57 protein-coding genes and 2 tRNA genes (2 of these 59 running past the window's edge) are annotated in these 56,246 nt (G+C 71.3%); 20 read left to right on the top strand and 39 right to left on the bottom strand.

From position 1 onward, the window contains the following. From ACIQH8_RS10830 to ACIQH8_RS10810, 5 genes are all read left to right on the top strand, one after another. Positions 1-1,091, top strand: partial view of a PucR family transcriptional regulator gene (locus tag ACIQH8_RS10830; protein ID WP_400998332.1) — the 3' portion only. The gene continues 124 nt to the left of window position 1, outside the view; 1,091 of the gene's 1,215 nt are visible here — the last part of the coding sequence; its start codon lies off the left edge, out of view; the stop codon is at positions 1,089-1,091. 89 nt (positions 1,092-1,180) lie between these two features. Continuing rightward, a complete protein-coding gene (locus tag ACIQH8_RS10825; RefSeq protein ID WP_400998328.1) occupies positions 1,181-2,104 on the top strand; it encodes an ACP S-malonyltransferase in 924 nt (307 codons plus the stop codon). Between the two features lie 27 nt (positions 2,105-2,131). Then, complete coding sequence (locus tag ACIQH8_RS10820; protein ID WP_400998325.1) at positions 2,132-3,136, top strand: beta-ketoacyl-ACP synthase III; 1,005 nt, start codon at positions 2,132-2,134, stop codon at positions 3,134-3,136. 68 nt (positions 3,137-3,204) lie between these two features. After that, complete coding sequence (locus tag ACIQH8_RS10815) at positions 3,205-3,453, top strand: acyl carrier protein (protein WP_129234072.1); 249 nt, start codon at positions 3,205-3,207, stop codon at positions 3,451-3,453. Positions 3,454-3,538: 85 nt separating this feature from the next. Next, positions 3,539-4,786: a beta-ketoacyl-[acyl-carrier-protein] synthase family protein gene (locus ACIQH8_RS10810; protein ID WP_400998322.1), complete on the top strand. Its 1,248-nt coding sequence runs from the start codon at positions 3,539-3,541 to the stop codon at positions 4,784-4,786. A gap of 154 nt (positions 4,787-4,940) precedes the next feature. Here the strand turns inward: ACIQH8_RS10810 and ACIQH8_RS10805 are convergent, their stop codons facing one another. Then, positions 4,941-5,462, bottom strand: a complete 522-nt coding sequence (locus tag ACIQH8_RS10805) for a DUF3145 domain-containing protein (RefSeq protein WP_400998319.1) — start codon at positions 5,460-5,462, stop codon at positions 4,941-4,943. 222 nt (positions 5,463-5,684) lie between these two features. On the opposite strand from ACIQH8_RS10805, the gene ACIQH8_RS10800 reads away from it, so the two are divergent. After that, positions 5,685-6,272, top strand: coding sequence for a PadR family transcriptional regulator (locus tag ACIQH8_RS10800; RefSeq protein WP_400998317.1), 588 nt, complete (start codon positions 5,685-5,687; stop codon positions 6,270-6,272). On the opposite strand, the gene ACIQH8_RS10795 is transcribed toward ACIQH8_RS10800, so the two are convergent. Further along, on the bottom strand, positions 6,251-7,990 hold the full coding sequence (locus tag ACIQH8_RS10795; RefSeq protein ID WP_400998315.1) for a bifunctional 3'-5' exonuclease/DNA polymerase: 1,740 nt from the start codon (positions 7,988-7,990) through the stop codon (positions 6,251-6,253). The two genes, ACIQH8_RS10800 and ACIQH8_RS10795, sit on opposite strands and share 22 nt — an antisense overlap. A gap of 95 nt (positions 7,991-8,085) precedes the next feature. Between ACIQH8_RS10795 and ACIQH8_RS10790 the strand changes: the two genes are divergently transcribed. The 5 genes from ACIQH8_RS10790 (at position 8,086) to ACIQH8_RS10770 (ending at position 12,778) form a co-directional block, all read left to right on the top strand. Further along, positions 8,086-8,838 (top strand): hypothetical protein, encoded by a 753-nt coding sequence (locus tag ACIQH8_RS10790; RefSeq protein ID WP_400998313.1) that lies wholly within the window; start codon positions 8,086-8,088, stop codon positions 8,836-8,838. 88 nt (positions 8,839-8,926) lie between these two features. Further along, positions 8,927-9,403 (top strand): hypothetical protein, encoded by a 477-nt coding sequence (locus ACIQH8_RS10785; protein ID WP_400998311.1) that lies wholly within the window; start codon positions 8,927-8,929, stop codon positions 9,401-9,403. 88 nt (positions 9,404-9,491) lie between these two features. Next, positions 9,492-10,952 carry a flotillin family protein gene (locus ACIQH8_RS10780; protein ID WP_400998308.1) on the top strand — a complete coding sequence of 487 codons (1,461 nt, stop codon included), beginning with the start codon at positions 9,492-9,494 and terminating at the stop codon, positions 10,950-10,952. A 168-nt stretch (positions 10,953-11,120) separates the two neighbouring features. Next, entirely contained in the window at positions 11,121-12,377 is a 1,257-nt protein-coding gene (locus ACIQH8_RS10775; RefSeq protein ID WP_400998306.1) for a Fic family protein, read from the top strand. A 59-nt stretch (positions 12,378-12,436) separates the two neighbouring features. Next, positions 12,437-12,778, top strand: coding sequence for a hypothetical protein (locus ACIQH8_RS10770; RefSeq protein WP_400998303.1), 342 nt, complete (start codon positions 12,437-12,439; stop codon positions 12,776-12,778). Between the two features lie 69 nt (positions 12,779-12,847). On the opposite strand, the gene ACIQH8_RS10765 is transcribed toward ACIQH8_RS10770, so the two are convergent. Beyond that, positions 12,848-13,297, bottom strand: a complete 450-nt coding sequence (locus tag ACIQH8_RS10765; RefSeq protein ID WP_400998300.1) for a hypothetical protein — start codon at positions 13,295-13,297, stop codon at positions 12,848-12,850. A gap of 208 nt (positions 13,298-13,505) precedes the next feature. Between ACIQH8_RS10765 and dinB the strand changes: the two genes are divergently transcribed. Further along, the gene (gene dinB / locus ACIQH8_RS10760) at positions 13,506-14,702 is read left to right on the top strand and encodes a DNA polymerase IV (RefSeq protein WP_400999792.1); all 1,197 of its coding nucleotides are present in this window, start codon (positions 13,506-13,508) and stop codon (positions 14,700-14,702) included. Between the two features lie 63 nt (positions 14,703-14,765). Here dinB and ACIQH8_RS10755 read toward each other — a convergent pair. The 3 genes from ACIQH8_RS10755 to ACIQH8_RS10745 form a co-directional block, all read right to left on the bottom strand. Continuing rightward, positions 14,766-14,839 (bottom strand) — tRNA-Ile (locus ACIQH8_RS10755). A gap of 10 nt (positions 14,840-14,849) precedes the next feature. Next, complete coding sequence (locus ACIQH8_RS10750; protein ID WP_400998297.1) at positions 14,850-16,091, bottom strand: glycosyltransferase; 1,242 nt, start codon at positions 16,089-16,091, stop codon at positions 14,850-14,852. Between the two features lie 197 nt (positions 16,092-16,288). Next, positions 16,289-17,206, bottom strand: a complete 918-nt coding sequence (locus ACIQH8_RS10745) for a DMT family transporter (RefSeq protein ID WP_400998294.1) — start codon at positions 17,204-17,206, stop codon at positions 16,289-16,291. A 40-nt stretch (positions 17,207-17,246) separates the two neighbouring features. Here ACIQH8_RS10745 and def point away from each other — a divergent pair, with 40 nt between their 5' ends. Beyond that, entirely contained in the window at positions 17,247-17,813 is a 567-nt protein-coding gene (def, locus tag ACIQH8_RS10740; RefSeq protein WP_400998292.1) for a peptide deformylase, read from the top strand. Positions 17,814-17,832: 19 nt separating this feature from the next. Here the strand turns inward: def and ACIQH8_RS10735 are convergent, their stop codons facing one another. From ACIQH8_RS10735 to dusB, 12 genes are all read right to left on the bottom strand, one after another. Next, a complete protein-coding gene (locus ACIQH8_RS10735) occupies positions 17,833-18,138 on the bottom strand; it encodes an AzlD domain-containing protein (protein WP_400998289.1) in 306 nt (101 codons plus the stop codon). Beyond that, positions 18,135-18,842 carry an AzlC family ABC transporter permease gene (locus ACIQH8_RS10730; RefSeq protein WP_400998286.1) on the bottom strand — a complete coding sequence of 236 codons (708 nt, stop codon included), beginning with the start codon at positions 18,840-18,842 and terminating at the stop codon, positions 18,135-18,137. Before ACIQH8_RS10730 ends, ACIQH8_RS10735 begins: the two co-directional genes overlap by 4 nt. 93 nt (positions 18,843-18,935) lie before the next feature. Beyond that, positions 18,936-19,008: transfer RNA gene (locus ACIQH8_RS10725), tRNA-Asn, on the bottom strand. A gap of 71 nt (positions 19,009-19,079) precedes the next feature. After that, a complete protein-coding gene (locus ACIQH8_RS10720; RefSeq protein ID WP_400998283.1) occupies positions 19,080-20,015 on the bottom strand; it encodes a D-isomer specific 2-hydroxyacid dehydrogenase family protein in 936 nt (311 codons plus the stop codon). An 86-nt stretch (positions 20,016-20,101) separates the two neighbouring features. Next, positions 20,102-20,968: an ATP-binding cassette domain-containing protein gene (locus ACIQH8_RS10715; RefSeq protein ID WP_400998281.1), complete on the bottom strand. Its 867-nt coding sequence runs from the start codon at positions 20,966-20,968 to the stop codon at positions 20,102-20,104. Further along, on the bottom strand, positions 20,965-22,659 hold the full coding sequence (locus tag ACIQH8_RS10710; protein ID WP_400998278.1) for an ABC transporter ATP-binding protein: 1,695 nt from the start codon (positions 22,657-22,659) through the stop codon (positions 20,965-20,967). The genes ACIQH8_RS10715 and ACIQH8_RS10710 overlap by 4 nt, the downstream gene beginning before the upstream one ends. Then, entirely contained in the window at positions 22,656-23,726 is a 1,071-nt protein-coding gene (locus ACIQH8_RS10705; RefSeq protein WP_400998275.1) for an ABC transporter permease, read from the bottom strand. The genes ACIQH8_RS10710 and ACIQH8_RS10705 overlap by 4 nt, the downstream gene beginning before the upstream one ends. 1 nt (position 23,727) lies before the next feature. Beyond that, complete coding sequence (locus ACIQH8_RS10700; RefSeq protein WP_400998272.1) at positions 23,728-24,819, bottom strand: ABC transporter permease; 1,092 nt, start codon at positions 24,817-24,819, stop codon at positions 23,728-23,730. Positions 24,820-24,905: 86 nt separating this feature from the next. Beyond that, positions 24,906-26,540 carry an ABC transporter substrate-binding protein gene (locus ACIQH8_RS10695; protein ID WP_400998269.1) on the bottom strand — a complete coding sequence of 545 codons (1,635 nt, stop codon included), beginning with the start codon at positions 26,538-26,540 and terminating at the stop codon, positions 24,906-24,908. Positions 26,541-26,754: 214 nt separating this feature from the next. Then, positions 26,755-28,815 carry a DNA primase gene (gene dnaG / locus ACIQH8_RS10690; protein ID WP_400998267.1) on the bottom strand — a complete coding sequence of 687 codons (2,061 nt, stop codon included), beginning with the start codon at positions 28,813-28,815 and terminating at the stop codon, positions 26,755-26,757. Positions 28,816-28,863: 48 nt separating this feature from the next. Further along, positions 28,864-30,123 (bottom strand): deoxyguanosinetriphosphate triphosphohydrolase, encoded by a 1,260-nt coding sequence (locus ACIQH8_RS10685; protein ID WP_400998265.1) that lies wholly within the window; start codon positions 30,121-30,123, stop codon positions 28,864-28,866. A 4-nt stretch (positions 30,124-30,127) separates the two neighbouring features. Next, positions 30,128-31,282, bottom strand: coding sequence for a tRNA dihydrouridine synthase DusB (gene dusB, locus ACIQH8_RS10680; RefSeq protein WP_400998262.1), 1,155 nt, complete (start codon positions 31,280-31,282; stop codon positions 30,128-30,130). 93 nt (positions 31,283-31,375) lie between these two features. On the opposite strand from dusB, the gene ACIQH8_RS10675 reads away from it, so the two are divergent. Continuing rightward, complete coding sequence (locus ACIQH8_RS10675; RefSeq protein WP_400998259.1) at positions 31,376-31,861, top strand: aminoacyl-tRNA deacylase; 486 nt, start codon at positions 31,376-31,378, stop codon at positions 31,859-31,861. Positions 31,862-31,919: 58 nt separating this feature from the next. Here ACIQH8_RS10675 and ACIQH8_RS10670 read toward each other — a convergent pair whose 3' ends face one another. From ACIQH8_RS10670 to recO, 4 genes are all read right to left on the bottom strand, one after another. After that, a complete protein-coding gene (locus tag ACIQH8_RS10670) occupies positions 31,920-32,042 on the bottom strand; it encodes a hypothetical protein (protein ID WP_400998256.1) in 123 nt (40 codons plus the stop codon). Then, positions 32,039-32,704, bottom strand: a complete 666-nt coding sequence (locus ACIQH8_RS10665) for a DsbA family protein (RefSeq protein ID WP_400998254.1) — start codon at positions 32,702-32,704, stop codon at positions 32,039-32,041. Before ACIQH8_RS10665 ends, ACIQH8_RS10670 begins: the two co-directional genes overlap by 4 nt. Before the next feature lie 160 nt (positions 32,705-32,864). Next, positions 32,865-33,674: an isoprenyl transferase gene (locus tag ACIQH8_RS10660; protein WP_400998252.1), complete on the bottom strand. Its 810-nt coding sequence runs from the start codon at positions 33,672-33,674 to the stop codon at positions 32,865-32,867. Beyond that, entirely contained in the window at positions 33,671-34,408 is a 738-nt protein-coding gene (gene recO / locus ACIQH8_RS10655; RefSeq protein WP_400998250.1) for a DNA repair protein RecO, read from the bottom strand. The genes ACIQH8_RS10660 and recO overlap by 4 nt, the downstream gene beginning before the upstream one ends. Positions 34,409-34,534: 126 nt before the next feature. Between recO and ACIQH8_RS10650 the strand changes: the two genes are divergently transcribed. Next, positions 34,535-35,281 (top strand): SDR family oxidoreductase, encoded by a 747-nt coding sequence (locus tag ACIQH8_RS10650; protein WP_400998247.1) that lies wholly within the window; start codon positions 34,535-34,537, stop codon positions 35,279-35,281. Between the two features lie 36 nt (positions 35,282-35,317). Further along, entirely contained in the window at positions 35,318-35,977 is a 660-nt protein-coding gene (locus ACIQH8_RS10645; RefSeq protein ID WP_400998244.1) for a trimeric intracellular cation channel family protein, read from the top strand. 100 nt (positions 35,978-36,077) lie between these two features. Here ACIQH8_RS10645 and leuA read toward each other — a convergent pair whose 3' ends face one another. From leuA to hrcA, 14 genes are all read right to left on the bottom strand, one after another. Further along, positions 36,078-37,853 (bottom strand): 2-isopropylmalate synthase, encoded by a 1,776-nt coding sequence (gene leuA, locus ACIQH8_RS10640; RefSeq protein ID WP_400998242.1) that lies wholly within the window; start codon positions 37,851-37,853, stop codon positions 36,078-36,080. 249 nt (positions 37,854-38,102) lie between these two features. After that, the gene (locus ACIQH8_RS10635; RefSeq protein WP_400998239.1) at positions 38,103-39,503 is read right to left on the bottom strand and encodes an FtsX-like permease family protein; all 1,401 of its coding nucleotides are present in this window, start codon (positions 39,501-39,503) and stop codon (positions 38,103-38,105) included. Further along, a complete protein-coding gene (locus ACIQH8_RS10630; RefSeq protein ID WP_400998236.1) occupies positions 39,500-40,261 on the bottom strand; it encodes an ABC transporter ATP-binding protein in 762 nt (253 codons plus the stop codon). Before ACIQH8_RS10630 ends, ACIQH8_RS10635 begins: the two co-directional genes overlap by 4 nt. Positions 40,262-40,364: 103 nt before the next feature. Further along, positions 40,365-41,033, bottom strand: coding sequence for a response regulator (locus ACIQH8_RS10625; protein WP_400998234.1), 669 nt, complete (start codon positions 41,031-41,033; stop codon positions 40,365-40,367). Further along, complete coding sequence (locus tag ACIQH8_RS10620) at positions 41,030-42,229, bottom strand: sensor histidine kinase (RefSeq protein ID WP_400998231.1); 1,200 nt, start codon at positions 42,227-42,229, stop codon at positions 41,030-41,032. The genes ACIQH8_RS10625 and ACIQH8_RS10620 overlap by 4 nt, the downstream gene beginning before the upstream one ends. Positions 42,230-42,326: 97 nt before the next feature. Further along, positions 42,327-42,596: a hypothetical protein gene (locus ACIQH8_RS10615; RefSeq protein WP_400998229.1), complete on the bottom strand. Its 270-nt coding sequence runs from the start codon at positions 42,594-42,596 to the stop codon at positions 42,327-42,329. 58 nt (positions 42,597-42,654) lie between these two features. Beyond that, the gene (era, locus tag ACIQH8_RS10610; RefSeq protein ID WP_400998226.1) at positions 42,655-43,548 is read right to left on the bottom strand and encodes a GTPase Era; all 894 of its coding nucleotides are present in this window, start codon (positions 43,546-43,548) and stop codon (positions 42,655-42,657) included. After that, on the bottom strand, positions 43,545-44,864 hold the full coding sequence (locus ACIQH8_RS10605) for a hemolysin family protein (RefSeq protein WP_400998223.1): 1,320 nt from the start codon (positions 44,862-44,864) through the stop codon (positions 43,545-43,547). Before ACIQH8_RS10605 ends, era begins: the two co-directional genes overlap by 4 nt. 2 nt (positions 44,865-44,866) lie before the next feature. Next, the gene (ybeY, locus tag ACIQH8_RS10600) at positions 44,867-45,328 is read right to left on the bottom strand and encodes an rRNA maturation RNase YbeY (RefSeq protein ID WP_400998221.1); all 462 of its coding nucleotides are present in this window, start codon (positions 45,326-45,328) and stop codon (positions 44,867-44,869) included. After that, positions 45,325-46,359, bottom strand: a complete 1,035-nt coding sequence (locus tag ACIQH8_RS10595; RefSeq protein ID WP_400999790.1) for a PhoH family protein — start codon at positions 46,357-46,359, stop codon at positions 45,325-45,327. Before ACIQH8_RS10595 ends, ybeY begins: the two co-directional genes overlap by 4 nt. A 76-nt stretch (positions 46,360-46,435) precedes the next feature. Then, positions 46,436-46,792: a histidine triad nucleotide-binding protein gene (locus ACIQH8_RS10590; RefSeq protein ID WP_400998219.1), complete on the bottom strand. Its 357-nt coding sequence runs from the start codon at positions 46,790-46,792 to the stop codon at positions 46,436-46,438. Between the two features lie 24 nt (positions 46,793-46,816). Then, positions 46,817-47,551, bottom strand: a complete 735-nt coding sequence (locus tag ACIQH8_RS10585) for a 16S rRNA (uracil(1498)-N(3))-methyltransferase (protein ID WP_400998216.1) — start codon at positions 47,549-47,551, stop codon at positions 46,817-46,819. Between the two features lie 19 nt (positions 47,552-47,570). Beyond that, on the bottom strand, positions 47,571-48,674 hold the full coding sequence (dnaJ, locus tag ACIQH8_RS10580) for a molecular chaperone DnaJ (protein ID WP_400998214.1): 1,104 nt from the start codon (positions 48,672-48,674) through the stop codon (positions 47,571-47,573). A gap of 58 nt (positions 48,675-48,732) precedes the next feature. Continuing rightward, positions 48,733-49,752, bottom strand: a complete 1,020-nt coding sequence (gene hrcA / locus ACIQH8_RS10575) for a heat-inducible transcriptional repressor HrcA (RefSeq protein ID WP_400998212.1) — start codon at positions 49,750-49,752, stop codon at positions 48,733-48,735. 204 nt (positions 49,753-49,956) lie between these two features. Here hrcA and ACIQH8_RS10570 point away from each other — a divergent pair, with 204 nt between their 5' ends. After that, positions 49,957-50,370: a DUF4870 domain-containing protein gene (locus ACIQH8_RS10570; RefSeq protein WP_400998209.1), complete on the top strand. Its 414-nt coding sequence runs from the start codon at positions 49,957-49,959 to the stop codon at positions 50,368-50,370. A 114-nt stretch (positions 50,371-50,484) separates the two neighbouring features. Beyond that, positions 50,485-50,946 (top strand): DUF4870 domain-containing protein, encoded by a 462-nt coding sequence (locus ACIQH8_RS10565; protein WP_400998206.1) that lies wholly within the window; start codon positions 50,485-50,487, stop codon positions 50,944-50,946. Positions 50,947-50,965: 19 nt separating this feature from the next. Here ACIQH8_RS10565 and hemW read toward each other — a convergent pair whose 3' ends face one another. From hemW to lepA, 3 genes are read right to left on the bottom strand one after another with little or no spacing between them, the layout of a single operon-like run. Then, on the bottom strand, positions 50,966-52,201 hold the full coding sequence (gene hemW, locus ACIQH8_RS10560; RefSeq protein ID WP_400998203.1) for a radical SAM family heme chaperone HemW: 1,236 nt from the start codon (positions 52,199-52,201) through the stop codon (positions 50,966-50,968). Then, positions 52,201-52,851 carry a DUF1990 family protein gene (locus ACIQH8_RS10555; RefSeq protein ID WP_400998200.1) on the bottom strand — a complete coding sequence of 217 codons (651 nt, stop codon included), beginning with the start codon at positions 52,849-52,851 and terminating at the stop codon, positions 52,201-52,203. Before ACIQH8_RS10555 ends, hemW begins: the two co-directional genes overlap by 1 nt. 8 nt (positions 52,852-52,859) lie before the next feature. Beyond that, positions 52,860-54,716, bottom strand: coding sequence for a translation elongation factor 4 (gene lepA, locus ACIQH8_RS10550; protein WP_400998198.1), 1,857 nt, complete (start codon positions 54,714-54,716; stop codon positions 52,860-52,862). Between the two features lie 79 nt (positions 54,717-54,795). On the opposite strand from lepA, the gene ACIQH8_RS10545 reads away from it, so the two are divergent. Further along, positions 54,796-56,022 (top strand): sensor histidine kinase, encoded by a 1,227-nt coding sequence (locus ACIQH8_RS10545; RefSeq protein ID WP_400998195.1) that lies wholly within the window; start codon positions 54,796-54,798, stop codon positions 56,020-56,022. After that, positions 56,019-56,246: the beginning of a response regulator gene (locus tag ACIQH8_RS10540; RefSeq protein ID WP_400998192.1), read on the top strand. It continues 399 nt past the right edge of the window; 228 of the gene's 627 nt are visible here — the first part of the coding sequence; it begins with the start codon at positions 56,019-56,021; its stop codon lies off the right edge, out of view. The genes ACIQH8_RS10545 and ACIQH8_RS10540 overlap by 4 nt, the downstream gene beginning before the upstream one ends.

The raw sequence follows: 56,246 nt of genomic DNA, 5'->3' as shown, positions 1-56,246 counted from the left end.
CGAGCCGCCGCTCGGCGGTGGGCCTCGTCGCACAGGCGGGCATCTCGTCGTTCATCGCCTGGTTCGACGATCCGCGGTCGACGCCGTGGATCGCGGCCGACGTGTTCGGTGCGGCACCGCGCGAGCTCCTCCGTTCGGTGAGCCTGCAGCAGACCCTCCAGCTCATCCGCGTCACGGTCGAGGTCGTCGAGGAGCGCGTGAAGGACGGCGGCGAGCCCCTGCGGGAGGCGATCCTGCTCTACTCGCGCGAGATCGCGTTCGCCGCCGCCGACGTCTACGCACGCGCCGCCGAGGCGCGCGGCCTCTGGGACGCGCGCCTCGAAGCCCTCGTCGTCGACTCGATCCTCTCGGGCGAGTACGACGACGAGCTGCCGAGTCGGATCGCGGCGCTCGGCTGGCACGGCCACGGCGAGGTCGCGGTGCTCGTCGGCACCGCCCCGAAGCTGTTCGACGTCGACCAGGTGCGGCGGGCTGCGCGGCACATGCACGCCGACGTCCTCATCGGCGTGCAGGGCAACCGACTCGTCGTCGTCATCGGCCGTGCCGAACCGCGGGGCGGCGAGTCCGAGGAGTCGGTGGGCACCGCGCCCGCGCTCTCATTCATGGAGATCGCGACCCAGCTCGAGTCGAACTTCGGCCCCGGTCACCTCGTGCTCGGCCACGAGGTGCCGAACCTCGTCGACGCGTCCAAGAGCGCGAAGGCGGCGTTGGCCGGCTTCGCCGTGGCACGGTCGTGGCGTCACGCTCCGCGGCCGGTGCACGCCGACGACCTGCTGCCCGAGCGCGCGCTCGCGGGCGACCCGCTCGCGCGGGCGACGCTCGTGCACCGCATCTATCGGCCGCTCCAGGCCCACTCGACCGAGCTCCTCACGACGCTCTGGAGCTACCTCGACAACGGCCGGTCGCTCGAGGCGACCGCGCGCGAGCTGTTCGTCCACCCGAACACGGTACGGTACCGCCTGAAGCGCGTCTCCGACGTGATCGGGTGGGATGCCACGGGCGCGCGCGAGGCACTGATCCTCCAGTCGGCGCTCATCATCGGGTCGATGAGCGACCACGAGTCGACGCCGCGCCGCCGCCCCTCGAACTGATCGCGTATGTGCGGGCAGGACAAGGGTCCGACGAATACCTTGTGGCGAGTGCACACCCATCGCCTGCGTGGGATTGGCAGACTGAGACGGTGATCGTCGTCGTCTGCCCTGGTCAGGGCTCCCAGACCCCCGGTTTCCTCGCTCCCTGGCTCGCCGAGCCCGCATTCGCCGAGCGTCTGGCCGGTCTCTCCGAGGCCGCCGGCGTCGACCTCGCGCTGCACGGCACCGAGAGCGACGCCGACACGATCCGCGACACCGCGATCGCCCAGCCGCTCATCGTGGCGGCCGGCATCCTCGCCTTCGACGCGCTCGCGGCCGACGGCCGCCACGCGCGCCTCGGCGGCGTCGCGGGACATTCCGTCGGCGAGATCACCGCGGCCGCCGCCGCCGGCGTGCTCGCCGACGCCGACGCCATGCGATTCGTCGCCGAGCGCGGTCGGGCGATGGCGGATGCCGCGGCGCAGGTCGCGACCGGCATGAGCGCGGTCATCGGCGCCGACGAGGCCGAGCTGCTCGCACGCCTCGACGCACTCGGGCTGGAGCCCGCCAACTACAACGGCGGCGGCCAGATCGTCGTCGCGGGCGCGCTCGATGCGCTCGAGCAGCTGAAGGCCGAGCCGCCCGCCGGCGCCCGCGTCATCCCCCTGCAGGTCGCCGGCGCCTTCCACACCCGCTACATGCAGCCGGCCCGAGACCGCCTCGCCGCCGTCGCCTCAGCGTTCTCGCCCGCCGACCCCGCGCTCACGCTGTGGACGAACCGCGACGGTTCGACCGTGGCATCCGGCGCCGCCTTCGTCGACCTGCTGGTCGGCCAGGTCGCCTCGCCCGTCCGCTGGGACCGCTGCATGGCCTCGTTCGCCGACGCCGGCGTCACGGGGATCGTCGAGCTCGCCCCCGCCGGAGCGCTCGTTGGCCTCGCCAAGCGCGCGCTGAAGGGCGTGCCGACCGTCGCCGTCAAGACCCCCGACGACCTCCCCGCTGCGATCGAGCTCATCGAGCAGCAGGCCGCCTGAACCCCGCACCCACGACACGAGAGAAGCATGACGCACCCCACGCTCAGCCAGTCGACCGGTCCCACCTACACCCGCCTGTACTCGGTGGGCGCCGCGCGCGGTGAGAACGCGGTCCCCAACGACGACCTCGTCGGACCGATCGACTCCTCCGACGAGTGGATCCAGCAGCGCACGGGCATCATCACGCGCGCCCGCGCCGGTGCCGACGTGCTCGCGGTCGACCTGGCGACGGATGCCGCGCGCGAGGCGATCGAGCGCTCGGGCGTCCCCGCGAACGAGATCGACCTCGTCATCGTGGCGACGATCTCGAACGTGCAGCAGACACCGTCGATCGCGGCGGTCGTCGCCGACCGCGTGGGGGCGAACCCGGCTGCCGCGTACGACATGAACGCGGCATGCGCGGGCTACGCGTACGCCGTCGCCCAGGCCGACGCGCTGATCCGCGCGGGCGCCGCCCACCACGCGCTCGTCATCGGCGCGGAGAAGCTCTCCGACGTCGTCGACCCGACCGACCGGACGATCTCCTTCCTCCTCGGCGACGGCGCCGGCGCGGTCGTCGTCGGGCCGAGCGACGAGCCGTCGATCGCGCCCACGGTGTGGGGCTCGGACGGATCGAAGGCCGGCGCCGTCGGCATGAACCACACGCTCGTGGAGTTCCGCGACGGTGCCGCCGAGTGGCCGACGCTCCGCCAGGAGGGCCAGACGGTGTTCCGCTGGGCCGTATGGGACATGGCGAAGGTCGCCAAGCAGGCGCTGGATGCCGCAGGCATCACCGCCGACGACCTCGCCGCGTTCATCCCCCACCAGGCGAACATGCGCATCATCGACGAGTTCGCCAAGCAGCTGAAGCTCCCCGAGTCGGTCGTCATCGGTCGCGACATCGCGACGACCGGCAACACCTCGGCGGCGTCCATCCCGCTCGCGATGCACCGCCTGCTCGAGGAGCACCCCGAGCTCTCGGGGGGCCTCGCCCTCCAGATCGGCTTCGGCGCCGGACTCGTGTTCGGCGCCCAAGTGGTGGTTCTGCCCTGAGCCGCCGACCCCCGTCCATCTAGACTGTGTCTCGGTCATACGAGACACCCCCTGCAAGGAGAAGAACCATGGCATCGACCCGCGAAGAAGTGCTTGCCGGCCTGGCCGAGCTCATCAACGACGAGACCGGCATCGCGACCGACACGGTCGAGGCGGACAAGTCGTTCACCGACGACCTCGACATCGACTCCATCTCGATGATGACGATCGTCGTCAACGCCGAGGAGAAGTTCGACGTCAAGATCCCCGACGAAGAGGTCAAGAACCTCAAGACCGTCGGTGACGCCGTCGACTTCATCGTCAACGCGCAGGCCTAGTGACGTGCGGACGGGCCGGCGTCCGCCGGCCCGTCCGTTCCGTTCCAGCCTGGCGTTCCCATCGCCCCAATCGGAGTGACTTCGTATGACCAAGAAGATCGTGATCACGGGCATCGGTGCGACCACGCCGATCGGCGGCACCGCCCGTGACAGTTGGAAGGCCCTGCTCGCCGGCGAGTCCGGCGCGCGCACCATCGAGCAGGAGTGGGTCGGCAAGTACGACCTGCCCGTGACCTTCGCCGCGTCGGCGAAGGTCGCGCCCGCCGACGTGCTCGAGCGGCACGAGCTCAAGCGGCTCGACCCGTCGAGCCAGTTCGCCCTCATCGCCGGCCGCGAGGCGTGGGCGGATGCCGGTGCGCCCGAGGTCGCTCCCGAACGGCTCGCCATCGACTGGGCGACCGGCATCGGCGGCGTCTGGACCCTGCTCGACGCGTGGGACACGCTGCGCGAGCGCGGCCCGCGCCGCGTGCTGCCGATGACTGTGCCCATGCTCATGCCGAACGGCCCCGGCGCCGCGGTCGGCATGGACCTGCACGCGCGTGCGGGCATCCGCACGGTGGTATCGGCCTGCGCGTCGAGCACCGAGTCCCTCGTCAATGCGTGGGAGCACCTGCAGGACGGCGTCGCCGACGTCGTCATCGCCGGCGGCTCCGAGGCGGCGATCCACCCCGTCACCATCGCGTCGTTCTCGTCGATGCAGGCGCTCTCGCGCCGGAACGACGACCCGGCGATCGCCTCCCGCCCGTACGACGTGGGCCGCGACGGCTTCGTCATGGGCGAGGGCGCGGCCGCGCTCGTGCTCGAGACCGAGGAGCACGCGAAGGCGCGCGGCGCGCGCATCTACGCCGAACTGCTCGGCGGTGCCATCACGAGCGACGCGTACCACATCACGGCGCCCGACCCCGAGGGCTCGGCGGCCGCGCGCGCGATGAAGGCCGCGATCGAAGGTGCGGGGGCGAGCCTCGGCGACGTGCGCCACGTGAACGCGCATGCGACGAGCACGCCCGTCGGCGATGTGGCCGAGTACAACGCGCTCCGCCGCGTGTTCGGCGACGCGCTCGACGGCATCGCCGTGACCGCGACGAAGGCCTCTACCGGGCACCTCCTCGGCGGCGCGGGCGCGATCGAGTCGATCTTCACGGTGCTGGCGCTCCACGAGCGCACAGCTCCCCCGACGATCAACCTCGACGAGCAGGACCCGGAGATCCCGCTCGACGTGGTGACCTCGCCGCGCGACCTCGGCGAGGGCGACCTCATCGCGATCAGCAACTCGTTCGGCTTCGGCGGACACAACGCGGTCGCCGCGTTCCGCGCCGTCAGACGTTCCGGCTGACGACGAGCGGATGCCGCAGCATCCGTCGCATGCATCGGGCCCCGATCGCCTCACGGCGTCGGGGCCCGATGCAGTCCACCGTCTGCGGTTTCGCTCGTACGCCTCCGGGACCTCGGTCGACCGGTCGACGCGTCACGCCACCGCGCGGTGCGCGTCAGCCCACGCGATGCAGCCAGATGACGGGGGCGAAGTCGCTCGCGTGGCGGAACGGCTCGAGCTCGTCGTCCCACGCCTGGCCGAGCGCGAGCCTCAGCTCGCGGTGCAGCTCGCCGGCGTCGAACGCGGCGACCTCCATCGCGTAGCGGATGCGGTCCTCGGGGATCACGACGTTGCCCGCCGTGTCGGTCTGCGCGTAGTAGACACCGAGGTCTGGCGTGTGCATCCACCGGGCGCCGTCGGACTCGGCACCGGGATCCTCGCTCACCTCGAAGCGGAGCTGCTCCCAGCCGCGCAGTGCGGAGGCGATGCGCGCACCCGCTCCGGGCTCACCCGTCCACGCGAATTCGGTCCGGAGCGTTCCAGGGAGCACGGGCTGCTCGGTCCACTCGAAGTTCACCGGAGTGCCGAGCGCGCGACCGACCGCCCACTCGACGTGCGGGCCGACGGCCCGCGGGGACGAGTGCACGAACAGCACGCCTCGCGCGGCGCGCTGGGCCCGCGTGAACTGTTCCGCCATCTCCTGCTCCGTTCCTCGTGAGGTGCGTCTTCCCCTACGACCTCTGGAACGAGCCTGACGGTGCCGGCGTGTTCGGTTGTGACGACCGAGTCGTCAGGTCGAGTATGCCCCGGTTCCCGCGCCCTGACAAGGGAATTCCGCGGCGATCCGCCGCGGACCGGCGGCCTGGGCCGCTAAACTCTCTACTCGGTGAGTGATTCCGCCCGAACCTGAGGAGGCGACGTGGCCGTCCGCGATGCGCTGCTCGTGCTGCTCAAGAACGGCCCCGCGTACGGCTTCCAGTTGCACGGGGACCTCGCGGCGCGGACCGGCGGGCGCCGCGAGGTGAACGTCGGGCAGACGTACTCGACGCTCGAGCGGCTCACCGGCCAGGGTCTCGTCGAGCCCGCGGGCACCACCGACGACGGCCTTCCGCTGCATCGGCTCACGCGTGCCGGGCTCGCCGCCGCAGACGCCTGGCTGGGCGGCGAGGACGGAGCCGGCACCGACGCCTGGCACGAGAGCATCGACCGGGTGCTCATCTCGGTGTCGATGCCCTCGGTCGAGGCCGGCCCGGTGCTCGAGGCCGAGCGGGAACGATGGCGGCAACGGCGGGGCGCGGCGGATACCCGGGCGGACGAGGCGGATGCTCGCGCTCGACTCGCCGGCATCGCCGCCGCGGCTGAGCGCGCCCGCGCGGACGCGATGCTGGCCTGGCTCGAGGAGCTCGCGGCATCCGACCTCGCCGCTGCGGCGTTCGCACCGAGCATCGAGCGCCCGAAGCGCGGCCGACGGCCGTCGAGGTCGGCTCAGGCGCCGGCCGAGGCGTAGCTCTCGGTCACGGCCAGGTCGAGCGGGAACTCGACGGGCGCCTCGCCGAACAGCAGCCTCCCGGCCTCCGCTGCGGCCGCGCGGACGGCCTCGGCGACGGAATCGGCCTGTTCGGCGGGAGCGTGCACGATGAGCTCGTCGTGCAGGAAGTAGACGAGGTGGGGTGCACGCTCGAACACCGGACCGGAGGCCGCCGCCGGCGTCGTCGCCGAGTCCATCTCGGCGAGCCGGGCGCGCACGCCCGCGAGCCAGCAGAGCGCCCATTCGGCCGCGGTGCCCTGCACCACGAAGTTGCGCGTGAAGCGGCCCCAGTCACGCGCGGAGGAGCGCGCCCGGCGCTCCTCGACGGCCGTCGCATCGGGCTGGGATGCCGCCGCCTGCGCCGCATGCCACGTCGGCGGCGGCAGCGGCGACGAACGGCCGAGGAGCGTCGTCACCTGCCGGCCCGCCTCGCCGTCGCGGGCGGCGCGATCGACGAGCGCCATCGCTCGCGGATACGCGCGCGCGAGCTGCGGTACGAGTCGGCCGCTGTCGCCGGTGGTCGCCCCGTACATCGCGCCGAGGAGCGCGACCTTCGCCTCGTCGCGCGTCGCGACCACTCCCGCGTCGACGATCGCGCGGTACATGTCGCGTCCGCGCCCGGCCGCGGCCATCGCGGGGTCGCGCGCGAGCGCCGCGAGGACGCGCGGCTCGAGTTGCGAGGCGTCCGCGACGACCAGGGTCCATCCGGGGTCGGCGATCACCGCGGCCCGGATGCCCTTCGGCAGCTGCAGCGCGCCGCCGCCGGAGGTCGCCCAGCGCCCCGTCGCCGTGCCACCCGCGACGTAGTCGGCACGGAACCGCTCGTCGACCACCCATTCGTCGAGCCATGCCCAGCCGTTCGCCGACAGGAGCCGCGCGAGCCGCTTGTACGCCAGGAGCGGCGGGACGGCGGGATGCGGGTGCTCGCGCAGTTCCCATTTCGCGGTCGAGTCGACGCCGATACCGGCCGCGCGGAGTGCGCGGAGCAGCTCGACCTGCGAGTCGAGGCGCAGCGTCGGCGCCTCCAGCTCGCGGCGGACGGCGACGGCGAGTTCGTCCATCCGCACGGGCTTGACGCCGACCGGGGGACGCGGGCCGAGCGATTCCTCGAGCACTCGCTCGTGCACCGCCCGCCGCCACGGCAGACCCGCGGCGTGGAGCTCGGCGGCGATGAGCGCGCCCGCGGATTCGGCGGCGAGCAGCAGTCGCATCGAGGACGGGCGATCCGATGCCGCGGCGAGGGCGACCTGCCGATCATGCTCCTGCGCGAGTTCGGCCGCGGATGGGGACGCGCGCCGATCGCCGTCGGAGGGCGATTCGAAGTCGAACAGCGCGGGGCCACGGTCGACGGACGGCGCGGTCGCGGCCGCCGGGTCGAGCCCGCCCTCCGCGGGGCCGGCGGGCAGCCACTCCGGCCGCTCGCGCACGATCGAACCGGCCGGGATCACCGCGGTCGACGAGGCGAGGATCGCCCCGCACAGCCGCAGGTCGTGGCACCTGGCCACGCGTACGCCGGCGCCGAGGAGCCCGGGCGCCCACTCGCGCGTGTCGCGCCAGACCCATCGGGGCGCCACCTCGGCCTCGAGCCGGGCGACCTCCGTCGGCGCGTCGGCGGGGTCGCAGTCGAGGTGGAACCCGCCATCGGGGTCGAGCAACTCCACGCGCCCCGCGCTCGTCGTCGCGATCGCGATCCGCACGCCTCGATTCTGCCGCGGACCGCCGACAGCGCGATCCGTGTCGGTGGCATCCGCGACGATGGGCCCATGCGAGGAGCGAGGGTCGAATGGTCGCCGTGAGGTTCGAGTGCGGGCACGGCGCTGACGCCGACGACCCCGGTGCAGTCTCGCTGCGCCGCACGTGCCCCGTCTGCATGCTCGTGCACGAGACGCAGCGGAGCCGGGGTGAGCTGCTCGGTCGCGTGGCGCCCGCCCAGCGTCGGCGGCTCGCCGGCGAGACGCGCATCGGCGCCGAGTACGACTGGAACTGCGTACGCGGCCACGACCGCTATCGCGCGAGCGTGATGGAGGTGTTGACCGGCACCGGCTGCGCGAAGTGCCGCGCGAACGCGTCCTCACCGGGCGCCGCGCGCGAGGCGGGAATGCCGTTCATGAAGCACGGACTCCGGGTCGGCACGTCGATGACCGAGCAGCGGCTCCGCATCCTGCTCGGCGAGCGGATCAGGCTCCACCACCGGGCGAACGCGGTGCGCACTGCGCGCATGTTCCACGGTCGGCAGGAGGTCTGGCCCGACATCCTCGTCGCCGAACTGCGCGTGGCGATCGAGTACGACGACCCCGGTCGCTCGGGTCGCGCGCACCGCGGACTGAAGGAGGGGTCCGACGTCGAGAAGGACGAGGCGCTCCGGGAGGTCGGCTGGGAGGTCATCCGCATCCGCGGCGGCGGGCTTGCGCCGCTCGGCCCGTACAGCATCCCGTGTCGCGGCGTCACCCCTGCGGTCGCCGACGAGGTGGTGCGCCTGCTTCGCGTCATCCGAGGCGACGCCGCAGTCGACGCGCTGCTCGTGCGCTCCGCGACCGCGTCCTGAGTCTGGCGCGTCGCGTCGCCGCGTCGATAGGGTGAGGTCCGTCTCCGTTTGACCCGGGCGGAGACGTCGTCGTGCAGAGAGGCCCCCCGTGCTGCTCCCCTTCCTCATCGTCGGAGGCCTCGGCCTCGCCCTGCTGCTGATCTCGCTCGTCATCGGCGACGTGCTCGACCACTTCGAGATCGGCGACGGCGCGATCTCGGGCACGGCACTCGCCATCGGCATGACCGTGTTCGGCGCCGCAGGCGCGCTGACGGCGAGCAGCGGGCTCGACCTGGTCTGGGCGTACGTCGTCGCCGGGGCGCTCGCGATCGCCGCCTACGTCGTCGCGGTGCTCACCGTACGTTCGCTCGCGCGGAGCTCGGACGGCGTGCCCGCTTCCGCGGTGGGCCTCACGGGCGTCGCCACGGCGTCGATCTCGCCCGCAGGCGGCGAGGTCAGCCTCGACGGCCCCGGCGAGATCGAACGGCGCCTGGCCTACGCCGATGCGCCGATCGATGAGGGCGCGCGGATCCGCGTGATCGCCCACGCCGGCAGCCGCGTCAAGGTCGTGGCCGACCGGTCCTGACCCTCGGCCGTCGCGACGCGACATCCGTCACCCCCTGCACCACCACCCTGCACATCACCCCGCACCATCGACCCGAATCGGAAGAACCATGACCCCTGAGATCATCCAGGTCGGCGCGATCCTCGCCATCGTCGTCGCATTCCTCGGCCTGCTCGGCTTCATCGCCGGGCGCATCCGCCGCGTGCCGCCGAACGAGGCGCTCGTCATCGTCGGACGCGCCGGCGGGCGCGCCTCGGCGGAGTCCGCCGGCCAGCGCGTGGTGATCGGCGGACGCACGTTCGTGTGGCCGATCCTGCAGCAGGGCTTCCCGATCTCGCTCGAGCAGCGGCAGATCGGCATCACGGTCGAGGGCGTCGACCGCAACCGCATCAAGATCGCGATCAAGGCGTCGATCAATTTCAAGGTCAGCGGCACCGAGGAGGGCGTGCGTCGCGCGGCGCAGCGCTTCCTGTCGCAGCAGGACCTGCTGACCGAGATCATCTCGGAGTCGCTCGAGGGCTCGCTCCGGTCGATCGTCGGCGACATGACGATCGAGCAGATCATCTCCGACCGCAAGTCGCTCTCCGACCGCGTCGTCGCCGAGACGAAGGCCGACCTCGCGGAGCAGGGCCTGCAGGTCGACCTGCTGAACATCAGCGACATCTCCACGCCGGGCAGCGACTACCTCGCGAACCTCGGCCGCGCCGAGGCGGCTCGCGCACGCCAGGTCGCCGAGGTCAGCGAGGCGGAGGCCGCGCGTGCGAGCGAGTTCGCGCGCATCGAGGCCGCCGAGCAGATCGCGGAGCGGCAGAAGGCCCTGAGCCTGAAGCAGGCCACGATCAAGGCCGAGACGGACCGCGCGAACGCCGAGGCCGAAGCGGCCGGCCAGCTCGCCAAGGCCGAACAGGACAAGCTCGTGGCCGTCGAGGAGCGCGACGCGCTCTCCGAGCAGGCACTCGTCACGCAGGAGCGGCTCGACATCGAGATCCGCAAGCCCGCGGAGGCCGAGGCGTACGCCGAGGTGCAGCGCGCGACCGCGAAGCGCGATGCCGCGAATGCGAGCACCGAGGCGGAGGCGTTCAAGCGCACGAAGATCGCCGAGGCGAACAAGGTCGCCGCCGTCCAGGACGCCGAGGCGGCCGCCACCGCCGTCCGATTCGCCGGAGAGGCCGAACGCGACCGCCAGGTGGCGCTCGCGGCCGGTATCCGCGCCGAGGGCGAGGCGCGCGCCGACGCCATCCAGGCCGAGGGCGTCGCCGAGGCGGCGGCCACCGATGCCAAGGCCGAGGCGCTGAAGAAGTACGGCGAGGCCGCGCTCGCGCAGGAGATCATCTCCCGCCTGCCCGAGATCGTCCGTGCCGCGGCCGAGCCGATCGCCAACATCGACACGCTCACGGTCGTCTCGACCGACGGTGCGAGCGCGATGACGAAGACCGTGGGGCAGGTGCTCGGCGAGGGCACCGAGGTCGTCAAATCGTTGACGGGTCTCGATGTCGGATCGATCCTCGCCGGCCTCGCAGGCGGATCGATCGTGGCCGGCCAGGACGCAGCCAAGCAGAACGCGAACTGAGCCGGGCCCGGCGCGCGCGGCGCACCGGAGTGGGACGCAGGTCCCACTCCCCCGTCCCGCGCGCCGGCGCCCCGGAGCGACTCGCCACGTTCGATCCGGCTCGAGACGGTGCAGGCGATTCGACCGATTACTTACACATAAGAGGTTATGTGTAGGTAAGCTTCGTTCATGGTTTCAGATGAGCCGCTCGGTGCCACGAGCACCCCGATCGCGATCCCCGCGATCGCCGCTGAGCCGCGCGAGTGGCGACCGCGTCACCCGGCGGGCTTCTCCAACGCCGAGGTCCGCCGACAGACGGGTTCGTACGTCTCCGCGAGGACGGCGAGCATCGCCGAGTGGTCGCCCCGCCTGTCGGGCGCCGAAACCGCCGACGTCGAGGAAGCCGCGCTGGCCCTGGCCGACTTCGACCGGTACGCACTCATGCGGCTCGGAGCGGAGCACCCCGCACTCGGACCGATGTCGGCGATCCTGCTGCGCACCGAGAGCGCGTCGAGCAGCCAGATCGAGCAGCTCACCGCTTCGGCACGCCAGCTCGCCCTCGCCGAGATCGAGGAGGGCGACCGCGCGAACGCCGCCACCGTCGTCGGCAACGTTCGCGCGATGGAGGCGGCGATCGCCCTGTCCGAGCAGCTCGACGCCGAGAGCATCCTGGCGATGCACCGGGAGCTCCTCCGCCGTCAGGTCGGGTTCGAAGAGCAGGCGGGCACGTTCCGGACCGAACTCGTCTGGATCGGAGGACGCGACAACGCCGGTCCACTCGGTGCCGACTACATCGCCCCGCAACCGGAACGGATCCCGGCCGCGATCGCCGACCTCGTGGCCTTCGCCGGCCGCGTCGACCTGCCCGCGCTCCTCCAGATCGCCGTCGCCCACGCCCAGTTCGAATCCATCCACCCGTTCGTCGACGGCAACGGCCGCACCGGCCGCGCACTCGCGCAGGCGATGCTGCGCAACAAGGGGCTCGCCACCCACACCACCGTGCCGCTCTCGGCGGGCCTCCTCGTCGACGTGCGCCGCTACTTCGAGGCGCTGCGCGCCTACCGCGACGGCGACGCCGGGCCCATCGCGCACAGCTTCGCCGACGCATCCCGCTACGCCGCGAGCTCCGGTCGCGGACTGGTCGACGCCCTCGCCGACCAACTGGAGGCCTCCCGCCAGAAGCTCGCCGGCGTCAGGTCGGTCTCGAAGGCCTGGGCGCTCCTCCCCCGCCTGATCGCGCAGCCGATCGTCAACACCCGGTACCTCACCCGTGAGCTCGGCTTCAACGACGTCACCGCCAAGCGCACGATCGAGACGCTCGTCGAACGCGGCATCCTCGTCGAACGTTCCGGACGGGCGCGCAATCGGATCTGGCAGCACAGCGGGATTCTCGACGCACTCGACGACTACGCCGCGGAGATCCGGCGATCCACTCGGCATCGCTGACCGGGAATCCGCGGTCCGGCGACCATGCGCTCCTGGGCAATGTCTGGCCCGGATGGCAGGTGCTCCCGTTCCTCACCGGCGAGACCATCGAGGTACTTCCCTGGATCAACGCGTCGCTCGCGACCGGCGTCGTCGTCAACTTGGTCAACGTCGTCTTCGACCGGGCGTGGTCGAAGGCACTCGGCGACCTCCTGACGACCAGCGTCGGCCTCCTCGCGACGATCCGGCTCTGGGCGGTCTTCCCCTTCGACTTCGGCGCCTCGACCTTCCCGTGGGAGCTCGTCGTGCGCACCCTGCTCGCCCTCGGGATCGTGGGTTCCGCGATCGGCATCATCGCGGCGATCGTCGCGTTCGTACGCGCCCTCATCCGAGGGGCGGATGCCGCGGCTCGCCCGTCCTGACGCAGACGATCCTGCGAGGCGTTCCCGACCCGACGGTGTGATCGACGCGGTCGGGGGACGCAGCGAGGTTCAGTCCTCGCCGATCTCGCGCAACGCGCGTGAACGCTCCTCGGTCCGCGAGCCGATCACCCCGTTGCGCCCGGCCTCGGTGATCCACTTGCCCGCCGTCTGCGCGTCGACCCCGTGCAACGCCGCGATGGCCTCGCGCGGCGTCAATCCCGCAAGTAGCGCCTTGCGGTAGAGCCGCGCCACCTCGGCGTCGAACTCCGGCGACCCGCCGCGCGGACGCTGCAGCGGGCGCTCGGACATGAACTCGGCCAGCCAACGGGCGTCGACCTCGGGCGCGTTCATGCCGGCCGCGTCGACGGCATCGGCCCACCCGATGCCGCGGAGGAGGTCACCGGTCAGTCGCACGCCCTCCGGCGCGACCACCGTCATCGTCCGCCCATCGTCACCGAACTCGATCGTCCAACCCGGCAGCAGCGAGGGGTGCTCGGTCGTCCTGCGCATCTTCGGCATGCGGTGATCCTCTCGTTGCGGTCAGGTGGCTACGCATACCAGAAGTACTCAGAGTCGTGGACGTTCGTCAACCATGACCGCGCCCCACTTCTGGTGTGAATCTGCACATGATCCTGACGTCGGCGCGGGCGTCCGCGTCGTCGCGACGCCTCCCGTGTCCCCGGTGCGTGCGACGATCCGCATGACGGACGATCGGCGGGAGGACGCGATGCGGGGCGAGGCGACCGTGCTGCACGCCGATCTCGACGCGTTCTACGCCTCGGTCGAGCAGCGCGACGCGCCCGAGTTGCGCGGGCGCCCGGTCATCGTCGGCGGAGGCGTCGTCCTCGCGGCGAGCTACGAGGCGAAGGCACGCGGCGTGCGAACCGCGATGGGCGGCCGACAGGCACGGGACCTCTGCCCGGAGGCGGTCGTCGTCCCCCCGCGGATGGAGGCGTACTCCGAGGCCAGCCGAGCCGTGTTCGCGATCTTCCGCGACACGACGCCGTTCGTCGAGGGGCTCTCCATCGACGAGGCCTTCCTGGAGGTCGGGGGTCTCCGACGGATCGCGGGCACACCCGAGCAGATCGCGGTGCGATTGCGTGAACGGGTCCGCGCGGAGGTCGGATTGGCCATCTCCGTCGGGATCGCACGGACGAAGTTCCTCGCCAAGGTCGCCAGCGCGGTCGGCAAGCCCGACGGACTCCTGATGGTCGACCCCGAGCGGGAGTCTGCATTCCTGCTCCCGTTGCCGGTCGAACGGTTGTGGGGCGTCGGCGCCGTCACCGCCGAGAAGCTGCATCGCCTGGGCATCCGCACAGTCGGACAACTGGCTGAACTGGAAGCCGCGACCGCGGAGCGACTGCTGGGCAGGGCGACAGGTGCACACCTGCACGCACTGGCACGGCTCAGGGACCCTCGCCCGGTCGCCGCCACGCGTCGCCGCGGTTCCATCGGCTCCCAACGCGCACTCGGCACCCGCCCCCGCTCACCTGAGGAGCTGGATCTCATCCTGACCCAGATCGTCGATCGACTCGCCCGGCGCCTCCGCGACGGGGAACGGGGATGCCGGACGGTCGTGCTCCGCCTCCGCTACGGCGACTTCACGAGGGCCACGAGGTCGCGCACCCTCCGCTCCGCGACCGACCGCACGGCGGTCCTACTCGGCATCGCGCGAGAGCTCTTGGTCGGCGCCCACCCCGAGATCGCCGAGCGCGGCATCACCCTGATCGGCGTCTCACTGTCGCAACTCGCCCGCGCCGACCGCCTCCAGCCCGAGCTGCCGATCGACTGGGGCGACCGAGCGCGCCTCGACACGGTGCTCGACGCGGTCCATGACCGCTTCGGCACGGCATCCATCGAACGTGCTGCGCAGCTCGGCCGCGAGTCCGGCTGGACTCCGCCGATGCTGCCCGAGCACGAGTGACGACGACCGTGCCCGAGGCTGCGGGTTCCGTGCAGGGTGCAGCGCGCACGAGCTCAGGAATCGTAGGGCGGACGGGACTTGAACCCGTGACCGATGGATTATGAGTCCACTGCTCTAACCGGCTGAGCTACCGCCCCGTGAGCGACCTCAGTCGGGAACGATGACCGGGATCGACTCGGTGACCGGATCGGTCACGCGCTCACCACGATACAGACTCTCGAAGGTGTCGAGCGTGCGGGTGATGTCGTGCGCCTTGATGAGCTTGAGCGACTGCGCCTTGAGCGCGTTGTAGTCGTCGGGCGTCGCCTCGAGCACGAGGCGCAGCTTGTCGGCGAGGTCCTGATGGCTGCCGGGCTCGAACAGGTAGCCGTTCTCGCCGTCGTGCACCAGGTGCGGCAGGGCCATCGCGTTCGCGGCGACGACGGGCAGCGCGGAGGCCATGGCCTCCATGGTGACGATGCTCTGCAGTTCGGCGATCGACGGCATCGCGAGCACCGAGGCCCGGTGGTACGCCTCGCGCAGCTCCTCGTCGGTCACGTACCCGGTGAAGGTGACGCGGTCGGCGATGCCGAGCTCGACGGCGAGGTGCTCGAGGTTGCGCTTCTGGTCGCCGCCGCCGACGATGTCGACCTTCACGTCCAACTCGGCCGGCAGGAGCGTGACCGCACGCAGCAGCACGTCGATCTGCTTCTCGCCGGTCACGCGACCGACGAAGACGATGCGGTTCTCGGTGCGCGGCTCCCAGTTCGGCGAGTACTTGTGGGCGTCGATGCCGCACGAGATGGCGTGCACGCCGCGGAGACCCGTGTACTTCTCGAGGAAGTCGGCGGCTCGGCGGGTGGGCGTCGTGACCGACTCGGCGCGGCCGAACGTGCGTCGCGCCGCCTTCCAGGCGAGTCCGACGGCCCAGTCCTGCCACGCCTTCGGGATGAGCGTGAACTCGAGCATGTTCTCGGGCATGAAGTGATTGGTGCCGACGATGCGGATGCCGCGCTTCGCGGCCTCGATCGAGAGGCCGCGACCGACCACGATGTGCGATTGGAAGTGCACGACGTCCGGCTTCACCTCGTCGAGGATGCGCGCACTGTTCTGCTTGATCCGCCAGGGCAGCGCGAAGCGCAGCCAGTCGTGCGGGTACCAGCGCCAGCTGAGCAGGCGGTGCGCGGTGAGCTCCTGGCCCTCGTGGACCTCCTTCCACGTACCGTGCTTGCGGCTCGCGGCGGGGGCGACGATGTGCACGTCGTGACCGCGCTCGACGAGTCCGGCGGCGAGCCGCTCGGCGAAGCGGGCGGCTCCGTTGACGTCGGGCGCGAAGGTGTCGGCGCCGATCAGGATCCGGAGCGGGCGCTCCGCGCCGGGATCGGCGGACACGCTCGATGAGTCGGACACGTGGTGCTGTACCTCGCTGTTCGTGGAACGGGGTGGTGGGACGGTGCCGGGCCCGCAGGAAGACGGTGACGGGCCTCGCGGGCTGGGTCCATCCGACCCTAGTGTACGAGAGCCTGCCGCGCAGCGGCGATTTCACGTGCCGCACGCTGCTCGGATGAGCAGGCGCGGGCGCATCGGCGACTCGACGGCGGGCACCGTCAGAGACGCGTCTGCGGATGGTTCTTGGCGAGGAGGAACACGCCCCAGATCGCGATCGCCCCCGTCACCACGAACACCGCGATCGCCCACGGCGGCGCCTGAGAGGCCTCGTCGAGCACCACGATGCCGATGAGCACCGCCACCATCGGGTCGACGACGGTGAGGCCGGCGATCACGAGGTCGGGCGGGCCGCTCGCGTACGCGTTCTGCACGAAGTAGGCGCCCAGAGCGGTGGCCGCCAGCAGCGCGATCACGCAGAGGAACGTCAGCCAGTCGAACTCGCCCTGGTCGACGCGCGAGAGCACGACCTTGGCGAGCGTCGCGACGAAGCCGTAGAGCACGCCCGCCATGAGCACGTAGAACACGGCGCGGATGCGTCGCCGGAACAGGGCGAAGGTGATCGCCGCCGCGGTGAGCACCACCAGCAGGATGATCAGGATCGTGATGAGCTGGCGAGCCTGCACCGGCTTGTCGACGGCGGTGAACGCCGCCACGCCGACGAAGACGAACACGCCGCCGACGCACATCACGATCGCGGTGATCGACTTGCGATTGAGGCTCACCCTGTTGATGCGCGAGTTCAGGATCGACGTGATCACGAGCGCGAGCGCGCCGAGCGGCTGGACCACGATCAGCGGCGCGAAGTAGAGGCTCGAGAGCTGGAACACGATCGCGAGCCCGAGCATGAGGGTGCCGAGCACCCACGAGGGACGCGCGAGCAGCAGCGCGAGCTGCTTGCCGTTCAGCCCCTTGCCGAGCGTGTCGGCCGTGTTCGCCTCGACCTTGACCACGCCGCGGTGCTGGAACTGCGCTCCGAGCGAAAGGAAGACCGCCCCGACGAGCGCGAGCGGGATGCCGATGAACTGCGTCGGATCGAGCGGGATCAGCTCGGTGAGTTCGCTGAGGTCCGGATCCACCCCTCGACCCTACCGGCTGCCTCGCCGATATCCTTGGCGAATGGCCGTGCTCCCGATCCGAATCACGGGCGACCCCGTGCTCCATGCGCCAGCCTCGCCGGTCGAGACCATCGACGACGAGATCCGCACCTTGGTGCGCGACATGTTCGAGACGATGGATGCCGCGCCCGGCGTCGGTCTCGCCGGTCCGCAGGTCGGCGTGCCGCTCCGGCTGTTCACCTTCGGCTGGACCGACGAGGACGACCGCGAGTGGCGCGGCGTCGCGATCAACCCGGAGCTGTGGATCTCGCCGCCCGTGCCGGGCATGCCCGACGAGGACGACGAGTCCGAGGGATGCCTGTCGTTCCCCGGCGAGCGGTTCGCACTGCGACGCGCGGAACGCGCCATCCTGCGCGCCACCGACCTCGACGGCGAGCCGTTCGAGATCGTCGCCGACGGATGGCTCGCCCGCATCTTCCAGCACGAGTACGACCACCTCGACGGCGTGCTCTACATGGACCGCCTCGACGACCACGACCAGCGCATCGTGCAGAAGATCACGAGGAAGCGCGGCTGGGGTCGGCCCGGTTCGAGCTGGATGCCGGGCGTCGACGACCTCGAGGCGTGAGCCGCGGCATCCGCCCCGCTCAGACGAAGAAGCGGATGCCAGCCGCCACGAGGGCGGCGACCGCGACCACGACGATGAACGGCGTGCGCACCGCGTAGAGCGCCGCCGCGACCACGAGCGCCGGCACGCGCGCGTCGACCACGAGCGTCTGGCCCACCGCGAGCGTCTGCACGGCGATGAGCGCCGCGAGGAGCGCGACCGTGAGGAGGTCGGCGATGCGCGCCGGGCGCTCGCGCTCGAGGAACGACGCGGGCACCAGGTGCCCGGCGAGCTTCAGCGCGAGCGTCGCCGCGGTCGCGAGCAGGATGACGTGCCAGACCGTCATCGGGCGACCTCCCTTCGGCGGAAGAGGTCGAACCACCCGACGACGAGCGCGACGACGGCCGCCACGAGCACCGGCAGGCCGGGTGTCAGGACTGGTGTCGCGACCGTCGCCACGACCGCCGCCAGCACCGCGGTCGCGCCCGCCTGCACGCGCTTCAGGCGCGGCCAGAGCAGCCCGAGGAACGCGGCGGCCGCCGCGGCGTCGAGCCCGTACGCGCGGGTGTCGCCGAGTGCGTCGCCGATGAGGGCGCCGAGGAGCGTGGTGAGGTTCCATCCGACGAAGATCGCGAGGCCCGTCACCCAGAACCCGATGCGCGCTGCACGCTCGTTCGTCTGCGCGAGCGCGACGGCGGTCGATTCGTCGATCGTCAACCAGGCCGCTGCGACCCGATGCGCGAGGCCGTGGTCGCCCACGAGCGGTCGCATGCGCATCCCGTAGACGACGTTCCGGACGCCGAGCAGCGCGGCCGCCGCGATCGCCGAGCCGCCCGCGGCGACCCCGCCGGCGCCGAGCACGCCGACGAGCGCGAACTGCGACCCGCCCGTGAACATCACCAGGCTGAGGAAGCACGTCTGCCAGACGTCCAGGCCGGACGCGACCGAGAGCGCGCCGAACGACACGCCGTACGCGGCGGTCGCGAGGCCCACGGCGATGCCGTCGCGACGCGCACCGCGGATCGAGGCGTCGACGTCGGATTCGGGCACGACTCCCAGTTGACCCGCAGTCGGCGCCCGCACGCAAATCGGACGACGCCGGAGACGAGAACGGCCCGGACCTGTCGGTCCGGGCCGGGGAAGCTCCCCCACTTGGACTCGAACCAAGAACCTATCGGTTAACAGCCGATTGCTCTGCCAATTGAGCTATGGAGGATCACGCTGGGCGCAGAGATACTGTAGCAAAGCGAGCGGCGGACTCCCAATCCGAGCCGGGCTCAGGTGGCGTCAGTATCCGGCACCGAGGTCGATGCGGCCCTCGAACGCCGTGCCGCCGACGAACGCGCCGACGTTGACCGCGATACGCCGCGCGAACAGCGGCACGGTCATCGCCTCGGTGTCGGCGACGTGCGGCGTGAGCAGGCAGTTCGGCGCGTTCCAGAGCGGATGCCCCGTGGGCAGCGGTTCGGGGTCGGTGACGTCGAGCCCGGCTCCGCCGAGCCGTCCCTCGTCGAGCGCCGCGACGAGCGCGTCGGTATCGACCAGTCCCCCGCGTGCGACGTTCACCAGCACCGCACCGCCGGGAAGTGCCGCGAACTCGGCCGCACCGATCACGCCCCGGGTCTGCTGCGTGAGGGCCGCGACGACGAACACGACCTCGGCGGTGCCGAGCACGTCGGCGAGTCGGTCGGTCGTGACGGTCCGGTTCGCGCCGGGCACCGCGGCATCCGCTCGTCGCACCACGGTCGTCCGCACGCGGAAGGGGGCCAGGAGCCGCAGCAGTTCCACCGCGATGCCGCCGGCGCCGACGATCACGACGTCGGCGCCGTAGAGGCTGCGGCCGCGCTCGTCGACCTCCCACCGGGTCGCGCGCACCCGCCGCGGGAACTCCCGCAGCACGCCGAGCGCGAGGGCGAGGGCGTGCTCGGCGACGGGCTGCGCGTAGGCGCCCTTCGCGCTCGTCCACACGCGGCCGTCGTCGCGGTGACGCGCGAGGAGGTCGGCGAACGCGTCGACCCCGGCCCACGGCAGCTGCACCCACGAGATCGCGGGGTGCTCGGCGAGGATCCGCTCGAGGCGGTCGGCCTCGGACGAGCTCGTCCAGATCAGGCCCCGGGTCTCCTCGGAGAGCGGCTCGATGCGCCCGCCGGCCGCCGTCGCGGCGTCGACGAACGCGGCGTCGGCCTCGGGAACGATCGCGATCGGGCCCGCCTCCGGAAGCACGCCGAGTGAGCGTGCTGTTTCCGGGAGAATGACGCCGGGCGCACCGGAGACCGGTTCATGGCGCGCTCGGTGGTCGCCCGACGCGGTCACTGCCGACCGTCGGAGGACACGTCGTCGGTCATGGCGTGCCCGTCGTCGATCGCACCCGCGAGCGCCTTGACGTACGGGTGCAGCGGGTCGTCGAGGACCTCCTCCATCGTGCCGTCGGCGACGAGCTCGCCCCGGTCGAGCACGGCGATCCGGTCGGCGACGCGGCGCAGGACCGGCAGGTCGTGCGAGATCACGATCGCGGAGAACGTGTGGCCGGAGCGGAGCTCGCTGAAGAGTCCCGCGACGGCGTCACGCACGGTCAGGTCGATGCCGGCGGTCGGCTGATCGGCGATGAGGAGCTTCGGGCCGAGCACGAGTGCACGCGCCAGCGCCACGCGCTGGCGCTGCCCGCCGCTCAACTCGTATGGGAACTTCTCCAGCATGCCGAGGGGGAGGCGCACGGAGTCGAGCATCGTCGCGACGCGTGTCGCGAGCGCCGTCCGGTTGTAGCGGTGATCGCGCTCCAGGATCGGCTCTCCGATGATCTCCTCGACGGTCCGGTCGGCGGGCAGGCGCGAGGCGGCGTCCTGCCCGAGGTAGCCGACATGGAATCGCAGGGCGTTGAGCTTGCGCCGGGAGACCCCGCGGAGCGGCGTGCCGAGCACCATCGCGTCGCCGCCGGTGATGACGGGCCGGACCTCGCCGCTCGCGAGCGTCGGCTCGAACGCGGCCCCGGAGAGCACCCGTGCAAGCGTCGAGGCGCCGCTGCCCGCCGATCCGATCACTCCGACGACCTCGCCGGGCGCGACCCGCAGGTTCACGCCGTGCAGGGCGACGTGCGCGGCGCTCGGCCCACGGCTCGGGTACTCGACCGACAGGTCGCTCACCACCACGGGGTAGCCGTGCGCCGCGTCCCCGCTCATCGCGCGACCTCCTCGCGGAGTCGGCGGAGCTCTTCGCGTCGCTCGGCCTGTGCGACCGGGTCGGGCACGGGCAGCGACGCGAGCAGTCGCTGCGTGTACGGGTCCGCGGGCGACCCGAGCACCTCGGCGCCGGTCCCCTCCTCGACGAGCCGTCCGCGGTAGAGCACCGCGATGCGGTCGGCGAGGAGATCCACGACGGCGAGGTCGTGGCTGATGAACAGCGACGCGAAGCCGAACTCGCGCTGCAGTTCGGCGAAGAGCTCGAGCACGCGAGCCTGCACCGACACGTCGAGCGCGGAGGTGGGTTCGTCGGCGATGAGCAGCTCGGGCTCGAGCGCGATCGCCCGGGCGAGGCTCGCACGCTGCCGCTGACCGCCCGACAGCTCGTGCGGGTAGCGGTCGCCGTACGAGGCCGGCAGCTGCACGGCTTCGAGCAGTTCGTTCACCCGAGGCCGCGCATCGCGCGCGTCGACCGCGCGATCGTGGATCACGAGGGGCTCGGCGACGCACTCGGCGATCGTGAGCAGCGGGTTGAAGCTCGACGCCGGATCCTGGAACACGAAGCCGATGCGGCTGCGCGCCGGACGGAACCGGCGCTCGCGGATGCCGAGCATTTCGTGTCCGAGCACCTGCAGCGACCCGCCCGTGACCTTCGTGAGCCCCGCGATCGCGCGCCCGATGGTGGTCTTGCCCGACCCGGACTCGCCGACGAGGCCGAGCACCTCGCCGGGCCGGATCACGAGGTCCACCCCGTCGACGGCGCGGAAGCCCGCACGCCCGAACCGGCCCGGATACTCGATCTCGAGCCCCCGGGCCTCGACGACCGGCGCCTGCTCGGCCCAGTCCGCCGGGCGCGCCGCGGCCCGATCCGCCGCGCGGGCGACACCGTGGCCGACGTACGGCACGGCCGCGAGCAGCGCCTTCGTGTAGTCGGCCTTCGGATCGGCGAAGAGTTCGCGCGCCGGGGCCTCCTCGACGACCTTGCCCTGGTACATCACCGCGACGCGATCGGCGAGGTCGGCGACGACGCCCATGTTGTGCGTGATGAGCACGATCGCGGTGCCGAACTCGTCGCGCACGCGACGCAGCAGGTCGAGGATCTCGGCCTGCACGGTCACGTCGAGGGCGGTCGTCGGCTCGTCGGCCACGATGAGGCCCGGCTCGAGCACGAGCGCCATGGCGATGACGATGCGCTGCTTCTGCCCGCCCGAGAACTGGTGCGGGTAGTGATCGACGCGCTGCTCCGGATCGGGGATGCCGACCCGTCCGAGGATCTCGATCGCACGCTTGCGGGCCTCGGCCTTCGAGACCTGGCCGTGCGCTCGGAGGCCCTCCATGATCTGCCAGCCGACCGTGTACACCGGGTTCAGCGCGGTCGAGGGCTCCTGGAAGACCATCGCGACGTCGGTGCCGCGGATGCTGCGGAGTGCCGCTCCGCTCAGCGACACGACGTCCTGCTCGGCCGTTCCGGCGCGGTTCGACAGCACCACGGCGCCGCTCGTCGTCGCGGTCTCGGGCAGGAGCCCGAGGATCGTCTTCGCGGTCACCGTCTTGCCGGAGCCGGACTCGCCGACGATGGCGAGCACCTCGCCGCGCTCGACCGACAGGCTCACGTCGTCGACGGCCTTCACCGCGCCGGCATCCGTCGAGAACGAGACGCCGAGGTTCCTGATGTCGACCACCGTGCTCATCGCTTGACCTCGATCCCGTGCTCGTCGAACGTCTCCCCGTCTTCCAGGCCCGCGATCCCTCCCGGACCGGCGTCGAGGGTGCCGCCCGGCACGACGGAGGTCTCGGCGACCTCGCCGGCCGACTGCGCCACCCTGCGGCGCCCGCGAAGGCGCGGGTCGGCGAGGTCGTTGAGGCTCTCGCCCACGAGTGTGATCGCGAGGACCGTGAAGACGATCGCCAGGCCCGGGAACAGCGCGGTCCACCAGATGCCGCTCGTGACATCCGACTGCGCCTTGTTCAGGTCGTACCCCCACTCGGCCGCCGCGGTCGGCTCGATGCCGAAGCCGAGGAAGCCGAGGGCGGCGAGCGTGAGGATCGCCTCGGAGGAGTTCAGCGTGATGATGAGCGGGAGGGTGCGCGTCGCGTTCCGGAACACGTGCCGGAACACGATGCGGCGGTTCGGGGCGCCGAGCACCTTCGCCGACTCGACGTAGGCCTCCGCCTTGATCCGCACGGTCTCCGCGCGGATCACCCGGAAGTACTGCGGGATGAACACCACCGTGATCGACCCTGCCGCTGCGAGCACCCCGCCCCACAGGTTCGACTGTCCGCCGGAGATCACGATCGAGAGCACGATGGCGAGCAGGAGCGACGGGAAGGCGTAGATCGCGTCGAAGACGACGACGAGGATCCGGTCGAGCCATCCGCCGAAGTAGCCCGAGTACAACCCGAGGGCGACGCCGATGAAGATCGCGAGGACCACGGCGACGATGATCACCAGGATCGCGGTCTGCGTGCCCCAGATGACCCGCGAGAGCACGTCGTAGCCCCCGACGGTCGTGCCGAACGGGTGGGCGGCGGATGGCGGCTGCTGGGTGCCGAACCCGCCGGACGCGTCGGCGCGCTGCGCGAACCCGTACGGCGCGAGGAGTGGTGCGAAGATCGCGCACAGCACGAAGACGAGGAGCATCAGCAGGCCCGCGACGAGCATGCCGCGCTGGAGCCCGACGCTCTGGCGCACCTGGTGGACGACGGGGATGCGATCGCGCCAGCGGTGCCCGGGGCGCGACGAGACGGCGACGGCCATGTCAGTACCTCACTCGCGGGTCGATGAACGCCGCGATCACGTCGACGACGAAGTTCGTGAGTGCGACGATCACGGCGAGCAGCACCACGATGCCCTGCACCGCAGCGAAGTCCCGGGACTCGAGGAACTCGGCGAGGATGAAGCCGAGCCCCTTCCACTCGAACGTGGTCTCCGTCAGGACCGCGCCCGCGAGCAGGAGCGCGATCTGGAGACCCATCACGGTGATGATCGGGATGAGCGCGGGACGGTACGCGTGCTTGCGCAGCAGCCGCGACTCCGCGACGCCCCGCGACCGGGCCGCGTCGACGTAGTCGGTCGCGAGCGTGCCGATGACGTTGGTGCGGACGAGGCGGAGGAAGATGCCCGCCGTCAGGAGGCCGAGTGCGATCGCGGGCAGCACGGCGTGCGACAGCACGTCGACGAGCACCTCGGGATTCCCGGTGCGGATCGCATCGATCGTGTAGAAGCCGGTGGGATCGGGCAGCGTCTGCATCTGGAGTTCTGCGCTGACGCTCGCGCGGCCCGCGACGGGCAGCCACTTGAGCCAGACGGCGAAGACGAGCTTCAGCAGGAGGCCGGCGAAGAAGATCGGCACCGCGTACCAGATGATCGCGAGCACGCGGGCGATCGCGTCCTGCGCCTTGTCGCGGTGGTAGGCCGCGTACAGGCCGAGGGGCACGCCCACGGCGAACGCGACGATGAGCGAGTAGAACACCAGCTCGAAGGTCGCCGGACCGTAGGTGGTCAGCACCTCGATCACCGGCCGGTTCGTGGTCAGCGTCTGGCCGAAGTCGCCCGTCGCGAGCTGGGCCAAGTACTCGAAGTACTGCACGATCAGGGGTCGGTCGTAGCCCGCGGCGGCGCGCAGCTCTGCGAGCGCCTCCGGGCCGAGCCGCCCGCCCTGGGCGGCGGTGATCGGGTCGCCCGTCGTGCGCGCCAGGAAGAACACGACGGTGACGAGGATGAAGATGGTCGGGAAGATCAGCAGGAAGCGGATGAGCAGGTAGCGCCCGAACCCACCCCCCGCGGCTCTGGGCCGTGGTCGGGCCGCGGCGGGCGCCTCGGATGACGGCGCGGTGTCAACTGTGCTCATGGGTTCCTCACGGGTGCAGGGAGACGGGGGCGATCCGCGGTAGCAGATCGCCCCCGTCGTCGTGCTGCGACGACTCTAGTCGGGACTCAGCCCTTCGAGAGCGCCGCGTAGCGGAACTTGAACGACGCGTCGAGGGTGTCTTCGGCACCTTCGACGTCGGCGCCCACGACCGCGATCTGCGCACCCTGCATGTACGGGATGGTCGACAGGTCGGCGGCCACCTTGTCCTGGATCTCGCCGATGAGGGCGGCGCGCGCGTCAGGGTCGCCGGTCACCGACTGCTCCAGGATGAGGTCGTTGACCTCGGGGTTGTCGTAGTGGTTGGCGAGGAAGTTCTCCGTGAGGAAGAACGGCGACAGGTAGTTGTCGGCGTCGGAGTAGTCCGGGAACCAGCCGAGCTGGTAGGCCGGGTACAGGTCGGCGACACGGTCGTCGGAGTACTGGACCCACTCGGTCGACTGCAGGTTCACGGTGAACAGGCCGCTCGCCTCGAGGTTGTCCTTAATGATCGCGTACTCGTCGGACGAGGACGGGCCGTAGCGCTCGGCGACGTACTGGATCGAGATGTCGACCGGCGTCGAGATGCCCGCCTCCTCGAGACGCTGCGCGGCCTTGTCGGCGTCGGGCTGGCCCGCACCGTCGCCGTACTGGTCCTTCAGCGCCTCGTTCGCGCCCGTGAGCCCCTCGGGGACGTACGAGTACAGCGGCGTGAAGGTGCCCTTGTACACGTCCTCCGAGATCGCGTCGCGGTCGATGAGGTCGGCGATCGCCTGGCGCACCGCGAGGGCCTTCGCCGGGTCGGCCTCGGCCGTGGTCGCACCGAACGGCATCGTGTTGAAGTTGAACACGAGGTAGCGGATCTCGCCGCCGGGGCCGTCGACGACCTTGACGTTGTCGTTGCCGCGGAGGTCCTCGATGTCGGTCGCGCTCAGCGTGCGGTGCGCGACGTCGATGTTGCCCTCCTGCACGTCGAGCTTCAGGTTCGACGCGTCGGTGTAGTACTTGACGTTGACGGTGTCGGTCTTCGCCTTGCCGAGGATGCCCGCGTAGTCGGGGTTCGCCTTGTACGCCACGAGGTTGTTGAAGTCGTAGCTCGTGATCGTGTACTGGCCGGCGAACGGCTCGCCTGCGACGATGTCGTCGTCCGACGTCAGCGCGTCGGCGGCGAAGACGTCCTCATCCACGATCGGGCCGACCGGGCTCGAGAGGATCAGCGGGAAGATCTGGTCGTTCGGCGACTTCAGCGTGAACACCACGGTCAGGTCGTCGGGGGTCTCGACGCTCTCGAGGTTGTAGAGCAGCGACGACGGGCCGTTGGGGTCGGCGATGGCGAGCTGGCGGTCGAACGTGAACTTCACGTCGGACGAGGTGAGCTCGTTGCCGTTGGCGAAGGTCAGGCCCTCCTTGAGGGTCACCGTGTACTCGTTCTCGGAGGTGAACTCCGCCGACTCCGCGATGTCGGGCTCGACGTCGGGGCTGCCGTAGGGCGTGTTCATGAGGAACGGGTAGACCTGGTTCATGACGGCGAACGACCCGTTGTCGTACGAGCCGGCCGGGTCGAGCGCGGTGATCTGCTCGGTGGTGCCGATGGTGAGCGTGCCGCCACCGGTCGATCCCTCGTCATCGCCCCCGGCGGAGCAGCCCGCGAGCGCGAGGGCCGCGGCGGAGAAGCCCGCGGCGAGCGCGAGGCCGCGCCGGCGGTGCGTGGATGCGGATGCCATATCCGTCTACCTCTTCCTGTCGATGAGCGCGCGCGGGTTCGCCGCGTCGCGATCGTGTATCTCTCAGAGCTAGCACAGGCGGCTGGTGGTGGCACCCGGAGAGGGGGCCATCCGAGCCCGAATGTGACCGTTCTGCAACCTTGGCGGGACGACGAGCTGCACACGATGAGCAGTCCTCGGATCTGCCGCCTGTCGATCCGCACTCGCGTTGCGATCAGTCGCCTCGCAGCGCCCGCCGCTCGCGCTCCAGGTCGACGAGCGCCCGCTGGATCATCGCGTACGTGCTCGTGTCGGCGCGGTCGGTGCGCTGCAGCCTGCCGAGCAGTTCCTGCTTCTGGCGCAGCAGTTCGCGGTCGACGAGCGCGCCCACGACACCGCGGACGTAGGCGGTGAGTTCGGCGTCGCCTCGTTGGGGCACCGGGAGCACGGCGAGCTGCTGCACGATCGACCCGAACGGCGGCGGCACCTCGGCGACGACGCGCTCGACGGTGACGGGCCGGGCCGCCTTCGACGAGCCGGTCGCGACCGCGCCCGGCGAGGTCGCGGCGACGGATGCCGCGGCGAGCACCGACGCGATGCCGTCGCGCACCACCGCGAGCGTGCCGTTGCCGAACCGGCAGTCGACGCCGTGGCGCAGCAGGTCGTCGCCGACGAGCTCGGGGTACTGCAGCATGACCTGGAGGGCGTCGCGTTCGAGGCGGGTCGCCGGGTCGTTCGGCAGCATCGTGATCGAGAAGGGCCGGTCGGATGGCGCGCCCGTACCGATGACGGACGAACCCGCCGCACCCGCCGGCACGGACCCGTCGGGTCGCATGTCGGGGCGCCCCGCCGGGCGGGGCTCCGAACCTGCACTCACCTGCCTGGCCGATTCATCGGGCCGCCGATCGCCGCGACCGCGCTCGGCGCCGCGGTCTCGATCTCGCTCGCCGCCGCGGTCTCGATCGCCGTCGCGCGCCCGCGCGCCCGCCGTGCGAACCGCCCGGCCGACCTCGTCGAGTTCCATGCCGAGCATGCGAGCGAGTTCGCGGGTGTAGCCGGGTCGCAGTGCGGGATCGCGGATTTCGGCGACGATCGGTGCGGCCGCGCGGAGTGCGGCGACGCGCCCCTCGACGGACTCGAGGTCGAAGCGGGCGAGCGTCGTGCGGATCACGAACTCGAACATCGGCGTCTTCGTCTCGACGAGCGAGCGCACCGCGGCGTCGCCGCGCGAGAGTCGCAGGTCGCACGGGTCGAGCCCGTCGGGCGCGACCGCGACGAACGTCTGCGCCGCGAACCGCCGCTCCTCGGCGAAGGCGCGCATCGCGGCCTTCTGCCCGGCGGCGTCGCCGTCGAAGGTGAAGACGACCTCTCCGACGCCCGAGTCGTCTCCGAGCACGCGGCGCAGCACCTTGATGTGATCGACGCCGAACGACGTGCCGCAGGTCGCGATCGCGGTCGTGACGCCGGCGAGATGGCACGCCATCACGTCGGTGTAGCCCTCGACGACGACGACGCGGTGGGTCTTCGAGATCTCGCGCTTGGCGAGGTCGAGCCCGTACAGCACCTGCGCCTTGTGGTAGACCGCCGTTTCGGGGGTGTTGAGGTACTTCGGGCCCGGGTCGTCCTCGAGGAGCTTCCGCGCACCGAAGCCCACGGTCTGCCCGGTCACGTCGCGGATGGGCCAGATGAGCCGGCCGCGGAACCGGTCGTAGACGCCGCGGTCGCCCTGCGAGACGAGTCCCGACGCGGCGAGTTCCTCGGTCGTGAAGCCCTTGCCCCGAAGGTGCTTCGTGAGCGTCTCCCAGCTCTTCGGCGCGAAGCCGACGCCGAAATGACGGGCGGCCTCGGCGTCGAAGCCGCGCTCGCCGAGGAACCGGCGCCCGACCTCGGCCTCCGGTGTGCCCAGCTGCTCGAGGAAGAACTCCTCGGCCGCCCGGTTCGCGGCGAGCAGGCGCGCCCGGTTGCCGGCTCCCTCTGCGGGTCCGCCGCCGTCTTCGTAGTGGAGCTCGTAGCCGATCCGCCCGGCGAGGCGCTCGACGGCCTCGGTGAAGGTCACGTGGTCCATGCGCTGCAGGAACGTGTAGACGTCGCCCGATTCACCGCAGCCGAAGCAGTGGTAGAAGCCGAGCTGGGGTCGCACGTGGAAGCTCGGGCTGCGCTCGTCGTGGAACGGGCAGAGCCCCTTCATCGAGCCGACGCCGGCCGACTTCAGCGAGACGTGTTCGCCGACGATGTCGGCGATGTTCGTGCGGGCCTTGACCTCTTCGACATCGCTCTGTCGAATGCGGCCCGCCATGTCGTCAATCCTATTCCGCGGATGCCGACGCGCGGCCCCGCACGCACGTCATCGCTGCACGAGCCGTTCGTACCACGACAGCGCGGACTGGTCGGTGAGGCTCGCGACCTGGTCGACGACGACACGGCGACGCGCCGCGTCATCCGCCGCCGCCCGCCAGTCTTCGGCGAATCCGGCGTCGAGGTGCGCGTCTCCCGCCTCCCACAGGGCGTCGGCGAGGGCACTGAGCACCTGCCGCTGCTGAGAGTAGATCGGCTGGCGCGTGTTTCGCGACATCACGAACGCGGCCACGATGCCCTTGAGCACGGCGATCTCGGCTTGGATCGAGCGCGGCACGACGACGTCGGCATCGAACCGGATGAGGCTCGCGACGGGGTGGTGCGCCCGGGTGGCTTCGGTGGCGGCGTGCGCGAAGCGGCCGATCAGCTGGCTCGTGAGGTTCTTCAGGGCCGCCTGGTCGCGACGACTGCCCGTCCACTCCGAGATCCACACGTCGAGCGAGTCGAGCCGGTCGAACGCGGCGATGAGCTCGTCGTGACCGAACGCCCCGCCGATCCACTCGACCATCGCGTCGACGAGCTCGTCGTGGTCGACGCGGCGGCCGAGCGCGGCCACGTCGATGTAGCCGCCGACGATCGCGTCCTCGAAGTCGTGCACGGAGTAGGCGATGTCGTCGGAGAGGTCCATGACCTGCGCCTCGATGCAGAGCCGGCGCTCGGGGGCGCCGCGTCGCATCCACTCGAACACGTCGGTGTCGTCGGCGTAGAAGCCGAACTTGGTGCGACCACTGGGGTCGCCGACGCCGGAGCGCTCTGGCCAGGGGTACTTGCAGCTCGCATCGAGGCTCGCACGCGTGAGGTTCAGGCCGAGCGAGCGCCCGTCCGCCGAGAAGACCTTGGGCTCGAGTCGCGTGAGGATCCGCAGGGTCTGCGCGTTGCCCTCGAAGCCGCCGATGTCGGCCGCCCAGGCGTTCATCGCCTTCTCGCCGTTGTGACCGAACGGCGGGTGGCCGAGGTCGTGCGCGAGGCACGCCGTGTCGACGACGTCGGGGTCGAGGCCGATGCTCGTCGCGAGCTCGCGGCCGACCTGCGCGACCTCGAGCGAATGCGTGAGGCGGTTGCGGGCGAAGTCGAGACCGGAGGTCGGGCTCAGGACCTGGGTCTTCGCCGCCAGTCGCCGGAGCGCGCTCGAGTGCAGCAGGCGCGCGCGGTCGCGTGCGAAGTCGCTCCGCCGCCGGTTCTCGTGCTGCTCGGGCAGGAAGCGCTCGGCGTCGGCCTCGTCGTAGCCGCCGAAGAGTCGATCTCGCACGCGATCAGCCGCCGCTCGTATCGAGCTCGGCGTCGACGAGCGTCGCCCGATCGTGGCCCGCCAGGTCTTGCGAGTCGAGCCAGCCGTCGGGCAGCGACGGGTTCTTCGGCGTGCCGGCGCGACCGCGCGGTCCCTCCGCACCCTCGCCCGGGTACGGCATCGACCAGTCGAGCGTGCCGAGCAGGTCGTCGAGGTGCGCGAGCGTGTCGACCGTCGCGAGCTTGGCGCGCAGGTCGCCCCCGACCGGGTACCCCTTGAAGTACCAGGCGACGTGCTTGCGGATGTCGCGGCAACCGCGCTCCTCGCTGTCGAAGAACTCCGTGAGCAGCTCCGCGTGGCGCCGGAAGGTTCGTGCGACGTCGCCGAGCGACGGCTCGGCCTTGGACTGCTCGCCGCGGAAGGCCGCGGCGAGGTCGCCGAAGAGCCACGGGCGCCCGAGGCATCCGCGCCCCACCACCACGCCGTCGCACCCGGTCTCCTCGACCATCCGAAGCGCATCGTCGGCCGACCAGATGTCGCCGTTACCGAGCACGGGAACGCTGGTCACCGTCTCCTTCAGCTTCGCGATCGCCGGCCAGTCTGCCTGACCCGAATAGAACTCCGACGCGGTGCGCGCGTGCAGCGCGATCGACGCGACGCCCGCGCCTTCGGCGATGCGGCCGGCCTCGAGGTAGGTGAGGTGGTCGGCGTCGATGCCCTTGCGCATCTTCACCGTGAGCGGGATGTCGCCGGCGGCCTTCACCGCGCCCTCGACGATGTCGCGGAACAGACCCGACTTCCACGGCAGCGCCGCTCCCCCGCCCTTGCGGGTGACCTTCGGCACGGGGCAGCCGAAGTTCAGGTCGATGTGGTCGGCGCGGTCTTCCGCGACGAGCATCGTCACGGCCTCGGAGACCGTCTTGGGGTCGACCCCGTAGAGCTGGAGGGAGCGGGGCGTCTCGGACTCGTGGTGCGTGATGAGCCGCATCGACTCGGGCGTGCGCTCGACGAGTGCGCGACTCGTGATCATCTCGGAGACGTACAGGCCGGCGCCGAACTCGCGGCAGAGCCGGCGGAACGCCGTGTTCGTGATGCCCGCCATGGGCGCGAGCACGACCGGCACCTCGAGGTCGAGGCCGCCGATCGTGAGCGGGCGGGCGGGGGTCGTGGTCGTTGGCATCGTCATCGATTCTCCCAGACGGCGAGCCGGTTCCGTCCGGGCGCGCGGCGACGGCGCATAGGATGCGGGCATGACGGCAGTGGGGAGGACGGCATGACGCGCTTCGCCGGGTTGCAGGGGGTCGAGCGGGTGCAGGCGGATGCCGCGGCGCGCGGCCTCGACATCGAGGTGATCGAACGTCCAGCAGCACGGAGCCTCGAGGAGGCCGCCGAGCTCCTCGGCATCGAGCCCGGCGACATCGTGAAGTCGCTCGTCGTCAAGCGCAGCGACGACACCTACGTGTTCGCGCTCGTCCCGGGCGGTCGCAAGATCAGCTGGCCGAAGCTGCGCGCACTGCTTTCGGTGAACAAGCTCCAGCTGCCCGACGCCTCGCTCGCGCTCGCCGCGACCGGCTACGAGCGCGGCACGATCACCCCGCTCGGCTCGAGCATCGACTGGCCCGTCGTCGTCGACGAGACCGTCGTCGGCCGCCGCGTCTCGATGGGGGCCGGCGAGCACGGCCGCAGCCTCTTCGTCGACGCCGATGCCCTCATCACGGCGCTCGACGCGACGGTCGCCGACATCAGCGACCCCGAATGAGGCCGGTGGGTCAGAGGAGCGCGCCGCGCGTGTCGAGACCCGGTGAAGTGATCCCGAGTCAGCGGAGCTCGTCCGCCGAGGGGAGCACGCACACGTCTCCCTCGCAGACGAGGGCGCCGGGATCGCCGTCGATCATCGTGAACGGCGAGGGCGCGGCATCCGTCGCCCGGTCGTCGCTCACGCCGCGGCCCCGTCCTGCTCGCCCGCGACCTGCGTGAGCACGTTCGCGAACACCTCCGACGGCTGCGCACCCGAGACCCCGTACTTCCCCTCGAACACGAAGAACGGCACGCCCTGGATGCCGTACGCGCGCGCCTGCGCGATGTCGGCCTGCACGTCGTCGGCGTAGCGGCCCGACTCGAGCGCCTCGCGCGCCTCGCCGCCGTCGATGCCGAGCTCCTCGGCCCAGCCGACCAGTTCGTCGATGCGGTTCACGCGCCCACCCTCGGTGAAGTACGCCTTCAGCAGCCGCTCCTTCATCTCGAGCTGCCTCCCGTGCGCCTTCGCGAGGTGCAGCAGCTCGTGGCCCTTCAGCGTCTTCGTGTGCGCGACCGTCTCGAAGTGGTACTCGAGCCCCGCCTGCACGGCGACGCCGGTGACATGCTCGAGCATCTGCTCCACGCGGTCGAGCGGCAGGCCCTTCGCCTTCGAGAGGTACTCGGTCGTCGAGCCCTCGAAGTCGAGCGGCGTGTCGGGCGAGAGCTCGAACGAGTGGTACTCGATCTCCACGTCGGGCGCGTCGTCGCCGAGTGCGGCGATCCCGGCCTCCAGGTGGCGCTTGCCGATGTAGCACCAGGGGCACGCGATGTCGGACCAGATGTCGATCTTGATGGGGGAAGTCACGATGTCTGCGAACGGATGCGTCGGCTCGAGTATTCCCCGATCGGCACGCTTCTGCGGAGATACGATCGGGCGCACCGATCGGGATGCCTCGGACGCGGCGTGTCCGATCGTATCTCCGCGCTCTGGTGCGGCAGGCGCCTCTGTTGCGGCAGCGCGAGAGTCAGGGTGCCGCGTCCGGCGCGTCGACGGCCCCGCCGAAGCGGCGATTTCGCGATGCATAGAGCTCGATCGCCTTCCAGAGGTCGACGCGCGAGAAGTCGGGCCAGAGCGTGTCGAGGAAGACCATCTCGGCGTACGCCGACTGCCAGAGGAGGAAGTTCGAGGTGCGCTGCTCCCCCGAACTGCGGACGAACAGGTCCACGTCGGGCATGTCCGGCACGTAGAGGTGCCGCTCGATGAGCCGCTCGGACACCGCGGACGGTCGGATGCGACCCGCGGCGACGTCGTCGGCGATCGCGCGGACCGCGTCGACGATCTCGTTGCGCCCGCCGTAGTTCACGCACATCGTGAACTGCAGCCCGGTGTTGCCCGCGGTGAGGCGCTCGGCGACCTGGAGCTCGTCGATGACCGACTTCCAGAGCCGCGGCCGGCGGCCGGCCCACCTGATGCGCACGTTCCACTCGTTGAGCTGGTCGCGCCGGCGATGCAGCACGTCGCGGTTATAGCCCATGAGGAAGCGCACCTCGTCGGGCGAGCGCTTCCAGTTCTCGGTCGAGAACGCGTACACCGAGAGGTGCTTCACGCCCGCCTGGACGGCTCCCGCGACGACGTCGAGCAGCACCTCCTCACCGGCCTTGTGCCCCTCGATGCGGGTGAGGCCCTGCCGGTTCGCCCAGCGACCGTTGCCGTCCATGACGATGGCGACGTGCTCGGGAACCGAGCCCCTCGGGAACGCCGGCGGGGTGAGGCCGGTCCAATCGAGCGGACGGTAGGGCACCGCGTCCTTGTGGGTGTAGGGCTTGGGGGTCACTCTGGAGCCGTTCCTCGGGAGACGTGGGAGAGGGAGCGCAGGCCGCGCTCGAGATGCCATTGGGCGTACGCCGCGACGATACCGCTCGCCTGCCCGCGGTCGCGCTGCGAGGCGGCCTCGGCGACCGCCCAGTCACCCGCGAGGAGCGCGCCCAGCAGATGCACCGTCGTCGGGGTGATACGAGGCGTACCGGGCGGGGCGCACGCGTCGCACACGACCCCGCCGAGCTGTACGACGACCGCGGTGTGCGGCCCGGGCGCTCCGCAGCGCGAGCAGTCCTCGAAGCTCGGCGCCCAGCCCGCGATCGCGAGCGCGCGCAGCAGGTAGGAGTCGAGCGTCAGGTCGGGGCCGTGCTCGCGCCGCGACAGCGAGCGGAGGGCGCCGACGAGCAGCAGGTACTGCTGCAGCGAGCCCTCGGCCTCGGTCAGGCGATCGGCGGCCTCGACCATCGCGTTCGCGGCGGTGTACGCGGCGTAGTCCTGGCTGATCTCGGCGCCGTACGCGCCGATCGATTCGGCCTGCGTGATCACGTCGAGCGTGCGGCCCTCGTAGAGCTGCAGGTCGGCGACCATGAACGGCTCGAGCCGCGAGCCGAACTTCGACGCCGTGCGCCGGACGCCCCGCGCCACGGCGCGGATCTTGCCGTGGCGGCGCGTGAGGAGCGTGACGATGCGGTCGGCCTCGCCCAGTTTGTGGGTGCGCAGCACGACGGCGTCATCTCGATACACGGGCACCCGTCGATTCTCCCACCGACCGCCCCCGGAGGTCCGCGACCGCGCCGCCCGCTGCGTGCGAGCGGGCGAGGGATGCCGCATGGCGGCGCTGCGCGCACCTCGCCGTCGTCGATGCAGAATGGTCGGGTGACCACGTCGTCCGCACCAGTCCTCATCACGGGAGGCACCGGCACGCTCGGCCGCGCCGTGGTGCGGCAGCTCAGAGCGCGCGGCGACGACGTGAGGGTCCTCAGCCGATCGGGTTCGCCGGGCACGTTGCTCGGCGACCTCGAGACCGGTGAGGGGGTCGAGGCCGCGCTCGAGGGCGTCGGCGCCGTCATGCACCTCGCCACGACGAGTCGCGACGACACCGAGATCACCCGACGGCTCGTCCACGCCGCCGAGCACGAGGGCCGGCCGCGCATCCTGTACTCCTCGATCGTCGGAATCGACCACATCCCGCTCGCGTACTACGGCGGCAAGCGCGCCTCCGAGCGGATCATCGCGGAGTCCCGCCTGCGCTGGACGACGCTGCGGGCGACGCAGTTCCACGACTTCGTGGCGACGCTGTTCCGCGTCCAGCGCTTCTCGCCCGTGGTGTTCGCGCCGGCGTTCTCGTTCCAGCCGATCTCGGTCGACGACGTCGCGGCCCGGCTGATCGAGCTGCTCGACGACGACGTGCTCGGCATCGCTCCCGACATCGGCGGACCGGAGGTCCGCACCGCGCGCGACCTGGCCCGCGCATGGCTGTCGGAGCGCGGCTCGCGGCGGCCGACGGCCGCGTTCCGCCTTCCCGGCACCCGGTTCGAGGCCTTCCGCTCGGGTGCGAACCTCGTTCCCGGCGAGCCCTACGGGCGCATCACGTTCGAGCAGTACCTCGCCCGCGCGCGCTGACGCGAGCCGCGGCATCCGCCGTGGTAGAACCGGTGCATGACCGTCGCGCCCTTCACGATCCCGCTCTGGGCCGACCTCGCGGCGGTCGGCATCGGCGCCCTGCAGGGCGCGATGTTCGCCTCGCGCATCAAGGAGCACCGCATCGACCTGCTCGGCGTCGCGCTCATCGGCATCATCGTCGGGCTCGGCGGCGGTCTGCTGCGCGACCTGCTGCTGAACCAGCTGCCCGCCGCGATGCGGAGCAACTGGTACCTCGTCGTGGCGACGGCGGCGGCGCTCGTCGGCATGCTCCTCATCCGGATCTTCGACCGGTTGAATTCGCTGATCATCGCGCTCGACGCGGTCACGATCGGGCTGTTCGCGGCGATCGGCACGACGAAGGCGCTCGCATACGGCGTGCCCGAAGTCCCGGCGGTCTTCGTCGGCGTGGTCGCCGCCGTCGGCGGGTCGATCCTCCGCGACGTCGCGCTGAACCTGCCGATCGCGCTCATGCACGTCGGATCGCTGTATGCGGTCGCCGCGGCCGGCGGGACCGTCCTGCTCGTGACGATGGTGCTCCTCGGCGCGAACATCCTGGTCGCGGCGATCGCGTGCGTGGTCGTGACGACCGTCATCCGGCTGCTGTCCGTCAGATTCGGGTGGAGCCTGCCCGAGCAGCGCGCGATCGGCAGCTGGCGCGTGTGGCGCCGCGCCTGATCCGGCCGGAGACGTCGGCGTCGCGCTGCGCAGCTGAGCGTGCCGCTCCGTGATCGGGGCGGGCGACGACGGATGGCGCGCCCGCCCGTTCACGGACGGATCAGGCCAGGGCGGGCTCCGCGACCTCCTCGCGCACGCGCACCGCGCGCAGCGCCCGGTTCACGGCCGAGACGACGGCCTTCAGCGACGCCGTCGAGATGTCGGCGTCGATGCCGACGCCCCAGAGCGTGCGGCCCTCGACCTGGCACTCGACGTAGGCCGCGGCGATCGCGTCGCCACCGGCCGACATCGCGTGCTCGCTGTAGTCGAGCACGCGCACGTCGACGCCCTCGGCCGCGAGCACCGAGAGGAACGCCGCGACGGGGCCGTTGCCGGAGCCGTCGGCGTCGACGCGCTCGTCGCCGTCGCGGAGGCCGACGCGCACGCGCACCTCGCCGGTCAGGTCGCTCTCGCTGCGCATCGACAGCAGCTCGAACCGGCCCCACTTCTCGTCGGGTCGATCCTGCGGCGCGGGCAGGTACTCGTCCGTGAAGATCGACCAGATCTCCTCGCTCGTGACCTCGCCGCCCTCGGCGTCGGTCTTCGCCTGCACGACGCCCGAGAACTCGATCTGGAGGCGACGCGGCAGATCGAGCGCGTGATCGGTCTTCAGCAGGTAGGCGACGCCGCCCTTGCCCGACTGCGAGTTCACGCGGATCACGGCCTCGTAGTTGCGGCCGATGTCCTTCGGGTCGACCGGGAGGTACGGGACGGCCCAGACGAGGTCGTCGACCGAGACACCGCGGGCGTCGGCCCTGGCCTCCATGGCCTCGAAGCCCTTCTTGATCGCGTCCTGGTGGGAGCCGGAGAACGCGGTGTAGACGAGGTCGCCGGCCCACGGGCTGCGCTCGGGCACCGGCAGCTGGTTGCAGTACTCGGCCGTGCGCTTGACCTCGTCCATGTCGGACAGGTCGACCTGCGGGTCGATGCCCTGCGTGAACAGGTTCATCGCGAGGGCGACCAGGTCGACGTTGCCGGTGCGCTCGCCGTTGCCGAACAGGCAGCCCTCGATGCGGTCGGCGCCGGCCATGTAGCCGAGTTCGGCGGCCGCGATCGCCGTGCCGCGATCGTTGTGGGGGTGCAGCGAGAGCAGGACGTTCTCGCGGTGCGCGAGGTGCCGGCTCATCCATTCGATGGAATCGGCGTACACGTTGGGCGTGGCCATCTCGACGGTGGCCGGCAGGTTGATGATGACGTTCCGATCCGGCGTGGGCTCGAGGATCTCGAGCACCCGGTTGCAGACGTCGACCGCGAACTCGAGCTCGGTGCCGGTGTAGCTCTCGGGCGAGTACTCGTAGTAGACGGTCGTGCCGGGCACGGTCGCCTCCATCTCGCGGCACTTGCGTGCGCCGTGGAGGGCGATGTCGATGATGCCCTGCCGGTCGGTGCGGAACACGACCTCGCGCTGGAGGACGCTCGTGGAGTTGTAGAGGTGCACGATGGCCTGCTTCGCGCCGCGGATCGACTCGTACGTGCGCTCGATCAGGTGGTCGCGCGCCTGCGTGAGGACCTGGATCGTGACGTCGTCGGGGATCGCGCCCTCCTCGATGAGGCTGCGGACGAAGTCGAAGTCGGTCTGGCTCGCCGACGGGAAGCCGACCTCGATCTCCTTGTAGCCCATCTTGACGAGCAGGTCGAACATGATGCGCTTGCGCTCGGGGCTCATCGGGTCGATGAGCGCCTGGTTGCCGTCGCGCAGGTCGACCGCGCACCACCGCGGCGCCTTCTCGATGCGCCGGGACGGCCACGTGCGGTCGGGCAGGTCGACGCGGATCTGCTCGTGGTACGGGCGATAGCGATGCACCGGCATCGCGGAGGGCTTCTGGGTGTTCTTCATCAGGGTGCTCTTCTCGCTCTTCGGGGTTTTCAGCCGACGACAGACTCCGCAGCGAGGGAGGCCTGTGAACTAGGACTCGCTGCGGCAGCTAAGGAGAAGCAGGCCGTGAAGCACGGACCTAGGCTAACACCGCGCGCGCGGGCGGGCGCAACCGATGACGACGACGGATGCCGGCGGGGGTGCGGAGACGCGGATGGCGGGTGCCGCCCCCCATGGTCCGGCACCCGCCCCGCGGCATCCGCTCGGCCCTCACTCGATCGCGAGTGCCCCGACCGGCGAGACCGACATCGCACGCCGCGACGGCGCGATCGAGGCCACGAGCGTCAGCACGCCGGCCGCGACGACGAGCACGCCGACGACGCCCCACGGAATCGAGGGCGGGATGACGAGCGGCTCGCCCTGCGCACTGCCGAGCATCGCCTGCGCGCCCGCCCAGCCGTAGAACGTGCCGAGCACGAGTCCGGTGGCCGTCGCGGCGGCCGTGAGCGCGGCCGCCTCGGCGAGCACCATCGTCCGGAGCTGGCGCCGCTCGAAGCCGAGTGCACGCAGCAGCCCCAGTTCCCGTGTGCGCTGGAGCACGTTCAGCGAGAGCGTGTTGACGAGTCCCACGGCGGCGATGAGGGCACTGAATCCGATGAGGATCCCGAACACGGCGACCGTCGCGGAGACCATCTGCTCGATGCCCGCGCGGAGGTCGGGTCGGTCGTCGGTCGCCGCGAGCAACAGGTCGCGGTACGACTCCATCGCGACGGCGAACATCGTGACGAGCGTCACGCCGATGACCAGGCCGATCGTCATGCGCGAGCTCCGCTCCGGATGGCGGACGGCGTTCTCCGCGGCGAGTCGCGCCGACGGCGAGGTGCCGAGCACGCGTCCCACGAGGCGCAGGACCGGCGGCATGACGACGTGCGCCCCGAGCACGATGCCCGTGAAGGAGAGGATGCCGCCGACGAGACCGACGAGCACGCCGAGCGGGGTGACGAGGCCGAGCGCGACACCGGCGAGGAGGAGCAACGTTCCGAGGATCGCGAGCGTCGCCGCCGTCGCCGTGCGGCCGTGGCCCGAGGCGAGCTCCTGCCGGGAACGCGCAGCCGAGTTGCCGAGCGCCTCGGAGGGGCGCACCGACAGCACGCGGCGGGATCCGGCCCACGCCGCGAGCCAGGTCGTCAGGATCGCCGCGATCGCCGGTGGCAGCACGACCGGGTCGGCCCACGGGTGCTCGACGCGTGGCAGCACGTCGGCCGCCGCCGCCCACTCGGCGAGTCCCATCGCGACGAGCGTGCCGATCACGAGTCCCAGCACGGCCCCCGTCGCGCCGATCGCGAGGCCCTCCCGGGCGATCGAACCGCGCTGTGCGCGCGCCGTCGAACCGAGCAGGCGCAGCAGCGCGATCTGCCGGGTGCGCCCGGCCACGACCGTCGCCACGGTGTTCGCGGTGACGACGCCGCTGACGTAGACCGCGATGACGATGAACACCCACGCGATGATCGCGAGCATCAGCGCGACGGTTCCACTCGACCCGGTGACGTCGTCGGCGCGCATCGCCGACCCGAGGTAGCCGGTGACCTGCAGGAGCGCCACGCCGAAGGTCGACGCGAGCGTCGCGACGACGAGCGTCGGGCCCTGCTCGGTGCGGAGGCGCGCGATCACGCCGCACGCTCCATGGAGAGCATGTACGTCGCGATCTCCTCGGGGCTCGTGCGCTGCGCGTCGCGGACGATCCGTCCGTCGGCGAGGAACAGGATGCGGTCGGCGTGGCTCGCGGCGATCGGGTCGTGCGTGACCATTGCGATCGACTGCCCGCGGTCCCGGCTCGCGTCGGCGAGGATCGCGAGCACCTCCCGTCCCGTCCGCGAGTCGAGGTTGCCCGTCGGTTCGTCGGCGAAGACGAGGTCGGGGCGCGTGGCGAGCGCCCGCGCGATCGCGACCCGCTGCTGCTGCCCGCCGGAGAGCTCGTGCGGCCGATGCCCGAGCCGGTCGGCGAGGCCGAGTCGGTCGATCAGCGCGTCGATCTCTGCCCGCTCCTCCCGGCTCGGGCGGCGCCCGTCGAGCTCGAACGGCAGCAGGATGTTGCCCTCGACGTCGAGCGTCGGCACGAGGTTGAACGCCTGGAAGACGAAGCCGACCCGGCGTCGTCGGAGCACCGTGAGCGCACCGTCCGGAAGCTCGGTGATGTCGGTGTCGCCGAGCCAGACGCGGCCGCCGGACGGCGAGTCGAGGCCCGCCATGATGTGCATGAGGGTCGACTTGCCCGAGCCCGAGGGCCCCATGATCGCGGTGAACTCGCCGCGGCGGAGGCCGAGCGAGACGTTCTCGAGTGCGGTGACGGCGCCTGCGCCCGCTCCGTAGCGCTTGCCGAGGCCGGCGACGCGGGCGACGAGTCCGAGGTCTGAGGGTTGGATCTCCATGGCCCCGACGCTACGGAGGCGCCCGGAGCGTGCGCGTCCGCCGATCGTCGCGGCCGCGTCATCCGCTCGGATGACCTCGACGGCCGCACCGTCGCCCCGAGTCTCAGCCGGTCGGCAGGTCGTGCTCGTAGGCGAACACCACGAGCTGCACGCGGTCGCGCAGGCCCAGCTTGCCGAGCACGCGGCTGAGGTGCGTCTTCACGGTCGCCTCGCCGAGGAACTCGGCCGCTGCGATCTCGGCGTTCGAGAGCCCCTTCGCGGCGAGGGCGAAGATCTCGCGCTCTCGCGTGGTGAGGTCGGCCCACGCAGCGGGGGCGGGGCGGCGGCCGCTCCCCCGCGATGCGTGCGCGATGAGCTCCCGCGTCGCGTTCCCCGCGATGACGGCGTTGCCGCGGTGCACGGTGCGGATGGCGGCGAGCAGGAACTCGGGCTCCGCGTCCTTCAGCACGAACCCGCTCGCGCCGGCCCGGATGGCGCGAGCCGCACTCTCGTCGAGGTCGAACGTGGTCAGCACGAGGATGCGCGGCGGCTGCCGGCCCTCGCGTTCGGCGCCGGCCAGGATCTGTTCGGTCGCCGCGATGCCGTCGAGCTGCGGCATCCGCACGTCCATGAGCATCACGTCGGGGCGGCTGCGCTCGGCGAGGGCGACCGCCGCACGCCCGTCGGCGGCGTCGCCCGCGAACACGAGGTCGGGCTGCGACTCGACGAGCATGCGGATGCCCGCGCGGAACAGCGCCTGGTCGTCGACGAGGGCGACGCGGATGCCGCTCATGCGGCGGCCCGGGCGGGGATGCGGGCGGTCACGACGAATCGCCCGCGATCCGCCTCGGCGGCGAACGATCCGCCTGCGAGCTCGGCGCGCTCCCGCATGCCGGGGATGCCGTGCCGAGGGGCCGCCGGGCCGTCGCCCGCCTCGTCATCATGACGCGCGCCGGCTCGAAGGGCGTTGTCGAGGCGCACCGCGACACCGTCCGTGTCCCAGTCGAGGTCGAGGAGCACCGCCTCGCCGGTGTCGCCGTGCCGAAGCGCGTTCGTGAGCCCCTCCTGCACGATGCGGTACACGGCGATCTGGTGACCGGCCCCGAGTGCCGCGCGTTCACCGCGCTCGGTGCGGCGAACGTCGAGCCCCGCGGCGCGCACCTGCGCGACGAGGTCGTCGAGGTCGTCGAGCGCCGGCTGCGGCGCCGACCCCTCGCGGTGTCGCAGCTCGCCGAGCAGGAGTCGGACGTCGCCCAGCGCGGCTCGCGCCACCGCGGCGATCGTGTCCAGGGCCTCGGTCGCCGCCTCCGGCCGCGTACGCGCCGCGAAGCGAGCGCCGTCGGCCTGCGCGATCACGACCGCGAGCGAGTGCGCGACCACATCGTGCATGTCTCGCGCGATCCGGGTCCGTTCCTGTTCCACCACGTACCGGTACTCCGCGTGCTCGCGCTCACGGCGATCCAGTTCCGCGCGGCGCCGCTGCGCGCGCGCGTCGCGCACGGTGCGCACGAGCAGGCCGATGGTCCAGGCGAGCACGAGCCCCGCGAGCGCCGCACCGAAGAGCAGGGCGGTCCAGGCGAGCAGGGCGAGGGCCTCGGATGTCGCGGGGACGCCCACCCCGTCGACCGCGGGCTTCACGAGCGCGAGGTAGACCGCGGCGAGCACGGCTCCGGCACCGGCCGAGCCGAGGCCCCACCAGCGGACGGCTCGGGAGCCGTGGGCGGAGGTCGAGTAGACGACCGCGAACACCGCGGCATCCGCCGGTTGCAGGTCGCGCAGCAGCAACAGCTGCACACCGGCCGCGGCCCACGCGACGATCAGTGCGGCGCCGGGGGCGACCCGGCGGAGCACGAGCGCTGCCGAGAACAGCGTCACCACGATGACGTCGGGCCACCCGCCGACGAACGCGTAGAGCACGCACACGGCGAAGAACACCGCCGCGAGGATGCCGTCGACGATGAGCGTGGCGCGCTGGGTCGAGATGCTCACCGACTCACGGTACGCCCCGGCATCGACCCGATCGACTCGCCCGAAGCGGAATCATCCGCTCGGCTGACCCCGCGGCCGAGCTCGGGCGCGGACCTCCCTACCAGATGACGCCGCCCCCGACGGAGATGCCGCCCCAGGTGAGCGCGATGAAGATCGCGGCGAACACGACGGGCGCGATGCCGGTGCCGCTGCGCGCCAGTCCCTTGAAGAGGGCGATGACGGCGAGGATCGCGGCGATGATCGACAGGCCGCCGCCGAGGATCAGCCCGATGAAGAGCGGGATGGGCATGAGCACGAGGCCGGCCAGCGCCACCCAGAACGCGGCCCAGGCGGTCGGATTGGAGGTGCGTGCGACGGAGGAGGTCATGCTCCATTATCTCGGCTCGACCCGTGCCGCGATGCCTCCCGCGCGCATCGGGCGAGCGTCAGAACCCCAGCCGCCCGAGCTGCTTCGGGTCGCGTTGCCAGTCCTTCGCGACCTTGACGTGCAGCGCCAGGTAGACCTTCCGCCCGAGCAGCCCCTCGATCTGCGCGCGAGCGCGCTCCCCGACCTCGCGGAGGCGCGCGCCGCCCTTGCCGATGATGATGCCCTTCTGGCTGTCGCGTTCGACGTACAGGTTGGCGTAGACCTCGAGCAGGTCCTTGTCCTCGCGCTCGATCATGTCGTCGACCGTGACCGCGATGGAATGCGGGAGTTCGTCGGAGACGCCCTCGAGCGCGGCCTCGCGCACGAACTCGGCGATCCGCTCGGCCGTGTCCTCGTCGGTCGTCGTCTCTGCCGGGTAGAGCGGGTGCTCCGACTGCGGCATCAGCTGCAGCAGCTCGTCGACCAGCACGTCGAGCTGTTCGCCCCTCGGCGCGGACACGGGGATGATCGCGTCCCACTCGCGCAGCTGGGAGACCGCGAGCAACTGCTCGGCGACCTTCGCCTTCCCCGCGGCATCCGTCTTCGTGACGATCGCGACCTTCTTCGCGCGCGGGTACTGGTCGAGCTGCTCGTTGATGAACCGGTCCCCCGGACCGATCGCCTCGTTCGCCGGCACGCAGAAGCCGATCACGTCGACATCGCCGAGCGTGGTCTGCACGAGCGAGTTGAGGCGTTCGCCGAGGAGCGTCCGCGGCCGGTGCAGCCCCGGGGTGTCGACGACGATGAGCTGGCCGTACGTTCGGTGCACGATGCCACGGATGGCGCGCCGCGTCGTCTGCGGCTTCGAGCTCGTGATCGCGACCTTCTCGCCGACGAGCGCGTTCGTGAGCGTGGACTTGCCGACGTTCGGGCGTCCCACGAAGGAGACGAAGCCGGCGCGGTAGTCGGTCATGGGCGGATCCCCTCGTGGGTGGCTGGCTCGTCGTCGGCGAACGCCGCACGGACGTCGATGAGCGCCTGGTCGGCCTCGACGAGGATCGTCGCGATGCGCTTGCGGCGCCCCTCCGTGCGTTCGGCCTCCAGCAGGAGGCCGCTGACGCTCACCCGGTCGCCGCGGAGCGGGAGACGGCCGAGCTCCTTGGCGAGGAGCCCGCCGACGGAGTCGACGTCCTCGTCCTCGAGGTCGAGGCCGAACAGCTCGCCGAGCTCGTCGACCGGAAGGCGTGCGTTCACGCGGTAGCGCCCCTCGCCGAGCTCCTCGACCTGCGCGGCCTCGCGGTCGTACTCGTCGGAGATGTCGCCGACGAGCTCCTCGATCAGGTCCTCGAGCGTCACGAGGCCCGCGATGCCGCCGTACTCGTCGACGACCATCGCCAGGTGGTTCGATTCGAGCTGCATCTGGCGCAGCAGGGCGTCGGCGCCCATCGATTCGGGGACGAACGCGGCAGGGCGAGCGAGGTCCGCGACCGTCAGGGTGGCGGCGTCGAGCGGGCGCTCGAAGCCGAGCCGGGCGAGGTCGCGCAGGTAGAGCACGCCCACGATGTCGTCGGCCTCGCGATCGATGACCGGGATGCGCGAGTAGCCCTCCTTGAGGAACAGCGCCATCGCCTGCGGCAGGTGCGCCGAGGACTCGATCGTGACCATGTCGGTCCGCGGCACCATGACCTCGCGGACGAGCGTGTCGCTGAACTCGAAGATCGAGTGGATGAGTTCCCGGTCGGCCTGCTCGAGCACCTCCAGCTCCGTCGCCTCGTCGACCATGCTGAGGAGCTGCTCCTCGCTGGAGACTCCGGCGAACCGGATGCGACCCGGGGTGACCCGGTTGCCGAGCGAGACCAGTGCGTTCGCGATCGGCCCGAGGAGCACTCGCACGAACCGGATGAGCGGCGCCGAGAGTCGCAGCACCGTGTCGGGGTGCGCGCGCCCCACGCTGCGTGGACTGGCGCCCACGAGCACGAACGACACCGCGGTCATCACCGCGGCGGAGACGAGCAGGACCAGCCACACCTCGTCGATGAAGAACGTGAACGCGAGTGTCACGAGTACGGCCGCCGTCGTCTCCGCGAGGATGCGCATGAAGTTCACGGCGTTCACGTGCGCGCCCGTGTCGTCGGCGATCGCGAGGAGCGAGCGGCGGGCGCGTGCGCCGATGGCGAGGTCGACGATGTCGGCGCGCGACACGACCCCGATCGCCGAGTCGACCGCGGCCATGAGGCCGCCGAACGCGACGAGGACGAGGGCGGCCGCGAGGAAGAGCCAGGGCAGCATGGTCAGCGGCGTCGCTCCTGCATCGAGAAGCCGACGAGGATGTCGCGCTGGATCCCGAACATCTCCTTCTCCTCGGCGGGTTCGGCGTGGTCGAAGCCGAGGAGGTGGAGGATGCCGTGCGTGGTGAGCAGCAGCAGCTCGTCGAGCAGGGCGTGCCCGGCGGCCTTCGCCTGCGCCTCGGCGACCTGCGGGCAGAGTACGACGTCGCCGAGGAGGCCGGGCGGCGCGGGCTCCTCGGCCGTGCCGGGCCGGAGTTCGTCCATGGGGAAGCTCAGGACGTCGGTCGGGCCCGGTTCGTCCATCCACTGCACGTGCAGCTGCTCCATGGCACCCTCGTCGACGAGCACGATCGCGAGTTCGGCGTCGGCGTGAACGTGCATCATGTCGAGCGCATACACCGCGAGGCGCTGGAGCGCCGACTCGTCGACCTCGATCGAGGACTCGTTGTTGATCTCGATGCTCACGGCTGTCTCTTCCTCGGGAGGTGGTCACGTGGGCCGGGCCCGCCGCGCCGGTCGGCGCCGCGACGCTCGGCACGGTTCGCGAACTCGCGCGCCTGGTCGCGCTCGTAGCGCTGCGCCTGGGTGCGCTGGTCGTACTCGGTGTAGGCGTCGACGATGCGGCCGACGAGCGTGTGTCGCACGACGTCGTCGCTGGTCAGCCGGGCGAAGTGGATGTCCTCGACGCCGTCGAGGATGCGCGTGACCAGCCGGAGACCGCTCGAGCCGCCCGGCAGGTCGACCTGCGTGATGTCGCCGGTGACGACCATCTTCGAGCCGAAGCCGAGGCGCGTGAGGAACATCTTCATCTGCTCGGGCGTCGTGTTCTGCGCCTCGTCGAGCACCACGAACGAGTCGTTCAGCGTGCGGCCCCGCATGTAGGCGAGGGGTGCGACCTCGACGGTGCCCGTCGCCAGCAGCTTCGGCACGACCTCGGGGTCCATCATCTCGTTCAGCGCGTCGTAGAGCGGCCGCAGGTACGGGTCGATCTTCTCCGTGAGCGTGCCCGGCAGGAACCCGAGCCGCTCCCCCGCCTCGACGGCCGGTCGGGTCAGGATGATCCGGTTGACCTCCTTGCGCTGCAGCGCCTGGACGGCCTTCGCCATCGCGAGGTAGGTCTTGCCGGTACCGGCCGGACCGATGCCGAACACGATGGTGTGCTCGTCGATCGCGTCGACGTAGGCGCGCTGGCCCTCGGTCTTCGGCCGGATCGACTTGCCGCGGCTGGAGACGATGACCTGGCCGAGCTGTTCGGACGGACGGGCATTCGGGTCGGCATCGAGCATTCGGGCCGAGCTCCTCACTTCGATGGGTGTCGGGTCGCCGCCGCCGCGGACGAGCTCGAGGAGCTCCTCGACGAGGCGGCGGACGCGGCGGCGCTCTTCGGCCTCGCCGCGGATGGCGAACTCGTTGCCGCGCACGTGCACGTCGACGCCGGGATACTCCCGTTCGATGGTCGTGAGGAGGCGGTCCTGCGGCCCGAGGAGCCGAACCATGGCGATGCCGTCGATCTGCAGTCGCTCCTCGTCGGAGCGGGTCTCGGATCCGGAGAGCGGGAATTCCCCCGCGTCGTCAGCCGCCAAGCGAACCCTCCCTGAGGCCGCCCCCGAGGACGTGGGCGTGCACGTGGAACACCGTCTGGCCCGCGGCGGAGCCGGTGTTGAAGACGAGGCGGAACTGCCCGCCAGCGAGGTCGTCGGCGACGCCCTTGGCCACCGAGACCAGCTCGGCGAGCAGCTCGGGATCGTCGGCGGCGAGTTCGACGACATCGCGATGCCGGCCGATGCGCGGCGTGACGATCACATGCACCGGCGCCTGCGGGGCGATGTCGTGGAACGCGATGACGCGGTCGGTCTCGGCGACCACCCGCGCCGGGATCTCGCCGGCCGCGATGCGCTCGAAGACCGTGGGCTCAGCCGTTCCGCTCATCACTCCATCGTAGCGACGGATGGCTCACCACCGTCCGAGCGCGACCGAGAGCACGGCGATCGCGGCGGGGCCCGCCGTCGACGTGCGGAGCACCGAGTCGCCGAGGCGCACGGTTTCCGCGCCGGCCTCCCGGAGCCGCTCGATCTCGACCGGGTCCATGCCGCCTTCCGGGCCCACGACGAGCGCGAGGTCGCGACCGTCGGCGCGGACGGCGGAGAGCGGCGTCTCCGCGCCGGGCACGAGCAGCAGCATCCGCTCGCCGTCGAGCCGTGCCGGGAGCCCACGGGTCGACGTGACCGCCTCGACCGCGGGGATCCGGGCCCGGAGCGACTGCTTCACGGCCTCGCGGACGATGCTCGACCAGCGGGCCCGGCCCTTCTCGGCTTTCGGGCCCTCCCATCGCGACACCGAGCGCGCGGCCGACCACGGCACGATCCGGTCGACGCCGAGCTCGGTCGCGGCCTGCACGGCCAGCTCGTCGCGGTCGCCCTTCGCGAGCGCCTGGACGAGCGTGAGCCGCGGCGAGGGTTCCGGCTCGTCGGCGACGCTCGCGACCTCGATCTCGAGTCGGCGGGGTTCGGCGACGGTCACCGGTCCGTGCACGATGCGGCCCCGGCCGTCGCCGATCGACACCGCCTCGCCGACGCGCAGCCGCGCCACGGTCACCGCGTGCCGCGCCTCGTCGCCGTCGAGTCCGACCGCGTCGCCGCGGCTCACGGAGTCGAGGTCGAGCGACTCGTCGAGGTAGAGGTGGCTCATCGCGGCATCCGTCCGGTGCTCAGCCCAGGAACCGGTCGCGCAGGCGGGCGAACAGGCCCTGCTGGAAGTGGCCGAGCTGCGGCGGCTGCGCCTTGCGCTGCTTCGCCAGCTGCTCGACGAGCTCCCGCTCCTTGTGGCTGAGCTTCGTCGGCGTGACGACGTGCACCGCGACCCTGAGGTCGCCGCGGCCGCTGCCGCGCAGGTGCGTGATGCCGCGGTCCTTGACGGTGAGGATCTCGCCCGACTGCACGCCCGGCTTCAGCTCCAGGTCGACGTCGCCGTCGAGCGCCGTCACCTTCGCGGAGGTCCCGAGCACGGCATCGGTCATCTGCACCTCGAGCGTGCAGAGCAGGTCGTCGCCGTTGCGGCTGAACACCTCGTGGTTCTTCACCTTGATCTCGAGGTAGAGGTCGCCGTTCGGGCCGCCGGCGGGGCCGGCCTCACCGGAGCCCGGCATCTGCAGGCGCACGCCCGTGTCGACGCCCGCGGGCACGTCGACCGGCACGGTGCGGCGGGCGCGCACGCGCCCCTGACCCTGGCACGTCACGCACGGCGTGGCGATGATCGTGCCGTAGCCGCGGCAGGATCCGCACGGGCTCGAGGTCATGACGTTGCCGAGGAGCGAGCGCACCGCGCGCTGGATGTGGCCCGAGCCGCCGCAGATGTCGCAGGTCACGGGCGAGGTGCCCGGCCGGCAGCACGAGCCGTGGCAGGTCTCGCAGACCACCGCGGTGTCGACCTCGATGTCGCGGTGCGTGCCGAAGATCACGTCGTCGAGCCCGACCTCGAGGCGGATCAGCGCGTCCTGGCCGCGCTCGCGCCGCGATCGCGGCCCGCGGCTCGCCTGTCCGGCGCCGAAGAACGTCTCGAAGATGTCGCCGAATCCGCCGAAGCCGGCGCCACCGCCGCCGAACCCGCCCTGGCCGCCCAGGTCGTACTGCTGGCGCTGCTTCGGGTCGGAGAGCACGTCGTAGGCGTGCGTGACCTCCTTGAACCGCTCCGACGCCTCGGCGCCGGGGTTCACGTCGGGGTGGAGCTCGCGTGCGAGCCGGCGATACGCCTTCTTGATGTCGTCCGGGGAGGCGTCGCGTGCGACGCCGAGGACCTCGTAGTGGTCGGCCACGTGAGGCGGGTTCCTTTCGATTGCCGGTGACGGATGCCGCGGGGCGGCCCCGTGCGGTTCAGTTCTCGCCGAGCGTGCGGGAGAGGTAACGGGCGACCGCGCGGACGGCGGCCATGCTCTGGGAGTAGTCCATGCGGGTCGGCCCGACGATGCCGAGCCGGGACACGTCGCGGCCCGGGACGGCGAAGGCGGTCGACACCACGGAGGTGTCACCGAGGCCGTAGGCGGCGTTCTCGCGACCGATGCGCACGGCGATGCCGTCGTCGGCGGCCATCTCGCCGAAGAGGCGGAGGATCACGACCTGCTCCTCGATCGCCTCCATGACGCCGAGGATGTTCCCGGCGAAGTCCTGCTCGGTGCGCACGAGGTTCGCGGCGCCGGCGACGACGAGCCGGTCGGACCGGGTGATCTTCGCCTGGTCGGCGAGCGTGGCCGCGAGCGTGTGGAGCACTTCGGCGTGCGCGCGATCGGCGTGCTCGGTCTCGGCGGAGAGCGCGGTCGCGGCATCCGCCATCGTGAGGCCGGCCGCCACCTCGTTCAGCCGGTCGCGGAGGCGCGCGAGCGTCGACTCGTCGGCGGGCTGGTCGAGCTCGGCGAGCCGCTGCTCGACCTGGCCGCTGTCGGAGATGAGGATGCAGAGGACGCGTGTCGGTGCGAGCGAGACGAGCTCGACGTGCCGCACGCGGGCCCGGGCGAAGCTCGGGTACTGCACGACGGCGAGCTGACGGGTCAGCTGCGAGACGAGGCGGACCGTGCGGCCGAGCAGCTCGTCGAGGTCGTTGGATTCGCCCAGGAAGGTCTCGATGGCGTGGCGCTGCGTCGCCGACAGCGGACGGATGTCGGCGAGCCGGTCGACGAAGACCCGGTAGCCCTTGTCGGTGGGGATGCGGCCCGACGAGGTGTGCGGTGCCGCGATGAGCTCCTCCTCCTCGAGGAGGGCCATGTCGTTGCGGATCGTCGCGGCGGAGACGCCGAAATGGTGGCGCTCGACGATCGTCTTCGAGCCGACCGGTTCGCGGGACTCGACGTAGTCCTGCACGATCGCGCGGAGCACCGCGAGACTGCGTTCGGAGACCATGACCCTCGCTTCCCTCGACCGATCGGACCCGGACGACGCGTGCTTGGCACTCCGCCCACGTGACTGCTAATCATATCGCGAGATTCAGGACTCGCACCGTTGCCGGGCGGTCCGCCGCGCCGATAACGTGTGCATCATCCCGCACCCCCACGGGCCGTGAACGGCCACCGACCGTGCGCTTCCCGACATCGAAAGGCTCCCGAAATGACCGACTCCAACCTCCCTCCGCAGGATCCGAACGCCGCACCCCAGCCGAGCCCGGCCGCGCCCCTCTCGCACGAGCAGGACGTGCAGTGGGGGTCGTTCGCGCACCTCGGCGGCATCCTCGGCATCCTGCCGTCGCTCATCATCTGGCTCGTCTTCAAGGACCGCGGCTCGTTCACGAACACCGAGGGCAAGGAGGCGCTGAACTTCCAGATCACCCTGGTGCTCGCCACCGTCGCGTTGTGGGTGCTGACGACCATCATCACGGTCGTCACCTTCGGGTTCGGGGCGCTCTTCGGCTTCCTCACGTACATCCCGTGGATCCTCGGCGTGATCTTCTCGATCATCGCCTTCATGACGGCGAAGGACGGCAACCACTACCGCTACCCGTTCGCGCTGCGCCTCATCAAGTAGATCGCCGACGAGCCTCCGACGCGCCGGTCGAGCATCCCTCGACCGGCGCGTCGTCGTGTGCCAGCATGAGGGGAACGTCCCCCGTCCGGGCGCCACCACAGAGGAGCACGCATCATGTCCGACGCACCACCTCCCACCCCGCCCACGCCGCCCGCAGGCGGCCCGCCGCCGCCCCCGCCCGGCGGTCCGACCCCTCCGCCGCCCGGCGGTCCCACGCCGCCGCCCGGTGGCCCGTACCAGCAGAGCCAGCCGCTCAGTCCGGCCGACGAGAAGCTCTGGGCCACGCTGATCCACATCGGCGGCATCCTGTTCGGCTTCCTGCCCGCGCTCATCGGCTACCTGGTCCTGAAGGACAAGGGGCCCTTCATCCGCGAGCACACCGCGACGGCGCTGAACTTCCAGATCACGCTCCTGATCGCCTACGTCGTCGGCTCGATCCTCACGTTCGTGATCATCGGCATCTTCCTGCTGATCGCGGCCTGGATCGCGGCCATCGTGTTCGGCATCATCGCGGCGATCAAGGCGAACAACGGCGAGTACTACGTGTACCCCGTCGCCATCAAGTTCGTCAGCTGATCTCGGTACGCGCTCCGCTCTACTCGATCACCGTCTCGAGCAGGCGCCGCACGACGGCGTCGGCCAGCAACCGCCCTCGTCGGGTCAGCGTCAGCTTCCCGGCGAGGGCGGTTCGCGCGTCCACGAGCCCGTCCGCGATGAGCCCGGCGACCGCGTGCCGCCCCCCGGTGTGCAGGCTCGAGACCTCGATGCCCTCCCGGATGCGCGTCGCGAGGAGCACTCGCTCGGTCTCGCGCGTCGCGTGGTCGAGCGTCTCGCGTCCGACCGCAGGCGAGATCCCCGACGCGAGACGCTCGGCGTACGCCGCCGGGTGCTTCGCGTTCCACCAGCGGACACCGCCGACGTGGCTGTGCGCCCCCGGGCCGACGCCCCACCAGTCGTCGCCGCGCCAGTAGCCGAGGTTGTGCCGCGACCGGTGCGAGGCATCCGTCGCCCAGTTGGACACCTCGTACCACTCGTACCCCGCCCGCCCCAACAGGTCGTCGGCGAGCTCGTACATGTCGGCCGCCAGGTCGTCGTCGACCGCCGGGAGCTCGCCCCGTCGGATCCGCCGAGCGAGCTTCGTGCCGTCCTCGACGATGAGCGCGTAGGCGCTCACGTGATCGGGACGCTCCGCCAGCACGGACTCGAGGCTCGTGCGCCAGTCGTCCGCGGACTCCCCCGGCGTGCCGTAGATGAGGTCGAGGCTCACGTCGAGGCCCGCCTCGCGCGCCCACCCGACGACGAGCGGGATCCGCTCCGGGTCGTGGGTGCGGTCGAGCGCCGCGAGGACGTGCGGCACCGCCGACTGCATGCCGAACGAGACGCGCGTGAAGCCACCGTCGGCGAGGCGCCGGAGGTCGTCGGCGTCGACCGAGTCCGGATTCGCCTCGGTGGTCACCTCCGCCCCGTCGGCGACGCCGAACGCATCGCGCACGACGCCGAGCATCCGGACGAGGTCGGCGGCGGGAAGCAGCGTCGGCGTGCCTCCGCCGAAGAAGACCGTCGACACCGGGCGGTCGGGGGCGCCGGATGAGTCCAGCACACGGCGGGCGAACCGGACCTCCGCCGCGGCCTGGTCGGCGAAGTCCTCCTGCCGGGCTCCGCGCAGCTCTCCCGACGTGTAGGTGTTGAAGTCGCAGTAGCCGCACCGGACCCGGCAGAACGGCACGTGCAGGTACACGCCGAACGCGCGGGACGCGGCATCCGTCGTCGCACTCGCGGGCAGCAGCCCGTCGGCCGGCGCCGGGTCGGCGATCGGCAGGGGCCCGGCCATCAGACGGGGAACGCGGGATGCAGTGCGCGCAGCTCGCGCCTGGTCAGCTCGCGCCGGCGCCGCCGGACGAGCGGGCCGAACACCCGCCGCACGCCGCCGTTCGGCTCGAACGCCGAGCGGATGGTGAGCCACACCGAGTCGTCGTCGCGGTGCTCGAGGATGAACGACTCCTCGCCGTTCTCGGAGGCCTCGCCGGTGGTGCCGTACGCGAAGCCGATGCGATTCGGTTCGTCGACGACGTAGACGACGAGGACCGGCGTCGAGCGCGTGCGCAGGCGACCGCGTCGCTTCAACGTCGCGGTCATCCCGGCGCTGATGTACGGCGTGCCGTCGGGGCCGAACCGCTGCTCGACGCGCGGCGCGGGCTGTTCGGCGAGCGGGGCGCCGGTCTCGTCGTACGCGAGCCCCGTGTACCGGGCGCCGGTGCCGGGCGACGCGTCGACCACGGTGAACCCGGCACCCTGCTGGATGCCCCACGTCATGAGCGCCTCGGCCGAGGCCTCGAAGCGCTCGCGACCGGACCCCAGCCGTACCGAGTCCTCGGAGGGCGTGAAGCCCGCGGGCGGATAGCGCAGCAGGTCGGGGTCGAGCGTCGCGCCGATCGCGCCATAGGTGACGGACTGGTCGGTGAACGTGCTTCGCCGGGTCATCGCTCCCCCTACTTCTTGGCGTCCTTCTTCTCGGTGTCCCCGCTCAGCGCGGCGATGAACGCCTCCTGGGGCACCTCGACGCGGCCGACCATCTTCATGCGCTTCTTGCCCTCCTTCTGCTTCTCGAGCAGCTTGCGCTTGCGGGTGATGTCACCGCCGTAGCACTTCGCGAGGACGTCCTTGCGGATGGCGCGGATCGACTCGCGCGCGATGATGCGGGCGCCGATCGCGGCCTGGATCGGGACCTCGAACTGCTGTCGCGGGATGAGTTCGCGCAGGCGCCCGGTCATCAGCACGCCGTAGGCGTACGCCTTGTCGCGATGCACGATCGCGCTGAACGCGTCGACCTGCTCGCCCTGCAGCAGGATGTCGACCTTCACGAGGTCGGCGGCCTGGTCTCCCGCGGGCTCGTAGTCGAGCGACGCGTACCCGGCGGTCTTCGACTTGAGGTTGTCGAAGAAGTCGAACACGATCTCGCCGAGCGGCATGTTGTAGCGGATCTCGACGCGGTCCTCGCCGAGGTACTCCATGCCGAGCAGGGTGCCGCGACGCGACTGGCAGAGCTCCATGATCGTGCCGACGTAGTCCTTGGGGGCGAGGATCGCGGCCTTCACGATGGGCTCGCGGACCTCGGCGATCTTGCCGCCGGTCGGGAACTCGCTCGGGTTGGTGACCGTGACGGACTTCCTGTCCTCCGTCGTCACCTGGTAGACCACGGACGGCGCGGTGGCGATGATGTCGAGGTCGAACTCGCGGCGGAGCCGCTCGGTGACGATCTCGAGGTGCAGCAGCCCGAGGAACCCGCAGCGGAAGCCGAAGCCGAGCGCGACCGACGTCTCGGGCTCGTAGACCAGGGCGGCGTCGGAGAGCTTCAGCTTGTCGAGCGCCTCGCGGAGCTCGGGGTAGTCGCTTCCGTCGATGGGGTAGAGACCGGAGAAGACCATCGGGAGCGGCTCGGTGTAGCCGGCGAGCGGCTCGGCGGCGGGCTTCGACGCCGTCGTCACCGTGTCGCCGACCTTCGACTGCCGGACGTCCTTCACGCCGGTGATCAGGTAGCCCACCTCGCCGACGCCGAGCCCCTTGGTCGGGGTCGGTTCGGGCGCGCTGACGCCGATCTCGAGGATGTCGTGCGTCGCCTTCGTCGACATCATCTGGATCCGCTCGCGCGGGTTGAGCTGGCCGTCGACCATGCGGACGTACGTCACCACGCCGCGGTAGCTGTCGTAGACCGAGTCGAAGATCATCGCGCGCGCCGGAGCATCCGCGTTCCCCGTCGGCGCGGGGATGCGCTCGACGACCCGGTCGAGGAGGTCCTCCACGCCCATGCCCGTCTTGCCCGAGACGCGCAGCACGTCGTCGGGCGAGCCGCCGATGAGGTCGGCCAGCTCGCGCGCGTACTTCTCGGGCTCGGCTGCCGGCAGGTCGATCTTGTTCAGCACGGGGATGATCTCGAGGTCGTTCTCGAGCGCGAGGTAGAGGTTCGCGAGCGTCTGCGCCTCGATGCCCTGCGCGGCATCCACCAGCAGGATCGCGCCCTCGCACGCGGCGAGCGAGCGGGACACCTCGTAGCTGAAGTCGACGTGGCCCGGCGTGTCGATCATGTTCAGCGCGTACCCGGTGCCCCCGAGCTCCCAGGGCATGCGCACGGCCTGGCTCTTGATCGTGATGCCGCGCTCGCGCTCGATGTCCATGCGATCGAGGTACTGCGCACGCATGTCGCGGTCGGCGACCACGCCCGTGATCTGCAGCATGCGGTCGGCGAGGGTCGACTTGCCGTGGTCGATGTGCGCGATGATGCAGAAGTTGCGGATCAGCGCGGGATCGGTGGCGGCGGGCACCGGTGGATGGGCGGCTCTCGGAGACATCCCGTCGATTCTCCCACGCGGGCGATCCCACTTTCGACGGATGCCGCCCGGGGCCCCCCGGACTACGCTGAATCGCACCATGACCGTGCTCGATGCCCCACTCGTCGGACGGGTCCAACCGTCCGCCCTGCGCCCCGTCTTCGTCTCGTTGCGGGTCGGCCTCCACGTCCTCGTCGTCGGCCTGACGATGTTCGTGCTCGCCAGGGCCGTGCTCGCCGGCGGCGAGCAGCTCGTCGCGATCTCGATCCTGTCGATCGCCTTCATCGGCGCGTACCTCGTCGGTGTCGTCACCGCGCATCAGGTCGTGACGCCCTGGATGCGCGCGGCCTGGCTGATCATGCTGCTGGGGCTCTGGCTCGGGCTCAGCGCGCTGACGGCCGATGCGGCGTTCCTCGCGTTCCCGCTGTTCTTCCTCGAGCTGCACGTGCTGCCCGCACGCTGGGCGGTGCCGCTCGTCGGCGTGACGTTCCTCATCAGCGTGTGGAGCTCGACCTCGCAGCTCGGGTTCGAGGTCGGCAGCGTGCTCGGGCCGCTCATCTCCGCGGGTGTCGCCGTCATCATCGGGCTCGGCTACCGTGCCATGGCGGTCGAGACGCGCGAACGGCAGTCGCTCATCCTGGACCTGCTCGCAACTCGCGAGGAGCTCGCGGCGGCCAGCCGCGAGGCGGGCACCCTCGCCGAGCGCGAGCGCATCGCGCGCGAGATCCACGACACGGTGGCGCAGGGTCTCTCGAGCATCCAGATGCTGCTGCACGCGGCCGAGCGCGACATCGCCGACGCGGGCACGCGCGACAAGCTCCGCCTGGCCCGCGAGACCGCCGCCGACAACCTCCAGGAGACCCGCCGCTTCATCCGGGAGCTCACGCCGCCCGCGCTCGACGAGCAGACCCTGCCCGGCGCGTTGCGGCGGCTGGCGGACGCCACGAACGAGCAGGCGCGCCAGGCCGGCACGCGCACGCGCATCGCGTTCTCGCTGAGCGGCGACCCGGTCGCGCTGCCCATGTCGATCGAGGCGACGCTGCTGCGCATCGCGCAGGGCTCGCTGTCGAACGTCGTCAAGCACGCCGACGCCGCCCGGGCCGAGCTCACGCTCAGCTACCTGGGCGACGAGGTCGCGCTCGATGTCGTCGACGACGGCGTCGGCTTCGACCCGTCGGTGCTCTCCGGCGCCGACGACGACGCCCCGTCGTTCGGCCTCAGGGCGATCCGTCGCCGTGCCGAGAGCCTCGGCGGCACGGTCGACGTCGAGTCGACGCACGGCGGCGGCACGGCGCTGTCCGTTCGGATCCCGGTGGTCCCCGCATGATCCGGCTGTTGCTCAGCGACGACCATCCGGTCGTGCGCGCCGGGATGCGCGCGCTCCTCGAGGCCGAGGACGACCTCCACGTCGTCGGCGAGGCCGCGACCGCCGAGGAGGCGGTGCGTCTGGCAGAGACCCCGGGCATCGACCTCGTGCTGATGGACCTGCAGTTCCCGGGCTCCCTCCAGGGTGTCGATGCGACCCGCCGCATCCGGTCCATGCGCGACGCA

This window comes from Agromyces sp. GXQ0307 (assembly GCF_044769845.1).
Classification (GTDB): domain Bacteria; phylum Actinomycetota; class Actinomycetes; order Actinomycetales; family Microbacteriaceae; genus Agromyces.
Note: the sequence above shows the minus strand (reverse complement) of the source record. Positions and strands in the feature narration are given on the sequence as shown.

Bases quoted from the DNA above. Each gene is read 5' to 3' on its own strand.
- ACIQH8_RS10625 (WP_400998234.1), bottom strand. From the start codon at position 41,033: ATGAGCGGCATCCGCGTCGCCCTCGTCGACGACCAGGCGCTGTTCCGC.
- ACIQH8_RS10710 (WP_400998278.1), bottom strand. From the start codon at position 22,659: ATGAGCACGGTGGTCGACATCAGGAACCTCGGCGTCTCGTTCTCGACG.
- ACIQH8_RS10545 (WP_400998195.1), top strand. From the start codon at position 54,796: ATGACCGTGCTCGATGCCCCACTCGTCGGACGGGTCCAACCGTCCGCC.
- ACIQH8_RS10810 (WP_400998322.1), top strand. From the start codon at position 3,539: ATGACCAAGAAGATCGTGATCACGGGCATCGGTGCGACCACGCCGATC.
- ACIQH8_RS10630 (WP_400998236.1), bottom strand. From the start codon at position 40,261: ATGGAGATCCAACCCTCAGACCTCGGACTCGTCGCCCGCGTCGCCGGC.
- ACIQH8_RS10615 (WP_400998229.1), bottom strand. From the start codon at position 42,596: ATGACCTCCTCCGTCGCACGCACCTCCAATCCGACCGCCTGGGCCGCG.
- lepA (WP_400998198.1), bottom strand. From the start codon at position 54,716: ATGTCTCCGAGAGCCGCCCATCCACCGGTGCCCGCCGCCACCGATCCC.
- ACIQH8_RS10570 (WP_400998209.1), top strand. From the start codon at position 49,957: ATGACCGACTCCAACCTCCCTCCGCAGGATCCGAACGCCGCACCCCAG.
- dusB (WP_400998262.1), bottom strand. From the start codon at position 31,282: ATGCCAACGACCACGACCCCCGCCCGCCCGCTCACGATCGGCGGCCTC.
- ACIQH8_RS10735 (WP_400998289.1), bottom strand. From the start codon at position 18,138: ATGACGGTCTGGCACGTCATCCTGCTCGCGACCGCGGCGACGCTCGCG.
- ACIQH8_RS10775 (WP_400998306.1), top strand. From the start codon at position 11,121: ATGGTTTCAGATGAGCCGCTCGGTGCCACGAGCACCCCGATCGCGATC.
- def (WP_400998292.1), top strand. From the start codon at position 17,247: ATGGCCGTGCTCCCGATCCGAATCACGGGCGACCCCGTGCTCCATGCG.
- ACIQH8_RS10700 (WP_400998272.1), bottom strand. From the start codon at position 24,819: ATGAGCACAGTTGACACCGCGCCGTCATCCGAGGCGCCCGCCGCGGCC.
- ACIQH8_RS10805 (WP_400998319.1), bottom strand. From the start codon at position 5,462: ATGGCGGAACAGTTCACGCGGGCCCAGCGCGCCGCGCGAGGCGTGCTG.
- dinB (WP_400999792.1), top strand. From the start codon at position 13,506: ATGCGGGGCGAGGCGACCGTGCTGCACGCCGATCTCGACGCGTTCTAC.
- hrcA (WP_400998212.1), bottom strand. From the start codon at position 49,752: ATGGTCTCCGAACGCAGTCTCGCGGTGCTCCGCGCGATCGTGCAGGAC.
- ACIQH8_RS10645 (WP_400998244.1), top strand. From the start codon at position 35,318: ATGACCGTCGCGCCCTTCACGATCCCGCTCTGGGCCGACCTCGCGGCG.
- ACIQH8_RS10780 (WP_400998308.1), top strand. From the start codon at position 9,492: ATGACCCCTGAGATCATCCAGGTCGGCGCGATCCTCGCCATCGTCGTC.
- dnaG (WP_400998267.1), bottom strand. From the start codon at position 28,815: ATGGCGGGCCGCATTCGACAGAGCGATGTCGAAGAGGTCAAGGCCCGC.
- ACIQH8_RS10565 (WP_400998206.1), top strand. From the start codon at position 50,485: ATGTCCGACGCACCACCTCCCACCCCGCCCACGCCGCCCGCAGGCGGC.
- ACIQH8_RS10675 (WP_400998259.1), top strand. From the start codon at position 31,376: ATGACGCGCTTCGCCGGGTTGCAGGGGGTCGAGCGGGTGCAGGCGGAT.
- ACIQH8_RS10765 (WP_400998300.1), bottom strand. From the start codon at position 13,297: ATGCCGAAGATGCGCAGGACGACCGAGCACCCCTCGCTGCTGCCGGGT.
- ACIQH8_RS10705 (WP_400998275.1), bottom strand. From the start codon at position 23,726: ATGGCCGTCGCCGTCTCGTCGCGCCCCGGGCACCGCTGGCGCGATCGC.
- ACIQH8_RS10595 (WP_400999790.1), bottom strand. From the start codon at position 46,359: ATGGTTCGGCTCCTCGGGCCGCAGGACCGCCTCCTCACGACCATCGAA.
- era (WP_400998226.1), bottom strand. From the start codon at position 43,548: ATGACCGACTACCGCGCCGGCTTCGTCTCCTTCGTGGGACGCCCGAAC.
- ACIQH8_RS10815 (WP_129234072.1), top strand. From the start codon at position 3,205: ATGGCATCGACCCGCGAAGAAGTGCTTGCCGGCCTGGCCGAGCTCATC.
- ACIQH8_RS10605 (WP_400998223.1), bottom strand. From the start codon at position 44,864: ATGCTGCCCTGGCTCTTCCTCGCGGCCGCCCTCGTCCTCGTCGCGTTC.
- ACIQH8_RS10555 (WP_400998200.1), bottom strand. From the start codon at position 52,851: ATGACCCGGCGAAGCACGTTCACCGACCAGTCCGTCACCTATGGCGCG.
- ACIQH8_RS10695 (WP_400998269.1), bottom strand. From the start codon at position 26,540: ATGGCATCCGCATCCACGCACCGCCGGCGCGGCCTCGCGCTCGCCGCG.
- hemW (WP_400998203.1), bottom strand. From the start codon at position 52,201: ATGGCCGGGCCCCTGCCGATCGCCGACCCGGCGCCGGCCGACGGGCTG.
- ACIQH8_RS10715 (WP_400998281.1), bottom strand. From the start codon at position 20,968: ATGAGCGGGGACGCGGCGCACGGCTACCCCGTGGTGGTGAGCGACCTG.
- ACIQH8_RS10590 (WP_400998219.1), bottom strand. From the start codon at position 46,792: ATGAGCGGAACGGCTGAGCCCACGGTCTTCGAGCGCATCGCGGCCGGC.
- ACIQH8_RS10820 (WP_400998325.1), top strand. From the start codon at position 2,132: ATGACGCACCCCACGCTCAGCCAGTCGACCGGTCCCACCTACACCCGC.
- leuA (WP_400998242.1), bottom strand. From the start codon at position 37,853: ATGAAGAACACCCAGAAGCCCTCCGCGATGCCGGTGCATCGCTATCGC.
- ACIQH8_RS10585 (WP_400998216.1), bottom strand. From the start codon at position 47,551: ATGAGCCACCTCTACCTCGACGAGTCGCTCGACCTCGACTCCGTGAGC.